Below are 57,671 nucleotides of genomic sequence, written 5' to 3' on the forward strand. Positions count from 1 at the left end.
CCCATGAGAAAGCCTCGCTGTTTCGCAAGGTCGTCGGCGTGCTGTTTACCGCACTGCCCGTCGCGCTGTTTATCGCCGTGTGCTTCGGTTACTACTACACCGCCCTCAAGCTCAGCGACCGACTGATCAACACCCTGTACCTGCTGATGTTCTGGCTGGTGATCGAAGCCACCTTCGTCCGTGGTCTGGGGGTTGCCGCGCGGCGCCTGGCCTATTCCCGCGCCCTGGCCAAACGCCAGGCCGCCAAGGAAGCTGGTGACGGCGACGTGGTGATCGAGGAGCCGACCCTGGACATCGAACAGGTCAATGAACAGTCGATGCGACTGATCCGTCTGGCCCTGCTCGGCGGCTTTATCGCCGCGCTGTACTGGGTCTGGTCCGACCTGATCTCGGTGTTTTCCTACCTCGATAACATCACCCTCTACGAATACACCAGCGGCACCGGCGCCAATATCAGCATGGTGCCCATCAGCATCGGCGACTTGTTGGGGGCATCGATCATCATCGGCATCACCTTCGCCCTGGCGCGTAACCTGCCAGGGCTGCTGGAAGTGTTGGTGCTGTCCAAGCTGGACCTGGCCCAAGGCAGCGCCTACGCCACCACCACCCTGCTGTCCTACGTGATTGCCGGTATCGGTTTTGTCTCAACCCTGTCCACCCTCGGGGTGAGCTGGGACAAGTTGCAATGGCTGGTGGCGGCACTGTCGGTGGGCCTGGGCTTCGGCATGCAGGAGATCTTCGCCAACTTCATCTCCGGCATCATGATCCTGTTCGAACGCCCGGTGCGCATCGGCGACACCATCACCATCGGCAACCTGTCGGGCACGGTGAGCAAGATCCGCATCCGCGCCACCACCATCACCGACTTCGACCGCAAAGACATCATTGTCCCGAACAAGACCTTTATCACCGGGCAACTGATCAACTGGTCGCTGACCGACACCATCACCCGTGTCACCCTGAAACTGGGCGTGGACTACGGCTCCGACCTGGATCTGGTGAAAGAGCTGCTGCTCAAGGCCGCCAGGGAAAACCCGCGGGTGCTGAAGGAACCGGAACCCCTCGTGTACTTCCTGAATTTCGGTGAAAGCACCCTCGACCACGAGTTGCGCATGCACGTGCGTGACCTAGGGGACCGCAACCCGGTGCTCGATGAGGTCAACCGCTTTATCAACCGCGAGTTCAAGAAGCAACACATCAACATCTCATTCCGGCAGATGGAGGTTTACCTGAAAAACCTTCACGGCCAGGAATACAAGCTGGTGCCGGTGGAAGACGACCGCAAAACCATCCTGACGCCCGCCAGCGACCAGGACGCGCCCAAGCCAACACTCGACAAAGTTGAAGATGCGCCGCAACCGCCGACCAGCAAACTCGACTAACCGTGCTATCCCCAGCAGAATGCTCGGACATTCTGCTGGAGATGGCCGTTGAAAGCCCTCGACGAACTGACCTTCGACAACCGCTTCGCCCGCCTGGGCGACGGCTTCTCGACCCATGTGCTGCCCGAGCCCATCGACGAGCCGCGCTTGGTCGTGGCAAGCAAGGCCGCCATGGCCCTACTCGACCTTGACCCCGCTGTTGCCGAAACACCGGTGTTCGCCGAACTGTTCAGCGGCCACAAGCTGTGGGCCGAGGCGGAACCACGGGCGACGGTCTATTCCGGGCATCAATTTGGCTCCTACAACCCGCAACTGGGGGATGGACGGGGCCTGCTGCTTGGCGAGGTCTACAACGAGGCGGGCGAACATTGGGACTTGCACCTCAAAGGCGCCGGGCAAACGCCTTACTCGCGCATGGGCGATGGCCGCGCCGTATTGCGTTCATCGATTCGTGAATTCCTCGCCTCTGAAGCGCTGCACGCCTTGGGCATTGCCAGTAGCCGCGCCCTGTGCGTGATCGGCTCTACCACCCCGGTATGGCGCGAGAAACAGGAGCGCGCCGCCATGGTCCTGCGCCTAGCGCCGAGCCATGTACGCTTCGGGCATTTCGAATATTTCTACTACACCAAGAAGCCCGAACTGCAGAAGCAATTGGCTGAACACGTTTTGTCGCTGCACTTCCCCAAGTGCCAGGAACAGCCCGAGCCGTATCTGGCGATGTTCCGCGAGATTGTCGAGCGCAACGCCGAGTTGATCGCCAAGTGGCAGGCCTACGGCTTCTGTCATGGGGTGATGAACACCGACAACATGTCGATCCTTGGCATCACCTTCGACTTTGGACCGTTCGCGTTTCTGGATGATTTCGACGCACAGTTCATCTGCAACCATTCCGACGACCAGGGGCGTTACTCGTTCAGCAATCAAGTGCCGATTGGCCAGTGGAACCTCAGTGCGCTGGCCCAGGCATTGACGCCGTTTATCAGCGTCGACGCCTTGCGGGAAACCCTTGGCCTGTACCTGCCGCTGTACCAGGCCCACTACCTGGACCTGATGCGACGTCGACTAGGCTTTACCTGCCCCGAAGAGGATGACCAGACATTGGTGGAGCGCCTGCTGCAACTGATGCAAGGCAGTGGCGTTGACTACACCTTGTTCTTCCGCCGACTGGGGGATGAATCTGCTGCGCTGGCCGTGTCGCGGTTACGGGATGACTTCGTGGACCTCAAGGGCTTTGATGCGTGGGCTGATCTGTACAAGGCTCGCGTTGAGCGGGAAGCCAATGGCAGTGAAGAACAGCGGCGTGAGCGGATGCACGCAGTGAACCCGCTGTATATCCTGCGCAACTACTTGGCGCAGAAGGCCATCGAGGCTGCTGAATCAGGGGACTACACCGAAGTTCGCCGGCTGCATGAGGTGCTGAGCAAGCCCTTTGAAGAGCAGCCGGGGATGGAGCAATACGCGCAACGACCGCCGGATTGGGGCAAGCATTTGGAGATCAGTTGTTCTTCATAGCTTCGACTTAATTGACATCCTCACCCAGTGCATGCGTCATTGATACCGCACATTGATAAAACCCATGCCTGACTCCAAATAGAACCCATTGGCCATTTCTACGGAGCCCACCATGTCCGATCCTCTCGTAATCCCCTGCCCGCATTGCAACGGCCTCAACCGCATCCCCAACGAACGCCTGGGCGATGCGCCGAAGTGCGGGCGTTGCAAACAACCGGTGTTGCTGAGCAAGCCCTTTGAGCTGAAACAGGATGACTACGCAAACCAGATCAAGGGCGATTTGCCGCTGCTGGTGGATGTGTGGGCCGACTGGTGCGGGCCGTGCAAGTCGTTTGCACCGGTGTTTGAACAGGCTGCCGGGCAGTTGACGGGGAAATGCCGATTGGCCAAGCTCGATAGCGAGGCCAATCAGCAACTGTCCGCTCAACTGGGTATTCGCTCGATTCCCAGTTTGATTCTGTTCAAGAGTGGTCGGGAAGTGGCGCGTCAGAGCGGAGCGTTTCCGTTGCCGCAGTTGATGAGTTGGTTGCGCAGTCAGGGCGTGTAGCCCTACTTCAAAACCTGCTCGGTCAGTGTGGAGGCCGGCGGTGCGGCGATTTGGCTTGCCCGGCGATGAGTATGGGTATCTCCACATCTTTGCCGGTAGGATTTTTGGGTTGGACTGGGCTGGGTGCATATCCGTTATTTTGGTCAGGGCGGCTTAGGGTTACGCCCTTACGGCGTGTCACTTTTGGAAAGCGCGAAAGTAACCAAAGCGCTCATGCCCCACCACTCGGTGCCTCGCTGTGGCTCGGCATGCCTTCACTCCGGCATTGCTCCCTGGCCCAGCGCGGCTAAACCGGCGTCCTGCCGGTTTACCCACGGATCAATGCCTGCGTTCAGCCATCGTGGTTAACGGGGTGCCTTAGATCAAGATCAAAAGCACGGCGGCCTGGTAGCCGACCTGAGTGGTGAAAAGCAAGAGCCGACCCACTGCCCACTGTAGGAGCGAGCTTGCTCGCGATGGTCGTTAACGATGACGCTGGCATCCTGAATCACTGCGGCGCCACCCTAAGCCGCCGTTACCGCAGCAACAGATATGTACTCAATCGCCAGAACCTGCCCCCAGTTATCAGCAACCTCCCACACTGTTTTATGTCGCGTGCAGGATCAGGCGTTTTCCAGCAGGTTATGCAACGCCACAAACTGCTGCGTCAGCTTATGTCGTGGGTCCAGGTGGATCAGCGGCATATTCGCCTGGTGAGATTCACGCATGCGTACCGAGCTGCCCAGGTACACCGGCAATACTGGCAAGCCTTCGGCAACCAACTCATCCAGCATCTGCTGCGGCAGGCTCGCCCGAGCCTGGAACTGGTTGACCACAATCCCTTCCACCTCAAGGCCTTCGTTGTGGTCTTCCTTCAACTCTTCGATTTCTGCCAGCAGGCCATACAGCGCCTGACGGGAGAAGCTGTCGCAATCGAAGGGGATCAGCACGCGATCAGCGGCAATCAGCGCAGAAACCGCATAAAAATTCAGCGCCGGCGGGGTATCGAGGTAGATTCGGTCGTAATCCTCACTCAACTCATCCAGCAGCTTTCGCAGCTTGTTGATCTTGTGTTTGGCTTCAAGCTTGGGCTGCAAGTCCGCCAGTTCCGCCGTGGCGGTGATCACGTGCAGGTTGTCGAAAGGGGTTTCGTAGATATCCACCTTGCCTTTCTTCGAAAACGGCCCGGAGGACAGGGTTTGCTTGAAGAAATCGGCAATACCCATGGGGATATCTTCGCCGGTCAGTCCGGTGAGGTACTGGGTCGAGTTAGCTTGGGCATCGAGGTCGACCAACAGGGTTCGATAGCCTTCACTGGCGCTGACCGCCGCCAGGTTGCAGGCAATACTGGACTTGCCCACACCGCCTTTTTGATTGAACACCACACGCCGCATGACAAAACCTCCATGTATCAATTAATGCCCGAGTGTAGTGGGCAAAAGCGCCCGTTAGCTACCTTGATCATCCATGCACTACAGCATCGCAGACGGGATCACGCACTAAGCGTCTTGCGTCGCGGCTGTTCGAAAAGGAAAGGTCCGACAAGTCAGGCCCCCCCTCATCACCGACAACTCATAAGTCTTTTCAGTAAATTTGTAATGCCCCATGAACAATTCTTTACCAACGTTTGCTAGAACTCCACAGCACCGGGATAATGCGCGCCACTCGGCCATTGCGCCATGTCCCGGTTTTGCGGGCAAATTGCTGCACAAGGAAGCCCGCAGGGGCGGGATATATTCTCAGTGATTAACTTCAACATCGCCCAATGGCGCGCCTGGGCCCCCGGGCTCGACAGCGTGGACGACTGGCGCGCCTGGTGCCAGGACCCGGTGTTGCTCGCCCCCAGCGATGCCGCGCCCGATGTGTCGTTCCTGCCCGCCATGCAACGCCGCCGCCTGAGCCGCCTGGCGCGCATGGCTTTCAGCGTCGGCTGGCCCTTGGCGCAAGACCTGCAAGACTTGCCGCTGGTGTTTGTTTCCCGTCACGGCGAAACCCCGCGCACCCTCGATATTCTCAGCGACCTGGCCAATGACCAACCCTTGTCGCCCACCCAGTTCAGCCTGTCGGTGCACAACGCGGTGATTGGCCTGTGGTCGATCCTGCGCAATGAAACCAGTGAGATGACGGCCCTCGCCGCCGCAGGCGATGGGCTGGAACACGGCATCCTGGAAGCCGCCGCCCTGCTCAACGAAGGCGCACCGGCGGTTCTGCTGGTGATTACCGAAGAGCAGCCGCCTGAGGCTTACGCCAGCTGGATCGACGACGTGCCATTTCCTTATGCCCTCGGCCTGCTGCTGACCCCAGGCGACGAATGGCAACTGGAGCTACTGCCCGCCACTGTCCAACCCACCACAACGCCTCTCACAAAAGCTCAGTGGCCCCACGCCCTGAACCTGCTGCGCACCCTGCTCACCGAACAGGGCGCCTGCCAACATGCCTGGAAGAACCGAGTATGGAACTGGCAATGCAAGCGATGACCGGCAAGCCCCGGGATGCCTATTACTGGCGGCTGTTCGCGACGGCGGCCAGCTTTACCCTGTTTGGCGTCGGCGGCCTGTGCCTGCGATTGCTGGTGTTTCCGCTGCTCAGTTGCTTGCCGGGGGACGTTCAACAACATCGCCGGCGTGCCCGCCACACCATTAGTTGGCTGTTCTGGTTCTTTATTCGTCTGATGCATCGTTTGGGCATTCTCACCTACAGCGTCGAAGGCGCCGAGAACCTGGGCCGCCCTGGCCAGATGATCATCGCCAACCACCCGTCGCTGATCGACGTGGTGTTCCTGATCGGCCTGATGCGCCAGACCAACTGCGTGGTCAAGCAGAGCCTGTGGCAAAACCCGTTCACTCGCGGGCCGGTGCGCGACGCTGGCTACATCAGCAATGACGGCAGCGCCGACATGCTCGATGCCGCCGCAGGCGCCCTGCGGGAAGGCCAGACCCTGATCATCTTTCCCGAAGGCACCCGCACTTCGCCGGGCCAAATGCCAGCCTTTCATCGCGGGGGCGCCGCCATTGCCCTGCGGGGTGCGACAATCATCACCCCTGTGGTGATCAAGGTCAGCCCCACCACCCTGACCAAGGCCGAACCCTGGTATCGCATCCCTAAACGCCGTTTCCACTTCAGTTTGCGGGTGGGTGCCGATATAGAACCACAGACGTTTGCCGCACAGGGCCCCGCGCCCCAGGCTTCACGCAAGCTCAACGATTACCTGCATCAGTATTTTATTAAGGAGCTCGCCGAAGATGAGCGACCAACACAGCCTTGAGCACGACATAAAAATGCTGATCATCGAGGCCCTGGGCCTTGAAGACATCAGCGTGGACGACATCGGCGACGAGCAAACCCTGTTCGGCGAAGGCCTGGGCCTGGATTCGGTCGACGCCCTGGAGTTGGGCCTGGCGATCCAGAAAAAGTACGGTATCAAGATTGATGCCGACGCCAAGGACACTCGCAATCACTTCACCAACGTGGCCAGCCTCGCGGCGTTCGTCACGGCCAGACAGGCAGCTTGAGACCGGACCATGCAAACTCGTGACGATATCTTCAACACCCTGCGCGATGCCTTGGTGGAACTGTTTGAACTGGAGCCTGAACGCGTCACCCTGGATGCCAATCTGTATCAGGACCTGGAAATCGACAGCATCGATGCGGTCGACCTGATCGACCATATCAAGCGCCAAACCGGCAAGAAAATAGCCGCCGAAGAGTTCAAGGCCGTGCGTACCGTAAGCGACGTGGTCGAGGCGGTTTACCGTCTGGTTCAACCGGCCGCATGAGCCGGCTGATCGGCCTTGGCCTGTTGCTGGCGGGGCTGCTGTACCCTTTCGCGGTGTATTTTGGCACGGAGCATTTTGCACCGTGGCAATTCGGCCTGCTGCTGGCCAGCCTGTGGTTGCTGCGGGCGCTGACGGGGGCACGCAACCCGGGCGCACGGTGGATGGCCGTCGTCGCGATTGTGTTCTGTCTGTTGCTGGCCTGGTTCGACAACCCGAAACTGTTGCGCTGGTACCCGAGCCTCGTCAGCGGCTTCATGCTGGCTCTGTTTGGCTTGAGCCTGAAATATGGGCCACCGATGGTCGAGCGCCTGGCACGCATGAGCGAGCCGCAATTACCTGAGAACGCAATTGTGTATACCCGCCAAGTCACAGTGGTGTGGAGTGTGTTTTTCCTGGGTAACGGCCTGCTGGCCGCTGCCCTTACGCTGTGGGCGCCGCTGAGCTGGTGGACGTTGTACAACGGGCTGATCGCTTACGGGCTGATGGGGCTCTTGTTTGCCGTGGAATGGCTGATACGACAAAGGGTTCGAGGCCGCGTATGAATTGGTTGAATCTTGAGCACTTGCTGCTTGAGCCTGTTGCCCAGCGCCCGGTCACTGCCGAGCCTGATCTGAATCACGCACAGTTATGCGAGCAAGCCCTGAGCCTGGCTGCCGGGCTGCAAGCCCGTGGCATCCGGCGTTTGGCCGTGCACCTGGAAGACGCAAGCCTGCTGGCGATTGCTCTTTTGGGAGCCTGGCGCGCCGGGGTCAGTGTATTGCTGCCCGCCGACCTGCAACCCCAGACCCGCCAACGCTGGGCCGATGCCGTCGACACTTGGCTGACCGAGGCTGCGGATCTGGACGCGTTTTACCAAGCCCCCCTTAGCGCCGCTGCACTGGACCTGGACGCGTGCAGCCTGAGCTTGTGTACCTCCGGCTCCAGCGGCGAGCCCAAGCGCATCAACAAAACCCTGCGCCAACTGACCAATGAGGTCCAGGCGCTGGAATCCCTCTGGGGTGCCGGCTTGGGCAAGGCCTGCATCATCGGCAGCGTCGCCACCCAGCACATCTACGGTTTACTGTTCCGAGTGTTGTGGCCGCTGTGCGCCGGGCGAACCTTCGTGCGTCAACAGTTGGCATTCCCGGAAGACTTGCAGCGGGTCAGCCTCCAGCATCCGCACTTTGCCTGGGTCGCCAGCCCGGCGTTGCTCAAGCGCATGGGCGATAACCTCGACTGGCCGGCCTTGAGTGCAGTCAAGCGGGTATTCTCCTCCGGCGGAGCCCTGCCTTTTGATGCGGCCAGCATCCTGCAACAACGCTTGCAGCAATGGCCAACGGAAATCCTCGGTAGCTCGGAGACCGGCGGCATCGCCTGGCGCCAGGGTCAAACCCTGTGGCAGCCGTTTGCCGATGTGCAGTTGAGCCAGGATGCCAACGGCGCCTTGCGCATCGCCTCGCCATACCTGCCGGCCGGCCATATCGAACACACCGCCGACGCCGCGAAGATCCACGCCGACGGCCGCTTCGAACTGCTGGGCCGCCTGGACCGAATCGTCAAGCTGGAAGAAAAACGTATCTCCCTGCCGATGCTGGAACAGGCGTTGATGGGCCACCCCTGGGTAACTGAAACCCGCCTGGGCGTGGTCCAGGAAAACCGCGCCTCCCTCGGCGCCCTGGTGGTGCTCAGCGCGCAAGGACTGCATGCCTTGCGTAATCAAGGCCGGCGCACCGTCACCCAAACCCTGCGCCAGCATCTGAGCCAACACTGCGAAGCCCTGGCCCTGCCGCGCCGCTGGCGGTTGCTGCGGCAATTGCCGTTCAACTCCCAGGGCAAGTTGCCCCAGGCCGATGTGGAAGCCTTGCTGCTGGCACCCCGGCCCAAGACACCGCAAGTACTGGAAAAAGTCGAAGCTAACGGTGAGTGGACCCTGCAGATGGTGATCCCGCCGGACTTGGCCTACTTCAGCGGCCACTTCCCGCAAACCCCGGTGCTGCCAGGCGTTGTCCAGGTAGATTGGGCTCTGAGCCTTGGCCAGCAATTGCTCGATCTGCCAAAAAAATTCGTCGGGATGGAAGTGCTCAAGTTCCAGCAACTGGTCCGGCCTGATGACCGGATCGAACTGCACCTGCGCTTCGATCAGCAACGCGGCAAGTTGTACTTTACCTACCGCAATGACACTGCCGCCTGCTCCAGTGGCCGAATTATCCTGGAGCCCGACCTTGCATAACCCCTGCGCCCTGATCCCGGTCTACAACCATGAAGCCGCCGTGCCCGCCGTGGTCCGTACCCTGCTAGCCAGCGGCCTGCCATGCCTGCTGGTGGACGACGGCAGCAGCCCGGCCTGCGCTGCCGTGCTGGCGCAACTGGCGACCCTCGACAATGTCTCCCTGGTCACCTTGCCCGCCAACCAAGGCAAGGGCGGCGCGGTGATGATCGGCTTCCGTGAGGCGGCGCGCCTGGGCTTCACCCACGCGCTGCAAGTAGACGCCGACGGCCAGCATGACCTGCGGGAAGTCGGCACCTTTCTCGACGCCTCGCGCACCCACCCCCGCGCGCTGATCTGTGGCTACCCCGAATACGACGACAGCGTACCCAAGGGCCGTCTGTACGGCCGCTACCTGACCCACGTGTGGGTGTGGATCAACACCTTGTCGCTGGAGATTCGCGACTCGATGTGTGGCTTTCGCGTGTACCCGCTGACGCCGGTGCTCGCACTGATGGACTCGGCCAGGATCGGCAAGCGCATGGATTTCGACTCCGATATCCTGGTGCGCCTGTCATGGCGCAACCAGCCAATGCGCTGGCTGCCCACCAAAGTGCACTACCCCGCCGATGGTCTGTCGCACTTTCGCATGTTCCACGACAACGCCCTGATTTCGTCCATGCACACCCGGTTGTTCTTTGGCATGCTGGTGCGCGCGCCGATGATCCTATGGCGGCGGTGGCAGGCATGACCCAGGGCAGCAAACACTGGGCCGACCGTGAAGAGCGCGGCAGTTTCTGGCTGATGAAACTCACCGCGTTCGGCGCCAAGGTACTCGGGCGCCGAGCATTGGCTCCGGTTCTCTACGGTATCGTCCTGTACTTCTTCCTGTTCGGCCGCACCGCCCGCCAGAGCGCCTGGCAATACCAGCAGCGCCTGGCCGACTGGAGCAGGCGTGACGACTTGCGCCCCACGCGTCGACGGGTATTCGGCCAGTTCATGGCCTTCGCCGACGCCTTGCTGGACAAGCTCGACGTATGGAACGGCAAGCTGCGCCTGGAACAGATCGAGATCATCGACCCGGCCCAACTGCGCCAACAACTACGCGGCGAGCGCGGGCAGATGTTGGTGGGCGCGCACCTGGGCAATCTGGAAGTGTGCCGGGCCCTCGCCGAGCTGGGTGAAAAAGTCACCATGAACGTGCTGGTACACACCAAGCACGCCGAGCGTTTCAACCGTCTGCTGGGCGAAGCCGGGGCGACCAATCTGCGGCTGATCCAGGTCAGCGAGCTGGACCCGGCGATCATGCTCCTGCTCAGCCAGCGCCTGGACGACGGCGAGTGGTTGGCGATTGCTGGCGACCGTGTGCCGCTGCATGGCGGGCGCACGGCGCGGGTGGACTTCCTCGGCCACAACGCCGCCTTCCCCCAGGGCCCGTGGCTGTTGGCCGGCTTGCTGAAATGCCCGGTCAACCTGCTGATGTGCCTGAAACACCAAGGGCGCTATCGCTTGATCATCGAGCCTTTCGCCCAACTGATCGAATGGAAACGCAGCGACCGCCAGCAGGTGATCGCGTTATGGACCGCCCGCTACGCCGAACGCCTGGGCCAGTTCTGCCTGGAAGCGCCCCAACAATGGTTCAACTTTTACCCTTTCTGGAAGACCGATGACGACGCATCTTGAGCCGGTAACCTTCGGCGAACTCCCTTTGCGCATCGAAGACGTGCTGGCCCTCGCCAACCGTCAGGCGCCGACTCGCCTGCAAGACGATGCCGAGTACCGCCAGCGCATCGCCAGGGGCGCGCAGTTCCTCGACTCCCTGCTGGACAAGGAAGGCGTGATCTACGGCGTCACCACCGGCTACGGCGACTCCTGCGTGGTAGCGGTGCCGCTGGAGCATGTCGAAGCGCTGCCCCGTCACCTCTACACCTTCCACGGCTGTGGCCTGGGCAAGTTGCTGGATGCGCAAGCAACCCGTGCGGTGCTGGCGGCGCGTTTACAGTCGCTGTGCCACGGCGTTTCCGGGGTGCGCGTCGAGCTGCTGGAACGTCTGCACGCCTTTCTCGAACACGACGTGCTGCCACTGATTCCGGAAGAAGGTTCGGTGGGCGCCAGCGGCGATCTGACGCCGCTGTCCTACGTCGCCGCAACCTTGTCCGGCGAGCGTGAAGTGATGTTCCGTGGCGAGCGCCGCCAGGCTGCCGATGTGCACCGCGAACTGGGCTGGGAGCCGCTGGTGCTACGCCCCAAGGAAGCCCTGGCATTGATGAACGGCACGGCAGTCATGACCGGCCTCGCCTGCCTGGCCTTCGCCCGCGCCGATTACCTGCTGCAACTGGCCACGCGCATCACCGCGCTGAACGTGGTGGCGCTGCAAGGCAACCCGGAGCACTTCGACGAACGCCTGTTCGCCGCCAAGCCGCACCCCGGCCAGATGCAAGTCGCCGCCTGGTTGCGCAAGGACCTGGCCATCGACGCGCCAACCGCGCCGTTGCACCGCCTGCAAGACCGCTATTCCCTGCGCTGCGCCCCCCACGTTTTGGGCGTGCTGGCCGACAGCCTGAACTGGCTGCGCTCATTTATCGAGATCGAACTCAACAGCGCCAACGACAACCCGATCATCGACGCCGAAGCCGAACGCGTGCTGCACGGCGGGCATTTCTATGGCGGGCATATCGCCTTTGCCATGGACAGCCTCAAGACACTGGTCGCCAACGTCGCCGACCTGCTGGACCGTCAGCTCGCGCTGCTGGTAGACGTGCGCTACAACCATGGCCTGCCGAGCAACCTGTCCGGCGCCCCTGCTGACCGCGCGATGATCAACCATGGCTTCAAGGCCGTGCAGATCGGCACCAGCGCCTGGACCGCCGAAGCGCTGAAAAACACCATGCCGGCCAGCGTGTTCTCGCGCTCCACCGAGTGCCACAACCAGGACAAGGTGAGCATGGGCACCATCGCCGCCCGCGATGCCATCCGTGTGTTGGAGCTGACCGAACAGGTCGCCGCCGCCACCTTACTCGCCGCCAACCAGGGCGTGTGGCTGCGGGCCCAGGCCGAAGATGCCCGGCCGCTACCACCAGCGCTGGCCACCATGCATGAAGAACTTGCCAGGGATTTCCCGCCCGTGATCGAAGACCGCGCCCTGGAAGGCGAACTGCGCCTGTGCCTGCAACGCATCGCCGAGCAACACTGGAGGCTGCATGCGTAGCCAGGGCGTATTGCACAGCGACACCGAAATCCTCGTGCCGTTTTTCGACATCGACACCATGAACGTGGTCTGGCACGGCCATTACGTCAAATACCTGGAGGTCGCCCGCTGCGCCTTGCTGGACAAGATCGGCCACAACTACACGGCCATGCTTGAGTCGGGCTACGCTTGGCCGGTGATCGATATGCAGCTGCGCTATGTACGCGGCGCCACCTTTGGCCAGACCATCAATGTGCGCGCCAGCCTGGTGGAGTGGGAGAGCCGCTTGAAGGTCAATTACCTGATCCGCGACGTCACCACCGGCGAACGCCTGACCCGCGCCAGCACCGTACAAGTGGCAGTGGAGATTGCCAGTCGCGAGATGCAACTGGCGTCGCCGACAGTGTTTGTCGAAGCCGTCGAAAGGGCCCTGAAATGATCTCTCCGTTTTCTGGAGCGAGCTTGCTCGCGAAGGTCGTCAACGATAACGCTGGCATCCTGGCTAAACGCGGTGCCTTGGCGTTTTTCGCGAGCAAGCTCGCTCCTACAGGAGTGGTGGTGTGTGTGCTGTTGGGGATCCCTGGCTTGGCCCACGCCTTCGACCTCCAACAGCTCAGCGATCAACTGGCAAAACCCTCTGTGATCCACGGCAACTTCATCCAGGAAAAACACCTGCGCGCCCTGCCACAGCCTCTGACCAGCAAGGGCTCATTTGTCCTGGCCAAAGACCACGGTTTGCTTTGGCTGCTGAAAACCCCTCTGCAACAGGACTACCGCATCAGCGCCCAAGGCATTGCCCGGCGCGATGCCAACGGCTGGCAGCCGCTGCCCAACAAGAGCGCCGGGGCCGAGCAGAATCGTTTGTTCCTCGCCGTGTTGCAGGGTGACAGCAGCGGCTTGCAGCGCGACTTCGAGCTGCAACTGCAAGGCGAGGCCACACAGTGGAAGCTGACGCTGATTCCGCGCTCGTTATTGCTCAAGCAGGTATTCACCCAGATCAATATCGACGGCGGCGACCTGGTGCAAAAAATCGAACTATTGGAAACCCAGGGCGACAGCACCGTACTGCGCATGCAGGACAGCACCAGCACGCAATCCTTGAGCGACGCGGAGCAACACGACTTTGCCCAGTGAGCGCTGGCTACCGCGCCTGTTCCTGATCCTGCTGGTGGCCGTGTTGGCCCTGGCCGGCTGGCAATGGCGCCAGGGTGCGCCACTGTCGGCCAACCTCATGGAACTGGTGCCCGGCACCGCGCCGGATGCGTTGGAGCTGCGCGCCGAACAACGCATGCAGGAACCACTGAACCGCGAAATGCTGGTGCTGGTGGGCCATGCCGATCGCCAGCAAGCGGTGGCCATGGCCCAACAACTGGGCGAGCGTTGGCAAGCCAGCGGCCTGTTTGAAAAGCTCCAATGGAACCTCCAGGCAGACCTGCCGGCCTTGCGTCAGCAGTTGCTGCAAGGGCGGCTGGCGATGCTCTCGGCCAAGGACCGCGAGCAACTGATCGAGCAGCCACAAGCCTTTATTCAGCAACGCGTGCAGGCGCTGTTCGATCCCTTTACCGGTTTCAGCCTGGTGCCGAGCCAGGACGATTGGCTCGGCCTCACCGGACGCATCCAGAACAGCCAGCCGCAACACGGTTCGGTACAGCTGGATATTGGCAGCGGCGCATTGATCGCCGATGCCGACGGCAAAAGCTGGGTGCTGCTGCGGGCGCGCACCAACGGCAATGCCTTCGACATGAAGTTGCCGCTTCAAGTGGCCGACTTGCTCCAATCCAGCCGCGAACAGGCCAGTAAGCAAGGCGTGCAATTGCTTGCTGCCAGCGGCCTGCTGTACGCGGCCAATGGTCAGCAGCAGGCAACCCGGGAGATGACCTGGGTCGGCGGCGGCGCCACCGTTGGCATCCTTTTGCTGTTGCTGCTGGCGTTCCGCCGCTGGCGGGTATTGTTGGCGTTTGTACCAGTACTGGTGGGCATGCTGTTTGGTGCGGTGGCCTGTGTCGCGCTGTTCGGCCATATGCATGTGATGACCCTGGTGCTGGGGTCGAGCCTGATTGGCGTGGCGGTGGATTACCCGCTGCATTACCTGTCCAAGAGCTGGAGCCTGCAACCCTGGCGCAGCTGGCCGGCGTTGCGCCTGACCTTGCCGGGTTTGAGCCTGAGCCTGGCCACCAGTTGCATCGGTTACCTGGCGCTGGCCTGGACGCCATTCCCGGCCCTGACCCAGATCGCCGTGTTCTCCGCCGCTGGGCTGGTGGGTGCGTACCTGTCGGCGGTGTGCCTGTTGCCGGCCTTGCTCAAGGGCATGGACCTGCGCCCGGCCCAGTGGCCGCTGCGCATTGCCGAGTTTCTGCTGGGGGTGCGTGAGTCGTTGCTCAAGCGCCTGCCGAGCCCGGTGTTGCTGGTGTTGGTGTTGCTGTTTTGCGCCGGTGGTTTATGGCAGCTGAACAGCAAAAACGATATTCGCCAATGGATCGGCGCGCCGCCGCAATTACTGGAGGAAGCCCAGGCCATTGCACGGATTACCGGCTATCAACCCACCAGCCAATTCTTTCTGGTGCGTGCGAACAATCAGCAGCAACTGCTGGAGCGTCAGACGGCGCTGAGCCAGCGTCTGGATCAACTGGTGAACATGGATAAGCTTCAGGGTTATCTGGCGCTCAATCAGTTGGTCAACCAGCCAAGCGAACAACAACAAGTGCGCGAAGCCCTGAACAAGCTGTCGCAATTCTGGCAACCGCTGCTGGACCTAGGCGTACCGGCCAGCGCCCTGCAAGCGGAACTGGCGCAACTGCAAGCCCTGCCCATCGAAGACATCGACGCGGCGCTGATCGGCCCTCTCGCGGAGCCCTGGCGCACGCTGTGGCTCGGCGCAACCGACGATGGCGTGGCAGCCATGGTCAGCCTGCAAGGCCTGAACAGCTCGGCATTGCTGCGGGTGCAGGCCCTGGACTTGCCCGGCGTGCAACTGGTGGATCGCCTTGGCGACTTGAACCAGGTGTTCGCCGCCACGCAGATTAGCGCCGCCGAATTGAAATTGATGTCCTGCGTGCTGATCGTGTTGCTGCTGATCCTGCCTTTCGGATTCGGTGGCGCCTTGCGCATTGTTGCCCTGCCGCTGCTCGCTGCACTGTGCAGCCTGGCCAGCCTCGGTTGGCTGGGGCAACCGCTGACCCTGTTCAGTCTGTTTGGCCTGCTGCTGGTGACCGCCATCAGCGTCGACTACGCGATCCTGATGCGCGAGCAGATCGGCGGCGCCGCCGTAAGCCTGTTGGGCACGCTGTTGGCAGCCGTCACCACGTGGCTGTCATTCGGCCTGCTGGCGATTTCCAGCACGCCAGCGGTGAGTAACTTCGGCCTGTCGGTAAGCCTGGGCCTGGCGTTCAGTTTTATGCTGGCACCGTGGGCCGGGCGTCAGGAACATGCGCAATGATGACCACCAACACCTTTGAATTGAATTTGATGATTGCCCAACCGGCAAGGAGCCACAGTGCCCACAGTTGAAATGGAACGTCGCCAAGTGGTGGTGATTGGTGCCGGTCCGTCCGGCGCCATTGCTGCCGCGCTGCTTAAACGCAACGGGCATGATGTGTTGATCATCGAGCGCCAGCACTTCCCGCGCTTTTCCATCGGCGAAAGCCTGTTGTCCCACTGCATCGACTTCATCGAAGAAGCCGGCATGCTCGACGCGGTCAACGCTGCCGGTTTCCAGGTGAAAACCGGTGCCGCGTTTGCCTGGGGCGAGCGCTACAGCGCCTTTGATTTTGGCGACACCTTCAGCAACGGCAAACCCACCACCTTCCAGGTGCAGCGCGGCGAGTTCGACAAGCTGCTGGCGGATCAAGCGGCGTTGCAGGGCGTGGAAATTCGTTACGGCCAGACCCTCGTCGGCGTCGACTTTGCCGCAGGCAACCGCTACCTGCACATACGCCGGGAGAACGGCAGCGAGTACCATCTCAAGGCCTGTTTCGTGCTGGACGCCAGCGGTTACGGCCGCGTCCTGCCGCGCCTGTTGGACCTGGAGGCACCGTCGAACTTCCCGTTACGCCAGGCGGTATTCACCCATGTCGAGGACCGTATCGAACATCCGGGCTTCGACCGCAGCAAAATCCTCATCACTACACACCCGACCAAGCGCGATATCTGGTTCTGGACCATCCCGTTCAGCAACGGCCGTTGCTCGGTAGGTGTGGTGGCGGCCAAGGAGCATTTCGACGGCCGCGATGCAGACCTCGACGCTTGCTTGCGCAGCTTTATCGACGAAACCCCAAGCCTGTCCACAGTGCTGAAAAACGCAGTGTGGGATACCGAGGCCAGGACCATCGGCGGCTACTCGGCCAACGTCAAAGCCTTGCATGGTCCAGGCTTTGCATTGCTGGGTAACGCGGCGGAATTCCTCGACCCGGTATTTTCCTCCGGCGTGACCATCGCCATGCGGTCGGCGAGCATGGCCGCCGGCTTGCTGCACCGACAATTGCGGGGCGAAACGGTCGACTGGCAAAGCGAGTTTGCCGAGCCGTTGAAGCGTGGGGTCGACACCTTCCGTTGCTACGTCGAGGGCTGGTACGCGGGAACGTTCCAGGATGTAATTTTCCATCCCGGCAGCTCACCGGACATTCGTCGGATGATCAGTTCAATCCTCGCCGGATATGCCTGGGATGAGCGCAACCCGTTTGTCAGCGAGCCCAAACGCCGGCTGCGGATGCTCTCGGAAATCTGCGCGGGGGATGGGGTATGAGCAGCCAATACCTGAGCAAAAACTACGTCGAGGAAACCAGGTTCGGCTTCTGGTTCCTGCGTAGCCACACCTGGCAGCACCATGTGCTGCGGGTGGCAATCAACGACCTGCGCAGTTTGTTCAGCGATCCGTTGCCGGTTGCGCCGGTGCTGCTGGATGCCGGTTGTGGCCAGGGCAAGTCGTTCCAGTATTTGCAGCAGGTGTTCGCCCCCGAGCGCCTGATCGGTCTGGACGCTGATCCCCACAGCCTGGACTTGAGCCGTGCGGAAGCAACGCGCCAGGGCCTCGCCATCGAGTTGATCGGCAGCGACTGCGCAACACTGGACGTGGCCGATGCCAGTGTCGACATTCTGTTCTGTCACCAGACTTTCCATCACCTGGTGGAGCAGCAGCGAGCGCTGACCGAGTTCTATCGAGTGCTCAAGCCCGGCGGTTATTTGCTGTTTGCCGAGTCCACCGAAGCGTACATCGACACTTGGGTCATTCGCTGGCTGTTCCGCCATCCGATGCATGTGCAGAAAAGCGCTGCCGAGTACCTGGAGATGATTCGCGAACAGGGCTTCGAGTTCGAGTTGCAAAACGTTTCCTATCCGTACCTGTGGTGGAGCCGCTCCACGGATTTCGGCTTGCTGGAGCGCTGGGGACTGCGCCGGCCCAAGCCGTTCGGCGAGCGGGAAGAAACCCTGGTTAACGTGGTCGCGCGCAAACCCCTCGCGGGCCCCGAGCAATGATCCGTGCGCTGCTGGTGGGCTGTGTTTTATTGCTGAGCGCTTGCGCCAGCCAGCCACCGTTGCCGGCGAAGAACCCAACTCTGACCTTGCCTCTGCAATTGCATGTAGAACGCGAGCAGAACGGCCAGCGTCAGGATTGGCTGCTGGTGATCCAGCGTGAAGAGGGCGCGATTCGCTGGTCGATGATGGACCCGCTAGGCATTCCCCAGGCCCGGCAAAAGCTGATCGACGGCGCCTGGCAGGCGGACGGCTTGCTGCCGCCCAACCCTCAGGCGCGGGAGTTGTTTGCCGCGTTGCTGTTTGCCCTGACCCCGGCGAATGAAGTGCCCGGCAACTATCCTGGCGCCCGTGAGTTCGACGATATCAGGGTGCTCAAGCCCCATTGGCAGATCATTTACCAATCGCCTCAGGTGTTCACCGTGAACCTGCCCGGCCAGGACCTGAACTACCACATCACCCCGCTGGAGGCTGCCCCATGACCGCCTACCTCAATGCCCTCGGCGTGATCTGCGCCCTGGGCCGTGGCAAGGGTGAAGTCAGCCGCAACCTGTTTGCCGGAGACTGCTCCGGCATGCGCGCGGAAAGTGGTTGGGTGCCCGAGCGCATACTGCCGGTGGCCGGCGTACACGGTGAACTGGCGACGATCCCACCAGAACTGGGCCAGCAGAGCAGCCGTAATAACCAACTGCTGCTGGAAGCCGCGTTGCAGATCTTTGATGAGATCCAGCAAGCGATCGAGACTTTTGGTGCGGCGCGCATTGGCATCGTTCTCGGCACCAGCACTTCGGGTATCGACGAAGCCAGCCGCGGCATCGCTCATTACCTGCGGGACAATCAGTTCCCCAGCGACTACGACTACCAGCAACAGGAACTCAGCGCCCCGGCCAACTTCCTCGCGGACTGGCTGCAACTGAGCGGCCCGGCCTACGTCATTTCCACCGCCTGCACTTCCAGCGCCCGCGCATTGATGAGTGCCCAGCGCCTGCTGGACCTGGGCATGTGCGATGCGGTGTTGTGCGGTGGCGTCGACAGCCTGTGCAAGCTGACCCTCAATGGTTTTTCATCCCTGGAAGCGGTGTCGGCGCAGCGCTGCAATCCGTTCTCGGCGAACCGCAATGGCATCAACATCGGCGAGGCGGCGGTGCTGTTCCTGATGAGCAAGACCCCGGCGCCCATCGCCCTGCTGGGCAGCGGCGCCAGTTGCGATGCCCACCATATTTCCGCACCGGAGCCCACTGGCAAAGGTGCGCTGCAGGCGATGAGCAAGGCCTTGGCCAGCGCGAAACTGCAACCCAAGCAGATCGGCTACCTGAACCTGCACGGCACCGCGACCCAGCACAATGACGCCATGGAAAGCCTGGCCGTGGCCAGCCTGTTCCCCTTTGGGGTGGCCTGTTCCTCGACCAAACCCATGAGCGGCCATACCCTGGGCGCCGCGGGTGCGCTGGAAGTGGCGTTCTGCTGGCTGAGCCTATGCGCCGAGAACACCGCCCGCGCCTTGCCGCCTCACGTTTGGGACGGTCAGGCCGACCCCGCGCTACCCGCTTTAAAGTGGGTCGAGCCCGGTGACACCCTGGAAAAGCGCTGCCTGATGAGTAACTCCTTCGCCTTTGGCGGCAACAACGTCAGCCTGATTATCGGAGACGCCCCATGATCGATTGGCCGCTCGCCGAACTGCTGCCTCACGCCGGTGACATGATCCTGATCAATCAGGTCCTGGCGTTCGATGAAGAACAGATTCATACCCGCCTCACCGTCACACCAGGTGGCCTGTTCAACCTGGACGACGGCAGCCTGCCCGCCTGGGTTGGCGTCGAACTGATGGCGCAAAGCGTCGCCGCCTGGGCCGGTTGTCGCGCCCGGCAGAACGGTGATGAAGTCGGCTTGGGATTTCTCTTGGGCACCCGAAAATTCGAATGCAATGTGGAACGTTTTCCGGCTGGCAGCGAACTGACCATCCACGGCCTGTGCTCCCTGGAAGACGACAACGGCATGGGTGTGTTCGAATGCCACCTCACCGGGCCCGGTATCCAGGCCAGTGCGCGCCTGAACGTATTTCGACCGCCACAGGCGGCTACTTATTTAGCTGAATCCGAAGGAGTCCCTTCATGACTGAATCCATACTGGTCACCGGCTCCAGCCGTGGCATAGGCCGCGCCATCGCCCTGCGCCTGGCAAAGGCCGGCCATGACATTGTGCTGCATTGCCGAAGCGGCCGGGCCGAGGCTGACACCGTCCGGGACGAAATCGAGACCTTGGGCCGCAACGCTCGGGTGCTGCAATTCGACGTATCGGATCGCGCCAGCTGCAAGGCGATTCTGGAAGCAGACGTGGAAGAACATGGCGCCTATTACGGTGTCGTGCTGAATGCCGGGCTGACTCGTGATGGCGCGTTTCCCGCCCTGTCGGAAGACGACTGGGACGTGGTGATGCGCACCAACCTCGACGGTTTCTATAACGTGCTGCACCCGGTGATGATGCCGATGATTCGTCGACGCGCAGCGGGGCGGATTGTTTGCATCACGTCGGTTTCCGGGCTGATCGGCAATCGCGGCCAGGTCAACTACAGCGCCTCGAAAGCCGGGTTGATCGGTGCCGCCAAGGCATTGGCCATTGAGCTGGGCAAGCGCAAAATCACCGTCAACTGCGTGGCCCCCGGGCTGATTGACACGGCGATGCTCGACGAAAACGTGCCACTGGAAGAACTGATGAAGATGATCCCCGCCCAGCGCATGGGCACCCCGGAAGAAGTCGCTGGCGCAGTGAATTTTCTGATGTCGGCCGAGGCGAGTTATATCACCCGTCAGGTGCTGGCCGTCAACGGAGGCCTGTGTTGATGAAGCGCGTGGTCGTCACCGGCATGGCCGGCATCACGTCCCTGGGTCGGGATTGGGACAGCATCGCGGCGAACTTTCGTGCCAAGCGCAGCGGTATTCGGCGCATGGATGAGTGGGATCGGTTTACCGAGTTGAATACACGGCTGGCGGGGCCGATAGATGATTTCGTGGTGCCGGCCCACTGGACTCGCAAGCAACTGCGCAGCATGGGCCGGGTCTCGCGCCTGGCAGTATGGGCGGCGGAGCAAGCGTTGCAGGACGCCGGTTTGCTGGGCGACGAGTCGATCAAGGACGGTCGTATGGGTGTGGCTTGCGGCTCATCCACCGGCAGCACCGATGAGATCAAGGCCTTCGGTAATATGCTGCTCAACTCGGTGGCGCAAGGGCTGAATGCCAACTCCTACGTGCGGATGATGCCCCACACCACCGCGGCGAATATCAGTATTTTCTTCGGCCTTACCGGGCGCCTGATTCCCACGTCCAGCGCCTGCACCAGCGGCAGCCAGGGCATCGGCTACGCCTATGAAGCCATCAAGTTCGGCCGCCTGCCGCTGATGCTCGCCGGCGGCGCCGAAGAGCTGTGCCCCACCGAAGCCATGGTGTTCGATGCGCTCTACGCCACCAGCCTGAAAAACGACGCTCCGCAAACCAGCCCGCGTCCTTATGACAGTGGACGCGACGGTCTGGTGATCGGCGAAGGCGGCGGCATGCTGGTACTTGAAGAACTGGAACACGCCTTGGCCCGCGGCGCACATATCCACGCCGAAGTGGTGGGGTTTGGCAGCAACGCCGACGGCCAGCACACCACCCGTCCCGAACAGGTCACCATGCGCCGGGCAATGGAACTGGCGCTGGAAGATGCCGGCCTGGCACCTGACGCCATTGGTTATGTGAACGGCCACGGCACTGCCACGGAACAGGGCGATATCGCCGAAACCCAGGCCACCTGCAGCCTGTTCGGCAGCCGCATGCCCATCAGTTCGCAGAAGAGCTTCCTCGGTCACACCCTGGGCGCCTGTGGTGCGCTGGAGTCCTGGTTCAGCATCGAAATGATGAACCACGACCTGTACGTGCCCACCTTCAACCTCGATGAAGTGGACCCACGCTGCGGCGAACTGGATTACCTGCGCGGCGAGTTCCGCGAGATGCACAACGACTACGTGATGAACAACAACTTTGCCTTTGGCGGCGTTAACACTTCGCTGATCTTTCGCCGCTGGCAGTAAGCTTTTTTAACTGATTGGAGAAAACGGAATGTCTTCCCTGTTACGCGCCACCCTCATCGTCCTGACCCTGCTGACCGCCGCCGGCTGCACCAGCAAGCCGGTGCTCAACACCCAGACCGACATCCCGGCCAACGTCCAGGTCAGCGACGAGAAGGTCAAGCAGGCGATCCTTGCGGCCCTGGAAAAACGCGAATGGACCGTGCAGCGCGCTGATCCGCAACTGATCCAGGCCGAGATCACCGTACGCAACCAGTACCACGCTGAAATCGATATCCGCTACACCCGCACCAGCTACGCCATCACCTACCGCGACAGCCGCGACCTGGGCTACAAGAACGGCAAGATCCATCGCAACTACAACCGTTGGGTCAGCATGCTGGATCGGGACATCCTGGCCGGCTTGCGCGCCAATGGGGTGACAGGTGTGAGTGGCAGCAGCACGAGCCCGGCAGCGCAGTTGTTCAAGGAGACCGGGACTTCGAAGCAGAATTGAGGCATTTGCTACTTGCCCCCTGAAACGACAAAGGGCGCCTTTCGGCGCCCTCTTCACAAACAGGTTGGCTTGTCATCGCCACTTCCTGCCTGGCTCTACGATGGCTGGTTGCCCAGGATCCTCAGAGTCTCACAAGCCCCTTTCGGGAACCCGGCCAGTATGCCTGAAAACAGGTAATCGGCAATTGGTGTCATATCGCCGCTCGTCACGTCTGACACTCATCACAACCCCAACGCACTGCGCACTGCCGCTTTCACTGCCAAGAATTGCTCACTGGTAAGTTCGGCTATTTTGTAAATGCGTTTTCCATGCCGATCTTTGCTCTTGATCCGATCAAGCCTGCCTAGATTAACGGTAGCGACGATATCGCATTTCGCCCAACAGACCGGACTCGCTCCTTGCAAATGGCTTTCCAACTGAAAATGGTGCTCAAGCACCGTTCGCGGTTCCGTGGTGCTCAAGGGCACCACTGTTACCAACAACTTATTGGTCCTGTGCTTGCGTATCACAATGACAGGCCTGACCTTGATGATCTCCGGAGCTTCATAGACCCGAAAATCACAAATCAGCACACTGCCTTCTTTAGGTTGGTAGAGAAGTGCCATCCATGTCACTCGCTTAAAAAGAAGCGATTCTGCGTAAATCCACAACAAACTACTAAGACGGTTCCGTTACTTGAGATGTGATCGTCGCTACACCACTGCCTTACGCGTCAGCAACTCGACAAACGCCTTGGCCATGGGCGATGGCTGGCCCTTGCGCTGTACCAGCCACACCGCCGTCACCGCTTCCTGATCAAGCAGGGTGCGGTAGACCACGCCATCAATACGGATGCGCTGATAGGACGCAGGCAGTACCGAGACACCCAGGCCGGCGGCGACCAAACCGATGATGGTCATGGCCTCCCCCGCTTCCTGGGCGAAGTGCGGGCTGAAGCCGGCGTCGCGGGCCAGGTTAAGTAACTGGGCGTACAAACCACTGCCATAGGTGCGCGGGAAAAATACAAAAGGCTCGTCTGCCAATTGCGCCAGATGCAAACCGCGCTCGCTACCGTCCACCAGTGGGTGACCTGCGTTAAGAACAGCCACCAGCGGCTCACGCATCAACTCCACAACGCTCAAGGAGTCCGGCAACGGCAACGGCCGCATTAACCCAACCTGGATCGACTCGTCCACCAGCGACTCAGCCACCTCGGTACTGCTCATTTCCTGCAAACTCAGATGCACCGCCGGGAAGGCCTGGCGAAAGGCGAAGATCGCCTGTGGGATGCTGGAGTTGAACGGCGCAGAAGAGGTGAAGCCGATCTTCAGTTCGCCCAACTCCCCCAGTTGCGCACGACGCGCCACGTCCGCCGCTTTACCGACCTGGGCCAGCACCAATCGCGCCTCTTGCAGGAACAGTCGCCCCGCTTCGCTCAGTTCGACCCGGCGATTGGTACGCTCAAATAAACGAGCGCCAATTTCTTGTTCCAACGCCTGGATCTGCTGGCTCAGCGGCGGCTGCGAGATGCCCAGCACCTGCGCCGCGCGGCCGAAATGCAGCTCTTCGGCAACGGCGATGAAGTAACGCAGATGGCGCAATTCCATGGAAATCCTATTAGGTCGTAAAAGCTATCAAACAGGTCGAATAATATATTGGAAAGAATCATTAGGCAGCTATATTCTTTTTCCCATCGCCAGCCCTGGCTGCTTTTCCTCCCCGAGGTCCCGCGTGAAGTCTGCTGTCGCTCCACTCGCTCAAGAAGTCCCGCCCACTGCCCTGGATGAGGTGGTGGCGCAGCTCAATGAGCAGTACATCGAAAAAGGCACGCCGATGTTCATGCGCACAGTGCTGGCGCTGTTTTCCGGCGGCTTCGCCACCTTCGCCTTGCTCTATTGCGTGCAGCCGATGATGCCCGCGCTGTCCCACGAGTTTTCCATCAATGCCGCGCAGAGCAGCCTGATTCTTTCGGTGGCCACCGGCATGCTGGCCTTTGGTTTGCTGATTACCGGTCCGATTTCCGACACCCTTGGGCGCAAGCGAGTGATGGTTGCCGCGCTGTTTTGTGCCGCGCTGTGCACCATCGCCAGCGGCCTGATGCCCACTTGGGAAGGAATTTTGCTGATGCGGGCTTTGGTGGGCCTGTCCCTCAGTGGCCTGGCCGCCGTGGCGATGACCTACCTGAGCGAAGAAATACATCCACAACACATCGGCCTGGCCATGGGCTTGTACATCGGTGGCAACGCCATTGGCGGCATGAGCGGGCGCTTGATCATCGGCGTACTGATCGACTTCGTCAGCTGGCACACGGCGATGTTGATCATCGGCGCCCTGGCGCTGATCGCGGCCACAGTGTTCTGGAAAATCCTCCCCGAATCGCGCAACTTCCGCGCCAGTACCCTGAACCCGCGCAGCCTGCTGGACGGTTTCACCATGCACTTCAAGGACGCCGGCCTGCCGTGGCTGTTTCTCGAAGCGTTCCTGCTCATGGGCAGCTTCGTCACCCTGTTCAACTACATCGGCTATCGCTTGCTGGCAGATCCGTATGACCTGAGCCAAGCCGTAGTGGGCTTGCTGTCGCTGGTGTACCTGTCCGGCATCTATAGCTCGGCAAAAATCGGCTCACTGGCCGACCGCTTGGGCCGTCGGCGGGTGCTCTGGGCCACCATCGTGCTGATGCTCGCCGGCATCACCCTGACGCTGTTTACGCCGCTGGTGCTGGTGATCGTCGGCATGTTGATGTTCACGTTTGGTTTCTTCGGCGCCCACTCGGTGGCCAGCAGCTGGATCGGCCGGCGCGCGCTGAAAGCCAAGGGCCAGGCCTCGTCGTTGTACCTGTTCAGTTATTACGCCGGGTCGAGCATTGCCGGGACGGCCGGTGGGGTTTTCTGGCACTACGCGGGGTGGAGCGGGATCGGCGGCTTTATCACCAGCCTCCTGGTGATTGCTTTGCTGGTGGCATTGCACCTGAGCAAACTGCCGGCAAAAAACGAAAAGGGCCGCTAAGCGGCCCTGTGGAGATTTGAGTCAGCGGTCAGTTGATAATTTCCACACGGTCAACATCGATCTCACGGCTCATCAGGCCCTTGTCGACCTCACCGGTCAGCTTGACCTGGGTCTTCTCATCGAAGGGAACGGGTGGCAGGTCCTCATCATCGATTTCCACAGCGATGGTACCGGTGGTGTCCTTGAACTCGTACTTCTCGTGGTCTTTGAGACGACTGACGATATGACCTTGCAATACCACCGGCGTGTCGTCTGATGCAGCTTGGGCGCCAGCAACAGTGACCACCGATTGCGCACCGGGGCCAGTGTAACCAGCACCCGCCAGGGCAGCGGTGCTAAACAAGGGGGCCAACAGGAGAGCGAGGTAACGGGTTTTCATGGGAGTGATCCAATCTGGGTTTCGATGGGGTCAGCATAAACACCGTGGCTGAATTGAAACTTAATGCAAAACGCCCGGCACAGGCCGGGCGTTATTTGTTATCGCAATCTGGTTACTCGTGATATTGCGCCGACAACTCATGCACCGCCCGCATGAATGCGCCAGCGTGCTCCGGATCAACTTCCGGCGTAATCCCGTGACCAAGGTTGAACACATGGCCGCTGCCTTTGCCGTAGCTGGCGAGGATACGGCCGACTTCGGTGCGGATCGCTTCCGGCTTGGCGTACAGCACAGTCGGGTCCATGTTGCCTTGCAGCGCCACTTGGCCGCCCACGCGACGGCGGGCTTCGCCGATGTCGCAGGTCCAATCCAGACCCAGTGCGTCCGCGCCAGCATCAGCGATGCTTTCCAGCCACAGGCCGCCGCCCTTGGTGAACAGGATCACCGGCACCTTGCGACCTTCATGTTCGCGGATCAGGCCGCTGACGATTTTGCGCATGTAGGCCAGGGAGAATTCCTGGTACGCCGCCGCCGACAGGTTGCCACCCCAAGTGTCGAAGATCTGCACCGCTTGGGCGCCCGCCATGATCTGGCCGTTGAGGTAGGAGATGACCGACTGCGCCAGCTTGTCCAGCAACAGATGCATGGCTTGCGGGTTGTCGTAGAGCATGGCCTTGGTCTTGCGGAAGTCTTTCGACGAGCCGCCTTCGACCATGTAGGTGGCCAGAGTCCACGGGCTGCCGGAGAAGCCGATCAGCGGCACGCGGCCGTTCAGCTCAAGGCGAATGGTGCTGACCGCGTCCATGACGTAGCCCAGGTCCTTGTGAGGATCGGGGATCGGCAGGGCTTCGATGTCGGCCAGGGTGCTGATGACTTTCTTGAAACGCGGGCCTTCGCCGGTTTCAAAGTACAGGCCTTGGCCCATGGCGTCAGGGATGGTCAGGATATCGGAGAAGAGGATGGCCGCATCCAGTTGTGGATAACGGTCCAGCGGCTGCATGGTGACTTCGCAGGCGAACTCCGGGTTCATGCACAGGCTCATGAAGTCGCCGGCTTTGGCGCGGCTGGCGCGGTACTCCGGCAGGTAGCGACCGGCTTGACGCATCATCCACACAGGGGTGACGTCAACAGGTTGCTTGAGCAGGGCACGAAGGAAACGGTCGTTCTTGAGGGCAGTCATGTCGGCATCCGCATAAAAAGTGCGGGCATTTTCTCAGAGCGAGACGCAGAAAGACAGTGACCGGTGACCGGTGACCAGCTGCAAGCTGCAAGCTGCAAGCTGCAAGCTGCAAGCTGCAAGCTGCAAGTTAAAAGCGAGTTGCCTCAACTTGTAGCTTGCAGCTTGTCGCTGACGTCGTCAGACGTTCAGATAATCCAGGATCCCTTCAGCGGCAGTGCGGCCTTCGAAGATCGCCGTCACCACCAGGTCAGAACCGCGAACCATATCGCCACCGGCGAAGATTTTCGGGTTGCTGGTCTGGTGTTTGTATTGGGCTTGTTCCGGAGCCACGACGCGGCCCTGGCTGTCGGTCTGGATGCTGAACTGCTCAAACCAAGGCGCCGGGCTTGGACGGAAGCCGAAGGCGATGACCACAGCGTCAGCCGGGATGATCTCTTCGGAACCCGGGATCGGCTCGGGGCTGCGACGGCCACGGGCATCCGGTTCGCCGAGACGGGTCTCGACCACTTTCACGCCTTCGACGCGATCTTCACCCACAATGGCGATCGGCTGGCGGTTGTAGAGGAATTTCACGCCTTCTTCCTTGGCGTTCTTCACCTCTTTGCGCGAGCCCGGCATGTTGGCTTCGTCACGACGATAAGCACAGGTCACCGACTTGGCGCCCTGGCGAATCGAGGTACGGTTGCAGTCCATCGCCGTGTCGCCACCGCCCAGTACCACGACCTTTTTGCCTTTCATGTCGACGAAGTCTTCCGGCGACTTTTCAAAGCCCAGGTTGCGGTTGACGTTGGCAATCAGGAAGTCCAAAGCGTCGTAGACGCCCGGCAGGTCCTCACCGGCAAAGCCGCCCTTCATGTAGGTGTAGGTGCCCATGCCCATGAACACGGCATCGTATTCTTCGAGCAGTTGCTCCATGGTCACGTCTTTGCCGATCTCGGTGTTGAGACGGAACTCGATGCCCATGCCGGTGAACACTTCGCGACGGTGGCTCAGTACGGTCTTTTCCAGCTTGAACTCAGGGATGCCGAAGGTCAGCAGGCCACCGATTTCCGGGTTCTTGTCGAACACCACCGGGGTCACGCCGCCACGCACCAGTACGTCGGCACAGCCCAGGCCCGCAGGCCCGGCACCGATGATCGCCACACGTTTGCCGGTGGGCATGACCTTGGACATGTCCGGGCGCCAGCCCATGGCAAACGCGGTGTCGGTGATGTACTTCTCCACCGAACCGATGGTCACTGCACCAAAACCGTCGTTGAGGGTGCAGGCACCCTCACACAGACGATCCTGTGGGCACACCCGGCCGCAGACTTCCGGCAAGGTGTTGGTCTGGTGGGACAGCTCGGCGGCGGCGAGGATATTGCCCTCGGCCACCAATTTGAGCCAGTTGGGAATGAAGTTGTGCACCGGGCACTTCCATTCGCAATACGGGTTACCGCAACCCAGACAGCGGTGGGCCTGGTCGGCCGAGTGCTGGGGTTTGAAGGGTTCGTAGATTTCCACGAACTCTTTCTTGCGTTGACGCAACAGTTTCTTCTTCGGATCTTTGCGCCCGACATCGATGAATTGGAAGTCGTTGCTGAGACGTTCGGCCATCTTCAAAACCTCTTACACGACAGCTTCAAGCTACAAGCTTGAAGCTGCAAGAAAATCACATTAGTCCGGCACACCGCGCACTGTTTCAAGCTTGCCGCTTGCCGCTGCGTCGTTTATTGCGGACTCGCACGAGTACTGGAGAGCAAAGATTTCAAACTCGCCGCCTTAGGTTTGACGAGCCAGAAACGACGCAGGTAGTCATCAAGGTTTTCAGCGAGGTTACGACCCCATTCGCTGTTGGTTTCCTCAACGTATTCGTTCAGCACATGCTGCAAGTGGTTGCGATAGGATTCCATCGCTTCGCCGCTGATTCGCTGGATGTCCACCAGCTCGTGGTTGACCTTATCGACGAAGGTGTTGTCCTGGTCCAACACGTAGGCGAAACCGCCGGTCATGCCCGAACCGAAGTTGTAGCCAGTCTTGCCCAGAACGGCGACGAAACCACCGGTCATATACTCGCAGCAGTGATCGCCAGTGCCTTCCACCACGGTGTGAGCACCGGAGTTACGCACCGCGAATCGCTCGCCGGCAGTACCCGCTGCGAACAGCTTGCCGCCGGTCGCGCCATACAGGCAGGTGTTACCGATGATGGCACTGTCCTGCGTCTTGTAGATGCTGCCCACCGGCGGAACGATCACCAGCTTACCGCCAGTCATGCCCTTGCCCACATAGTCGTTGGCGTCGCCTTCCAGGTACATGTTCAGGCCGCCGGCGTTCCAAACGCCGAAGCTCTGGCCAGCGGTGCCCTTGAAGCGGAAGGTGATCGGCGCCTTGGCCATGCCCTGGTTGCCGTGTTTACGGGCGATTTCACCGGAGATCCGCGCGCCGATGGAACGGTCACAGTTGCAGATATCCAGGACGAATTCGCCGCCGCTGGCATCGTTGATCGACGAAATGGCCATCTCGACCATCTTCTCGGCCAACAGGCCTTTGTCGAACGGCGGGTTGCGTTCCACCTGGCAGAATTGTGGTTTGTCGGCCGGAATGTGATCGCTGCCCAATAGCGGCGTCAGGTCCAGGTGTTGCTGCTTGGCCGTCTGGCCTTCGAGGATTTCCAACAGATCGGTACGGCCGATCAGCTCTTCGAGGGTGCGCACGCCCAGCTTGGCCAACCACTCACGGGTTTCTTCGGCGACGTAGGTGAAGAAATTCACCACCATGTCGACGGTGCCGATGTAGTGATCCTTGCGCAGCTTCTCGTTCTGGGTAGCGACGCCGGTGGCGCAGTTGTTCAGGTGGCAGATGCGCAGGTATTTGCAGCCCAGGGCGATCATCGGTGCGGTGCCGAAGCCGAAGCTTTCAGCGCCGAGGATGGCGGCCTTGATCACGTCGAGGCCGGTTTTCAGGCCGCCGTCGGTTTGCACCCGAACCTTGCCGCGCAGGTCGTTGCCACGCAGGGTTTGGTGAGTTTCTGCAAGCCCCAGTTCCCATGGTGCGCCAGCGTACTTGATGGAGGTCAGCGGCGATGCGCCGGTGCCGCCGTCGTAGCCGGAGATGGTGATCAGGTCGGCATAGGCCTTGGCCACACCGGCGGCGATAGTACCGACGCCGGCTTCTGCTACTAGCTTCACCGAGACCAGGGCCTTGGGGTTGACTTGTTTCAAGTCGAAAATCAGCTGCGACAAATCCTCGATGGAGTAGATGTCGTGGTGCGGCGGTGGCGAAATCAGGGTCACGCCAGGCACTGCGTAACGCAGCTTGGCGATCAGGCCGTTGACCTTGCCGCCTGGCAACTGGCCGCCCTCGCCTGGCTTGGCGCCTTGGGCAACCTTGATTTGCAGCACTTCGGCGTTGACCAGGTATTCCGGGGTCACACCGAAACGGCCAGTAGCCACCTGCTTGATTTTCGAGCTCTTGATGGTGCCGTAACGCGCCGGGTCTTCACCACCTTCGCCGGAGTTGGAACGCGCGCCCAGGCGGTTCATGGCTTCGGCCAGGGCTTCGTGAGCCTCAGGCGACAAGGCGCCCAGGGAAATACCGGCGGAGTCGAAACGCTTGAGGATCGATTCCAGAGGCTCGATCTCGCTGATGGCCAGTGGCGTGTCCAGGGTTTTCACCTTGAACATATCGCGGATCATCGACACCGGGCGGTTATCCACCAGCGCGGTATATTCCTTGAATTTGGCGTAGTCGCCTTGCTGCACAGCGGCTTGCAAGGTGCTGACCACGTCAGGGTTGTAGGCGTGATATTCGCCACCGTGGACGAACTTCAGCAGGCCGCCTTGCTGGATCGGCTTGCGCGCGCTCCAGGCTTCGGCTGCCAGGGCTTTCTGTTCGGCTTCGATGTCGACGAAACGCGCACCCTTGATGCGGCTCGGCACGCCACGGAAGCTCATGTCGCAGACTTCTTCCGACAGGCCGATGGCTTCGAACAACTGAGCACCGCGATAAGACGTGATGGTGGAGATGCCCATCTTCGACAGGATCTTCAGCAGGCCCTTGGTGATGCCTTTACGGTAGTTCTTGAACACCTCATAGAGGTCGCCCAGCACTTCACCGGTACGGATCAGGTCGCCCAGCACTTCGTACGCGAGGAACGGGTAGACCGCCGAGGCGCCGAAACCGATCAATACCGCGAAGTGGTGCGGGTCGCGGGCGGTGGCGGTTTCCACGAGGATGTTGGAGTCGCAACGTAGGCCTTTTTCAGTCAGGCGGTGATGCACCGCGCCGGTGGCCAGGGAAGCGTGGATCGGCAACTTGCCCGGGGCGATATGACGGTCGGTCAGCACGATCTGGGTACGACCAGCGCGCACGGCTTCTTCAGCCTGATCGGCGACGTTACGCACCGCAGCTTCCAGGCCGATGCTCTCGTCGTAGTTCAGGTCGATTATCTGCCGGTCAAAGCCTGGACGCTCCAGGGTCATCAACGAACGCCACTTGGCCGGGGAAATGACCGGCGAGCTGAGGATCACGCGAGAGGCGTGCTCTGGCGATTCCTGGAAGATATTGCGCTCGGCGCCGAGGCAGATTTCCAGGGACATGACGATGGCTTCACGCAGCGGGTCGATCGGCGGGTTGGTCACCTGGGCGAACTGCTGGCGGAAATAGTCATACGGCGTGCGCACACGCTGGGACAGCACGGCCATTGGCGTGTCGTCGCCCATGGAGCCGACGGCTTCGTAGCCTTGCTCGCCCAGTGGGCGCAGCACCTGGTCGCGCTCTTCGAACGTGACCTGGTACATCTTCATGTACTGCTTGAGTTGGTCGACGTCGTAGAAAGCCGAGCCGTGGTCGTTGTCTTCCATGGTCGCCTGAATGCGCAGAGCGTTCTTGCGCAGCCATTGCTTGTACGGATGACGGGACTTCAAGCGGTTGTCGATGGCGTCGGTGTCGAGAACCTGCCCGGTTTCAGTGTCCACAGCCAGGATCTGCCCAGGGCCTACGCGGCCCTTGGCGATGACGTCTTCGGGCTGGTAATTCCAGACGCCAACTTCCGAAGCCAGGGTGATAAAGCCGTTGGTGGTGGTGACCCAACGCGCCGGGCGCAGACCGTTACGGTCCAGCAGGCACACCGCGTAGCGGCCATCAGTCATCACGACACCCGCCGGGCCGTCCCACGGTTCCATGTGCATGGAGTTGTACTCATAGAACGCCCGAAGATCGGGGTCCATGGTCTCGACGTTCTGCCACGCAGGCGGAATGATCATGCGTACGCCACGGAACAGGTCGATGCCGCCGGTGACCATCAGTTCCAGCATGTTGTCCATGCTGGAGGAGTCGGAGCCCACGCGATTGACCAGCGGGCCCAGCTCTTCGAGGTCCATCAAATCATTGGCGAACTTGGTGCGTCGGGCTACGGCCCAGTTGCGGTTACCGGTGATGGTGTTGATCTCGCCGTTATGGGCGAGGAACCGAAATGGCTGGGCCAGCGGCCATTTCGGCAGGGTGTTGGTGGAGAAGCGCTGATGGAACACGCAGATTGCGGTTTGCAGGCGCTCGTCGCTCAGGTCTGGATAGAAGGCGGTCAAATCCGCCGGCATCATCAGGCCTTTATAAATAATGGTCTTGTGGGAAAAGCTGCAGATGTAGTGGTCGGTGTCGGCAGCGTTGGCTACGGACGAACGACGACGGGAAGTGAACAGCTTGATCGCCATGTCCTGATCGCTGAAACCGTCGCCGGAGATGAACACTTGTTCGATCTGCGGCAGACGCTCCAGGGCCAGGCGGCCGAGGACGCTGGTGTCGATGGGCACTTTGCGCCAGCCAACGAGTTGCAGGCCGGCAGCCAGGATCTCGCGGTTCATGTTCTCGCGAGCAGCTTGGGCTTTTACCGGGTCCTGGTTGAAAAACACCATGCCCACGGCGTACTGCTTGGGCAAGTCGGCACCGAAATGCTCCTTAGCGATTGCGCGCAGGAACTGGTCGGGCTTTTGAATAAGCAAGCCGCAACCGTCACCGGTCTTGCCGTCGGCGTTGATCCCACCGCGGTGGGTCATGCAGGTCAGGGCCTCGATGGCCGTTTGCAGAAGGGTATGACTGGGCTCGCCCTGCATATGGGCAATCAGGCCGAAACCGCAGTTATCCTTGAATTCATCGGGTTGGTACAGACCTGCTTTCATAGACACTTTCTCACCAGGCTGCCTCTTTGAACGAGGCAAATTTCTTTTCAATTCAACCCGTTACCTTCCACGCCGGACGTACGCCGGCTTTGCGGGGGCAAAAGGGAGGTCATTGTACACACCGACACAGACGCTCACAAATTTAGCGACGAAATGTCGCAAATCTATGTCGCATTTATGAAAGGTTTAAAGCGATATGCTGTGCTAGTCAAAACTTTTTTAATTCTGACCGCTACGACTCAAAAGCGACGTGCGCAGACACCACAAAGCGCGCGGCCTGGAAGGCAGCACGCACTTACGGTTTTTTTTGAGGTGCCGGGAGAGGCGGCCTGGGTAAGGCCGCCGAATCTTCAGCGAGTTGCTGCCAGTTCCTGTTGGACGCTGGCGACAGTGCGAGGCCAAGGTTTACCAGCCTGAACCTTCGCTGGCAAGGCCTTGATAGCGGTTACAGCTGCATCACGGCTGGCGAAGTTGCCGTAGGTGATCACGTAAAGCGGCTTGCCGTTAAGGTCTTTCTTGAAATAACGGTATTCGCCGCCCTGCTCCTTGACGAAGTTTTGCGCGCTGGCTTCGGAGCTGGTGCCGAGGATCTGCACCACGTAGTTCTTGGCCGGTTGGCTGGTGTACCAGCTGCTGCCAGCGGAGGCCTTGGCTACGGTCGCAGGCTTGGCAGCAGGTGCTGGTTTAGCAACTGGCGCCGGGGCAGGCTTGGCGGTCGCCACCTGGACAGGCGCAGGGGCCGGCTTGGCTACTGGAGCCGGTACAGGCGCGGGCACGGGCACAGGGCTCGGTGCTACGCCAGCGGGTGGCGCGATGGTGGTAACAGTCGGCGGAGTGGCGCTGGAGCCTTCCACTGGCACGCCGTCGTCGCCTTCGGAGATGGCGCCAGCTTCTTCCGCCAACGGGCCGCGCATGACCGGCTGGCCGACCATCGGCAGGTTGGTAGGCTGGCCGGAGCCGGAAAATTCAACAGCTGGCGCGCCGTTAGTGGTTGGTTTGCCCAATGGCAGCTGTGCCTGTTCGGCAGGCGCGGTTGTCGGGGCCTTGCTGCGGCCTGGAATCAACCAGGCGGCGGCGACGGCAACCACTACAACAGCGGAAATTGCCAATACATGTTTCTTCGGCATGGTGAACCCCATCTTTGGACGCTTCACCGCTGAGCGGCTGGCAATCATGGCTTCGATCATGGCATCCCGGGCGACCTGGTTGATGGTGCCAGGCCAGCCGTCGGAGCTTTCGTGAATATCAGAGATCTGCGAAGCGGAAAAAAGTTCGATTCCCTGCCCGGCACCTTCAAGACGCTGGGCCAGGTATTCGCGGGTTTCTTCTTCTTCGTAAGGCTGCAGTTCGATGACATGGAAGCGCTCTTCCTCACCGCTTAACTGCTCCAGATCGGCAATCAGCGACGACTCACCGAACAGGAACACATGAGGACGACCTTCAGGCGTACCGGCCGCCAGGGCCAGCAACGCTTCAAGGGCCGATTCGTCGAGCTGCTCGGCATCGTCCACCAGCAGGTAGACTTCCTGGCCGGTCAGGCCCAGTTGTACCACTTGCTTGAGGATCGCCGTCGGCTCGGCATTGGACACGTCCAGGGCCTGGGCGATCTGGCGCAGCACGCCCGCAGCATCACCGGCGCCACGGGCTGACACCACCACGCTCTGCACTGACTGCTTGTTGGTGCTGGCCACCAGCGCCTGACGCAGCAAGGTCTTGCCACTGCCCAACGGGCCCGTGACCACCAGCAGCAGCTGGCTGTAACGCGCCAGGTGGTGCAACTGCCCCAACACCGGTTTGCGTTGGGCAGGGAAGAATTTGAAACCAGGCACCCGTGGAGCAAAAGGGTCGTGGTTTAACTGGTAATGGCCAAGGAACGCCTCGTCAGCATGCAAACTAGTCATCGGGATCTTATTAACCTTTAAGCTGAGCCAGGGCGCGGTAGTCCGCTCCCAGCGTGGCCTGTAAAATCTCTTTCGGATAATCGTCGGTCACTACCGCTTCGCCCATTCGGCGCAACAGCACCAGACGCAGACGACCGTCGATTACTTTCTTGTCTATCGCCATGTGTTCGAGAAAATCAGCTTCAGTCATTTCCTCGGGAGGAATGACCGGTAACCCGGCGCGCTGGAACAGGCGAATACCGCGATCACGCTCCTGGCTGCTGATCCAGCCCAGGCGTTGCGACATCTCCAATGCCATCACGGTGCCGGCCGCTACGGCCTCTCCATGCAACCACACACCATAGCCCATGTGCGTTTCGATCGCATGGCCGAAGGTGTGGCCCAGGTTCAATGTCGCCCGCACACCGGACTCGCGCTCGTCGGCATTGACCACCAACGCCTTGGCGGCGCACGAGCGGGAAATGGCTTCGGTCAGCGCGACCTGGTCCAGGTCGCGCAGGGCGTCGACATGTTCCTCCAGCCAGGTCAGGAACGGCTCGTCGCAGATCAACCCGTACTTGATGACTTCCGCCAGGCCCGCCGACAGCTCACGGGGTGGCAGGGTATTGAGGGTAGCGGTATCGATCAGCACCACGTTGGGCTGATAGAACGCACCGACCATGTTCTTGCCCAGCGGGTGATTGATGCCGGTCTTGCCGCCCACCGACGAATCGACCTGGGACAGCAGCGTGGTCGGCACCTGGATAAAGTCCACGCCGCGCTGGTAACAGGCCGCCGCGAAACCGGCCATGTCGCCGATAACTCCGCCGCCTAGGGCAACCACGGTGGTGCGACGGTCATGACGGGCAGTGAGCAGGCCGTCGAAGATCAGTTGCAGAGTTTCCCAGGTCTTGAACGCTTCGCCATCGGGCAGAATCACCGAAATAACCGAATACGCCTCAAGGCTGCGACTCAGACGCTCAAGATAAAGCGGCGCAACCGTCTCGTTGGAGATAATCGCCACTTGTCGCCCGGCAATATGCGGTGCGAACAATTCGGGCTGGTCCAACAAACCTTCGCCAATATGGATCGGGTAGCTGCGCTCGCCAAGATCGACCTTAAGTGTCTGCATGTGTCCCCGCGTTGAAGATGGAAGCAGGCGTCTTGCCCTACATTAACGTTTGTCGGCAACGTAGCGATCTGACGCTGCCTGATGGCTCTACGCCACAACTCAGACGGTCATAACGCGCCGCCGAGGATAGCGCATTTCGCGCCTGGCTTTAACGGGGCGGCAGTTGCTGCAAGCGCTCAAGAATGTCGAGAACCACCATTCGTGGCGGCCGCTCATCGGTTTCCACCACCAGATCGGCGATTTCCCGATACAGCGGATCGCGCAGCGTCAGCAAGTCCCGCAGGGTTTTCGCCGGATCGGCCGTACGCAACAGCGGGCGATTGCGATCGCGAGCGGTTCGACCGACCTGCTGCTCGACAGACGCATGCAGATAGACGACTCGACCACCGGCATGCAGTGCCCGGCGATTTTCATCGCGCATCACCGCGCCGCCGCCCGTAGCCAATACCACGCCATCACAGCCACACAGCTCGGCAATCATCGCCTGCTCGCGGTCGCGAAAGCCCAATTCGCCTTCCTTATCGAAGATCCACGGGATATTTGCGCCCGTGCGCAATTCAATTTCCTTATCGGAGTCTTTGAATGGCAGGCGCAGCTCTTTGGCCAGCAAACGGCCGATGGTGCTTTTTCCAGCCCCCATCGGTCCAACAAGAATCAAATTTCGCACAGAATCAACGACTCACAGCAATCGCCTGGTTATTCATAATACGCGGAGTCAGGAATACCAGCAGCTCGGATTTTTTCTCCGAAACCACATCCCGCCGGAAAAGGCGGCCAAGATACGGCACATCGCCAAAAAATGGCACTTTATCTACTACTTTGCTTTGGGTATTGGAGAAAACGCCACCAATCACGATGGTCTCGCCATCCCTGACCAACACCTTGGCATTGACCTCGTTTTTCTTGATGGGCGGCACATCGTTAAGTTTGTTCAGGTAGTCAGGCTCATCCTTGGTAACCCTGACCTCCATGATCACCCAGCCGTCCGGGGTGATTTGCGGCGTTACTTCCAGGGACAGCGAGGCCTCCTTGAACGACACGGAGGTGGCACCCTGGGACGTGGACTCCTGGTAAGGAATCTCGGTGCCCTTGAGGATTCGGGCGGTTTCTTTGTCGGAAGTGACCACCTTGGGCTGCGAAACGATCTCTCCGTTGCCGGTTTTCTCCATGGCCGTCAGCTCCAGGTCCAGCAGCACATTGTCGGTAATAAAGGCGATGCCCAGGCCGGCTGTACCGTTGACCGCACCCAAGTCGACAAAAGGCGAACTGGACGAGTCCTCGGGTTGCTCGCCCTCACCCGACGGCGCTTTGTTGATACCGCCGCCACTCCAGTTGCCCTTGTTCTGGATCAAACCACCCCAGCGCACCCCCAGGCTTTTGTCATAGTCGACATTGGCCTCGACAATCCGCGCCTCGATCATCACCTGGCGCACCGGGATATCCAGTTGCGCGACGATACGACGCAGCTCGTCCAGGCGCTCTTGGGTCTGGTAGACGAGAATATTGTTGGTCCGATCATCCACCACCACCGAGCCGCGCTCATTGCTCCCACCCTCAAGGCCAGCCGCTGACTGGAACAGCTTGGCCAGCTCAGCCGCCTTGGCGTAGTTGACTTGCAGCAACTCGCGACGCAACGGTGCCAGCTCGGTCAACTGCTGGCGCGATTCCAGCGCCAGCAACTCCCGCGCAGCCAGTTCATCGGCAGGCGCGACCAGCAACACATTGGCTTTCAAGCGCTTGTCCAGCCCCTTGGTTTGCAGCACCAGATCCAGGGCCTGATCCCAGGGCACATCCTTGAGGCGCAGGGTGATCGAGCCCTGCACCTCATCACTGGCCACCAGGTTGAGGCCGGCAAAGTCGGCAATCAGTTGCAAGACGGCTCGGACCTCGATGTTCTGGAAGTTGAGAGATAACTTATCGCCGCTGAACGCGCTGCGCTCGGTACTGAGGGGCGCACCACCGGGAGGCGGCAAGTGAATCAGGTCGACCCGATTGGGCACAGCCTTGACCATCGGTGCTGCGAACGCTATCCATAGCGCCACACCGAAGGACGAAAAAATCCTTTTCATTATTTGAATTCCGTTATGAATGCACGTTCAAGGCAAGGGTTCGCGAGCGCTCCAGCCACGCGCCCTCGCCATCAGGAAAGAGTTCGACAATCTCGATTTGATCCTCGTGGATGGCCATCACCCGCCCATGGTCCCAGCCCAGGTAATCACCGACTGCCAGACGGTGTACCCCCGCAGCGCCCCGCAGCAGGACAAAGGTCTGCGCTCCACTGGACAGTGTGCCAACCATCTCGAACTCATCGACGGCAAAGCCTTCAAGAAACTGCCGAGGGCGGTCAGAGTCTGGCTTCAACCCCGGCCGGCCCGATGGACGACTGACTGGATGGACCTCATTTGGCAGCTGGAAAGGATCGCGCAGTAACGCTGGATCGTAGACAAAGCGCAGCCCCACGACAGCGACCACAGGTTCCTCGACCAGCGCGGGTACCTGCTGGCGAATCGCGTGTAAACGGGCTTCCAGCGCTTGCACATCGGTACCATTGCCGCACCCGGCCAGCGACCCCAGGCAAAGGAACCAGCACACACCATTGAGGCACCTCATGGCAATGCCCCCTGGTCGTTGTAGCGATAGGTCTTGGCGAGCAGGTTCAAGCGCAGCGGCGAGCCTTCTTGCAGATCGGCAGGCCTGATGACGAAGTCGTGCAAGGTAACGATTCGCGACAGCCCCGACACACTACTGACGAAGGTCGCCAGGTCGTGATAAGCCCCGATGAGGCTGATCTGCATCGGCAGTTCGATGTAAAGCGGCTGAACTTGCTCATCCAACAGCCTGATCTCCTCGAGCACTAATCCGCCAGCCAGGCCCAGCCGGGTGATGTCTTCAAGTAGACCAGGCACCTCGGTAGCCGTCGGCAACCGGTGCAGCTGCTCAGCGAAGGCACCCCGCATGACCTCAAGCTGGCGGGCATAGGCCTCCAGATTGGCGGCCGGGCCGACCTTATTGGCAAATTGCTGCTGCAAGGTCACTTCCCGGGCTTCCTGTCGATGCAACTGCTCGCGCAATGCACTCAAGTAGAGGCTGTCGCCTAACATCAGCAACAGGCAGGCGAGCGCAACACCCAGCAGAATCTTGCGGGGCAAGGGCCAATGGGCGGCGTTGTGGTACAGCGTGGAAAATTCGAGGGTTGTCAGCCTTGGCAGGCTCGACGACAGGCTCATTGCCCCGCCTCGCCGGACTCTCCATGGCCAACCATCAACTGAAAGGCACTGCCAGTCTCTTCGGCCCGCACATGTCGCAAGCTGGGAGCTTGCAGCCCACTAGAGGACTCCAGGTTGCGCATCAAGCGGGCGACGTCATGATTGGATGCTGCAGTTGCGCTGATCTCGACCGAGGTCCCACTCACGGTTATTTCTCGCAACCGCACCCCATCCGGCACAGCACGGGCCAGTTGGTCGAACAGTTGCCCGCCCGCAGAGCGATCACCCTGCAGATCCTCCACGACCTTCATCCGCTCCATCAACTGCCGGCGTTGCTCGCGCAGTTCGTCGATAGTCTTGATCCGCGAATCAAGCACCGTGACTTCCTTGCTCAAGTGGTTGTTACGAGCCACCTGCCGATCGATCGCCTGACCGATAATACGATCCGCCAACCACACCGTAGCTAGCGCAATAAGAGCGCTCACCAGCAAAAACACTAAAAAGAATTTGCGCCGCCGCTCAGCCTGTTCTTCGCGCCAGGGCAAAAGGTTGATTCTTGTCATCAATCGAAACTCCTGAGGGCCAAACCGCAAGCGACCCGCAATCTCTGGGCATCAGCAGCCCATTGTGTACCATTGATCCAACTGCCCGGCGTGATGCTGGCAACGGCCTGATCGGATGCACGCTCCAGCGCAAACGCCTCGACATCGACTATTTGCGTCACCAACCCCGCCAGGGCCAGCACCGCCTCACGGGCCTCGACCTGCTCCTTGAGGCAAGCGGCGAGCAGCACATTGATACGCCCCGCCCCCCTGATCGAGGGGCCCTGGACCTGAAAGTCGATTGCCACCTCCTCCAGCGGATAGGGGATGTACTGATCCGCTTCCAGCCGCAGTCGACGCGCAATCTCGTCATCGTCGAGCCCCGCGTCCATCTCCACCAGGCGGGTAATGACCGACGGCCCCGCCACCGCAACCGCTGCCTTCCTGACAGACGTTTGCGACTGGAACAGTGCCTTGGAAAGCGCCTGCCCGACAACCTCCAGATCAACAATATTGCTGTCGATCACTGCATGGCCCGGCAAAGACTGGGTGGCGTAGGTTCGTACTGTGTAACCGACGCTTGAGCGAGCCAATTCCACCAGCCTTACCTGCGCATCATTGATATCGATACCGAGAACGGTATCGGTTTTTCGCCTGAAAAATCCCTTTACCATAAAACTCCCTAAAGCTTTCCCTGTCTCAGGGCTGGCTACTGCCTGAATTGACGCATTCGGTCGGTTTGATTGAGAGGCGCCCATGACGCCCCAAGCTGAAAAATGCTTTAATGCCCAGCGTTTTTTCCCGCTTTTTATCTGCAGGTCGGGGCGACCCATCGTTTGCCGTGCATGCCCCGACGCCTAACTCATTCTTTTCTCTGGAAATCCAAAAGCCTTGATTCGTCTGCTGAAGTTTTTCGGGTACTCCATTGTCGCTATCGTCTGCGGGCTGCTGCTCGTTCTCAGCGGGGCCTATCTCTACCTTAGTCCGGGATTGCCCTCCGTAGAGACCCTGAGAAGTATCCAGTTGCAGATTCCTTTGCGGGTCTACAGCAGCGATGAAAAACTGATCGCGGAGTTCGGCGAAATGCGCCGCACCCCGATCCTTTTCGCCGATATTCCACCCAATTTCATCAACGCCCTTTTGTCGGCCGAAGACGATAACTTCGCCAATCACTATGGCGTGGACCCCGGCAGCCTGGTCCGTGCAGCCACGCAACTGGTAAAAAGTGGTCACATTCAGTCTGGCGGCAGCACCATCACCATGCAGGTGGCGAAGAACTTCTTCCTCACCAGCGAACGCAGCTTTTCCCGCAAGGCCACGGAAATCCTCCTGGCGCTGCAGATCGAACGGCAGCTGACCAAGGATGAAATCCTGGAGCTGTACGTCAACAAAATCTATCTGGGCAACCGCGCCTACGGTATCGAAGCCGCATCACAGGTGTATTACGGCAAGTCGATTCGTGACGCCAGCCTGGCACAGATGGCAATGATTGCCGGCCTGCCGAAAGCCCCTTCACGCTTCAACCCCCTGGCCAACCCGGCTCGCAGCAAAGAGCGCCGCGACTGGATCCTGGGGCGGATGTACAAGCTGGGCAAGATCGACCAGAGCGCCTATGAAACGGCCGTGACCGAACCACTGAACGCCAGCTATCACGTGCCGACGCCGGAAGTGAGTGCGCCGTACATTGCCGAGATGGCCCGTGCCGAGATGGTCGGCCGTTATGGCAGCGAGGCCTACACCGAAGGTTTCCGCGTTACCACGACCATTGCGAGCAACTTGCAGGAAGTGGCGAATACCGCCGTCCATGAAGGCCTGATCACCTATGACCAGCGCCACGGCTATCGCGGTCCCGAATCACGCCTGCCGGGCAAGACCCTCAGCGCCTGGACCCTAGAACTGGGTAAACAGCGCGCAATCAGCGGCCTTGAGCCAGCCATCGTCACCCAGGTGAAGAAGGATGGCGTGCAGGTGCTGACCCGCACCGGCGAAGAACACGTGGCCTGGGACAGCATGAAATGGGCGCGTCCGTTCCTCAACACCAACAGCATGGGCCCGATGCCCAAGCAGCCGTCGGATGTGGCTCAGGTCGGCGACCTGATCCGCGTGCAGCGCCAGAAGGACGACAGCCTGAAATTCAGCCAGGTCCCGGTGGCACAAGGCGCCCTGGTATCGCTGGACCCACAGAACGGCGCCATCCGCGCCCTGGTCGGCGGTTTTGCCTTCGAACAAAGCAACTACAACCGCGCCACCCAAGCCAAGCGCCAACCGGGCTCCAGCTTCAAGCCGTTCGTCTACAGCGCCGCACTGGACAATGGCTATACCGCCGCCAGCCTGGTCAACGACGCGCCAATCGTGTTTGTCGATGAGTACATGGACAAGGTCTGGCGACCGAGGAACGACACCAACACCTTCCTTGGCCCGATCCGGGTTCGTGAGGCGCTGTACAAGTCGCGCAACCTGGTGTCGATCCGCTTGCTGCAAGCGATGGGCGTCGACCGTACCATCGACTACATCAGCAAGTTCGGCTTCAACAAGCAGGACCTGCCGCGCAACCTGTCCCTGGCTTTGGGTACGGCTACCCTCACACCGATGGAAGTCGCCACCGGCTGGAGCACCTTTGCCAACGGCGGCTACAAGATCACGCCGTACCTGATCGACAAGATCGAGAGCCGCAACGGCGAGACGCTGTTCGTCGCCAACCCGCCGAGCGTGCCCAATGGCGTCGCCGCGACGGATGGTTTGGCAGCGCCAGCCAACGGCGGTATCACCATCGAACCGACGCCGGGCGAAGCCCCAACAGGCGCTGCGCCTGCCCCGCAAACGCCGGCTGTGGCCGAACGCATCGTCGACGGCCGCACCACCTACATCCTCAACAGCATGCTGGAAGATGTGATCAAGCGCGGCACTGGCCGCCGAGCCCTGGCCCTTGGCCGCACAGACCTGGCAGGCAAGACCGGCACCACCAACGAGTCCAAGGATGCCTGGTTCTCCGGCTACAACGCCGACTACATCACCACCGTCTGGACCGGTTACGACCAGCCGGAAAGCCTGGGCCGTCGCGAGTTCGGCGGCACCGTTGCGCTGCCAATCTGGATGAGCTACATGGGCGCCGCCCTCAAGGACAAGCCAGCCCACACCCAGGCCGAGCCGGAAGGCATTCTTAGCCTGCGGATAGACCCGATCAGTGGCCGCGCCGCTGTGCCGGGCACACCGAATGCGTACTTCGAACTGTTCAAGAGCGAAGACACGCCGCCGTCGGTCAATGAGCTGGGCAATGGCGCCGCACCAGGCAGCCCGCTGCCAGCGGATGAGGCGGCGCCGATCGATTTGTTCTAATGTGATCTCTCTCACGCTTTGCGTGGGAGCGGTCAAGAGACGGTCCACCGCCACACAACAAAAAGCCCCGACTCTTGCGAGTCGGGGCTTTTTGTTGGTGCGCTACAACGACTTAGCCGTTGAACACATCATCCACGCTCTTGAGCGGGTAGTTTTTCGGATACGGCAGAGTCGCCACACCGGTCGCGATCGCGGCCTTGGCCACGGCGTCGGAGATCACGGTGATCAGGCGGGCATCCATTGGTTTCGGGATGATGTACTCACGACCGAACTCCAGCTTGATACCGCCGTAGGCGTCGCACACTTCCTGAGGCACCGGCAACTTGGCCAGTTCACGCAGGGCGTTGGCGGCAGCCACTTTCATTTCTTCGTTGATACGCTTGGCACGAACGTCCAGGGCACCACGGAAGATGAACGGGAAGCCCAATACGTTGTTGACCTGGTTCGGATAATCCGAACGGCCGGTGGCCATGATCACGTCGTCGCGGGTGGCGTGAGCCAGGGCCGGGGCGATTTCCGGGTCCGGGTTGGAGCAGGCGAACACAATCGGGTTAGCCGCCATCAGCTTCAGGCCTTCGGCGCTCAGCAGGTTCGGGCCGGACAGACCGACGAATACGTCAGCGCCGTTCAGGGCGTCGTCCAGAGTACGTTTCTCGGACGGATGGGCGAACATCGCCTTGTACTGGTTCAGGTCGGTACGCTCGGACTGAATCACGCCCTTGCTGTCGACCATGTAGATATTTTCCAGCTTGGCACCCATGCTCACGATCAACTTCATGCACGAGATAGCTGCAGCGCCAGCGCCCAGGCAGACGATCTTGGCGTCAGCGAGGTTTTTGCCAACGATTTCCAGCGCGTTGATCATGCCGGCTGCGGTCACGATCGCAGTACCATGCTGGTCATCGTGGAATACCGGGATGTCGCACTGCTCGATCAGCGCCTTTTCGATTTCAAAGCACTCAGGTGCCTTGATGTCTTCCAGGTTGATGCCACCGAAGGTGATGGAGATGCGCTTGACGGTGTCGATGAAGGCTTGCGGGCTTTCGGCATCGACTTCGATGTCGAACACGTCGATACCGGCGAAACGCTTGAACAGTACGCCCTTGCCTTCCATCACTGGCTTGGAAGCCAATGGGCCGAGGTTACCCAGGCCGAGAATCGCGGTGCCATCAGAAATGACTGCAACCAGATTACCCTTGCCGGTGTATTTGTAGGCCAGTTCAGGATCGCGGGCGATTTCACGCACGGGCTCGGCTACACCGGGGCTGTACGCCAGCGACAGATCGCGGGCAGTAGCAGTGGCTTTGGTGAGTTCGACACTCAGCTTTCCTGGACGAGGAAAGGCATGATATTCGAGAGCGGCAGTTTTCAAATCAGACATATCGGCATTCCGCTTTTTACTGTTGGACGACGGACCGCCGAGGATACGCGTGTCGCAAAGCCCCTACAAGACTGGGTGGTCACGGGTGTCAAGGGCCCGGCCCTGCGACTTTCGGCCAAGAGCCACGGGATACAAGGGCTTAACTGTTCACAATCATACGAAAAAATGTCTACACTTTTTTCTTATTGTGCCAGTTGCAGCATGGCGGGGTCGGTCAATGGCAGGAGCCAGCGGGCCTGACCGTTTTTCAGGCCGCCACGGCGGGAACGGTCCAACACCCAGCCTCGGGCTTCGATCTGCTGGCCCTGAAGGCGCTTGAGCAGAGCACTGTCAAATTGGCCCGCCAGATTGGGTGCAACGCGCAATACCATGGAGCCCTGCAGTTCGATCCAGACTCCGCCACGATTGCGCTCGATCTTGCTCACCCGGCCGCTGACCACTGCGAAACCGGAACGCTCGATCGCTGAGGCTTTCTGCACCGGCGACTGACGCCATAGCCCCAGGCGGGCCTGTCGGGCGCTACGTTCGGCCGCCTGCTGGCAGGCGACCAGATCAACATTAGGTGCGACGGACACCTGAAAACCCAAGCCTTCGGCGAGTAGTTGCGCCTCCATGTTCGCGCCATTGGCACCATAGAGGTGAGCCAGGGTGCGTCCGTAGTGATCTTTGCTCTCCTGGCCGAGCACCAGGCCAACCCGACCGGCGCTGGCATCTACCAGACCTTGTAAACGCTGACGCGCGGCCACTGCGAAGGGTTCGTCGGAACGACCTTTCTTGCCGGTTTCCGGCGCGTTGACACCGATCATGCGCACGCTGCGGCCGTCTTTGAGCCGAACCGTGTCGCCATCGACCACCCGCTGCACCTCGAAGGTACCGAGAGCAGCCGGCGCGGGGCAAAATACCTCGGCCTGAACGGGCGCCAGCCAAATCGCAGACACAAAAAAGGCGCCCACAAGGGACGCCTTTTTTATCAACGAGGACAAGCCCGGCAGGCTTTCCACGCCGTTTGCCTTACTCTGCTGCTGGAGCAGGAGCAACTTTAGCAGCGCCGAAAGCACCGAAACGGGTCTTGAACTTGTCAACACGGCCGCCAATATCCAGAGTCTTCTGCTTACCGGTGTAGAACGGGTGGCACTCGTTGCACACGTCGATTGGCAGAGCTTTGCCGAAGGTCGAACGAGTTTCGAACTTGTTACCGCAGCTGCAGGTAACGTCGATGGCAACGTAATTTGGATGAATATCGGCTTTCATGGTGTATTCCTCAGGCTAGCGTGCCGCCAGTCAACACTATTGTTGAATACCGCACGTAATTAGGCCGCGGATTCTACCAGACCTTTTTAAACGCGCAAGCGGCACCATAAGTCGTTTTCCATCAGAAAGGCTCCTTTCATCAGAAAACCGTGCCATACCCAACACCCTACTCGTCTGCTAGGCTCGCGCCCTTCTTCACCGCCTGTCATATGAGAACCCCCGCGTGCCCGACGCCATTTTGCGCCTCGCCCTGCCCTCGCCCCTGCGCCGCCTGTTCGACTACCGCGCACCTGCCGGCGTGCTGCGGTCGCAGCTGCAACCGGGGATGCGCGTGCGGGTGCCATTTGGTCGGCGAGAGATGATCGGCATTCTGGTGGAAGTCACCGACCACAGCGAAGTACCGACGGAAAAACTCAAGGCCGCTCTGGCCCTGCTGGACGCCACGCCGCCGCTACCACCCTCATTATTCAAGCTATGCCTGTGGACTTCCCAGTATTACCAGCACAGCTTGGGTGACACCCTCAGTTGGGCATTGCCGGTGCTGTTGCGCCAGGGCGAACTGGCCGAAGCCCGCCAGGAGCGGTTCTGGTCAATGACACCCGGCGCACGCCTGGACGACCCGCGCATCGCCCGCGCCCCACGCCAGCGCGAAGCCCTGGCGACCCTGGCCCAGCACCCACACGGCGTCGCCCATCAGTTACTGAGCAAGCTGTTGTTGAGTAAGGACAGCCTGGACTTGCTGCTGGCCAAGGGTTTGGTCCAAGTAGCAATTCGCAAGCACGCCCCCGGCGAGCGCCATGAACACTGGCTGGCCCAGCCGGAACTGCCGCTAAACCCGGAACAGCGCACCGCTTATGAAGCCATTCGTGCAGGCTTCGACAGTTTCCATGCCTTCCTGCTGGCAGGCGTAACCGGCAGCGGCAAGACCGAAGTCTATTTGCAACTGATCCGCGAAACCCTGGAAGCCGGTAAACAGGCACTCGTGCTGATCCCCGAGATCAACCTCGGCCCGCAAACCCTGGCGCGTTTCGAGCAGCGCTTCAATGCGCGCATCGCCCTGGTGCACTCGGCGGTCAACGACCGCGAGCGCCTGGAGTCGTGGTTGGCGGCAAGGGATGGCGAGGCCGACATTATTATCGGCACCCGTTCGGCGCTGTTCACCCCGATGAAGAATCCCGGGCTGATCATCATCGACGAAGAACACGACGGCTCCTATAAACAGCAGGAAGGTTTGCGCTATCACGCCCGCGACCTGGCCCTGGTGCGAGCGCGCCAGGAGAACATTCCGATTGTGCTGGGTTCGGCCACGCCATCCCTGGAAAGCCTGCACAACGCCTACACCGGGCGTTATGGCCTGCTGCGCCTGAATGAGCGGGCCGGTGGCGCCAAGCAGCCGCGCTTCCTGCGCCTTGATGTAAAAAGTCGTCCGCTGGACAGCGGGATTTCCGGGCCGATGCAGCAAGCCATCGGCCAGACCCTCGCCGCTGGCCAGCAGGTGCTGGTGTTCCTCAATCGCCGAGGCTTTGCGCCGACCTTGCTGTGCCACGACTGCGGCTGGATGTCCGAGTGCAACCGCTGCGATGCGCGCATGACCGTGCACCAACGTTCCGGCGAGTTGCGCTGCCATCACTGCGGCCATGTCGAACGCGTCCCGCGCCATTGCCCGAAGTGCGGCAAAGTCGACCTGCGTCCTGTTGGCGCAGGCACCGAGCGGGCTGAGGAACGCCTGGGGATTCTGTTTCCGGACTATCCGGTGCTGCGCGTTGACCGCGACAGTACGTCGCGCAAGGACGCGATGAATCAGCTGTTCGCCACTATCCAGAAGGGCCAGCCGTGCATTCTTGTGGGTACGCAGATGCTTGCCAAAGGTCACCACTTTCCACGGGTGACTCTGGTATCGATCCTGGATGCCGATGGCGGGCTGTTTTCCGGGGATTTTCGCGCCAGCGAGCGCATGGCCCAGCTGATCGTCCAGGTCGCCGGGCGTGCCGGGCGTGCTGAGGAGCCGGGTAAAGTGATCATCCAGACCCACCTGGCCGACCATCCGCTGCTGATTCAACTGACCGAACAAGGCTATTTCGCGTTTGCCGAACAGGCCTTGAGCGAACGCCGCTGCGCCGGGCTGCCGCCGTTTTCCCATTTGGCCTTGCTGCGGGCTGAAGCCCATAAACCTGGGCAAGCCGAGGGTTTTCTCGATGAAGCGTGCAGCCTGGCTGAACGTTTGCTCGGTGAACTGGGATTGACCGGCATTGAATTACTGGGCCCCGTGCCAGCCCCGATGGAACGCCGCGCCGGTCGCTATCGCGCGCAGCTACTCTTGCAGGCTAACGCCCGCGCGCCGTTGCATCGTTTATTAAGCAGTTGGCTGCTGGCCCTGGAGCAAATGCCCAGCGGGCGGCAAGTACGTTGGTCGCTGGATGTGGACCCAGTAGATTTGTACTAACCCCCTTGCAGGAGCAAGCTTACTCCTTGGGGGTTGGGTTCTCCCGATAGAACCCGAAGGTCCGCCAACCTGTCTGAGCGGTTGGCAAGCACGCCCTCGCAACGGATAATGTCCAGTTTTTCCACCTGCGCATCGCGCGCCGCTGCTTGCGGTCGAAAGAGAACACCATGAAAGACGCCATTCGCCAGTTGATCCAACAAGCCCTCACCCAACTCGTCAACGAAGGTGTTTTACCTGAAGGCCTGACGCCGGCGATTCAGGTGGAAAACTCCCGAGACAAGACCCACGGTGACTTCGCCAGCAACATCGCCATGATGCTGGCCAAGCCGGCCGGCATGAAACCTCGCGACCTGGCGGAAAAAATCATCGCCGCGCTGCCAGCCGACCCGCAAGTCAGCAAGGCCGAAATCGCCGGCCCCGGGTTTATCAATATCTTCCAGAACACCCAAGCCCTGGCTTCGCGCCTGGACGCGGGCCTTGCCGACGCCAAAATCGGCGTGCGCAAGGCTGGTCCCGTGCAGCGTGTGGTCGTCGACCTGTCGGCACCGAACCTCGCCAAGGAAATGCACGTCGGCCACTTGCGCTCGACCATCATTGGCGACGGCGTGTCACGGGTTCTGGAGTTTCTCGGCGACACCGTGATTCGCCAGAACCACGTAGGCGACTGGGGCACCCAGTTCGGCATGCTGATGGCGTACCTGCAGGAAAACCCGATCACCAGCAACGAGCTGGCGGATCTGGAAAACTTTTACCGCGCCGCCAAAAAGCGCTTCGACGAATCCGAAGAATTCGCCGACCGCGCCCGTAGCCTGGTGGTCAAGCTGCAGGCCGGCGACAAGGAATGCCTGGAACTGTGGGCACGCTTTCGCGATATCTCCCTGTCCCACTGCCAGGAAATCTACGAGCGGCTGAACGTCAAGCTGACCATGGCCGACGTGATGGGCGAAAGCGCCTATAACGACGACTTGATCAACGTGGTCAACGACCTCAAGGCCAAGGGCCTGCTGGTGGAAAGCAACGGCGCCCAGTGCGTATTCCTCGACGATTTCAAGACCGCCGACGGCGAGCCGCTGCCGGTAATCATCGTCAAGGCCGATGGCGGCTACCTCTACGCCACCACCGACCTGGCGGCCGTGCGCTACCGCAGCGGCGTGCTGAAGGCTGATCGCGCCCTGTATTTCGTCGACCAGCGCCAGGCCCTGCACTTCCAGCAAGTGTTCGAAGTGGCCCGTCTGGCCGGGTTCGTCACCCACCCGATGCACATGGAACACATGGGCTTCGGCACCATGAACGGCGCCGATGGCCGTCCGTTCAAGACCCGCGATGGCGGCACCGTGAAGCTGATCGACCTGCTGAACGAAGCCCAGGAACGCGCCTACACACTGGTGAAGGAAAAGAACCCGGAGCTGGCCGAAGCCGACCTGCGTAACATCGCCAAGGTCGTCGGCATTGGCGCGGTGAAATACGCCGATCTGTCCAAGCACCGCACCAGCGACTACAGCTTTAACTTCGAGTTGATGCTCAACTTCGAAGGCAACACCGCGCCGTACCTGCTGTATGCCTACACTCGGGTCGCCGGTGTGTTCCGCAAGCTGGGCAAGGACTTCAGCGAAGTCGAAGGCCAGATCAACCTGCAGGCGCCTCAGGAACATGAGCTGGCCACCAAGCTCGCTCAATTTGGCGAAGTGCTCAACAACGTCGGCGAGAAAGGCACGCCGCATATGCTCTGCACTTACCTGTACGAAGTTGCAGGGCTGTTCTCCAGTTTCTACGAGAACTGCCCGATCCTGAGCGCAGACGACGAAGCCCAAAAGCAAAGCCGCTTGCGCCTCGCCGCATTGGCTGGACGGACCCTCAAGCAAGGCCTGGAACTGTTGGGCCTGGAAACTCTGGAGCGTATGTAAGTTGGCTGCCAAGAAAAAACCTGCACCCAAACGTGGCGCCAGCCGCTACCAGGCACCGGCAAAGAAACCGATTCCGGGCTGGATGTGGCTGGCCATCGGCCTGACGGTCGGTGCGTTTATTGTGTTTCTGATGAAGCTGGAGCCGGGCCAGGGCGATGACGTCAAACGGGTCAAGCAAGAGCAACAGAAGGCCAGCAAGATCGCCGAAGCGAACAAGACGCCGCCTAGCCCTACCGCGCCCGTGAAGCCGAAATATGACTTCTACACCCTGCTGCCGGAATCGGAAGTGATCGTTCCGCAAGACGCCGTACCGGAGAAAACCCTGCCTACGCCGCAAGTTCCGGTAACCCCGGCCGAAGCGGCGAAGATCGATACCGCACGGGCCCAGGCTGCGCTGGCGGGGATCACTCCGCCACCGCCGCCACCGGTCACTACCACCAAGGCAGCGCCGGTGACCAAATTCTTCCTGCAGGCGGGTTCGTTCCCCAAGCAGGCGGATGCTGATCGTGTGCGGGCGCAAATTATTCTGCTCGGGCAGGCGGTGACAGTGGAGTCGGGAACGGTGAAGGATGCGACCTGGTATCGCGTACTGGTAGGCCCGTTCAGCAACCGTGAACAGTTGACCGTGGCTCAGAAACAGCTGGCCGGCGCAGGGTTTAGCAACCTGTTGTTACAACAACGCCAAAGCCGCTGATCGGAACGTCGATCCTATGGCGAACACCTATTGTGGCGAGGGGGCTTGCCCCCGTTGGCCTGCGTAGCAGCCCTAAAAAGCCTGCCCCACCGCTTGCCTGAAAACCGCAGAGCTCTTATTGGGGCTGCTACGCAGCCCAACGCGGGCAAGCCCGCTTACCACAAGTCCTACGGTTGAAATACTCCCCGCCACCCCCATATGAGTTCCATCAGGGCATTTTCGCCCCGCTGCGTGGAGACTCTCCCCTTGACCACCATCGTTTCAGTTCGCCGCCACGGCAAAGTCGTCATGGGCGGCGACGGCCAGGTTTCCCTTGGCAATACCGTGATGAAAGGCAACGCGAAAAAAGTACGTCGCCTGTACCACGGCCAGGTCATCGCAGGCTTTGCCGGCGCCACCGCTGACGCCTTCACCCTTTTCGAGCGTTTCGAAGGCCAGCTGGAAAAACACCAGGGCCATCTGGTCCGCGCTGCCGTCGAGCTTGCCAAGGAATGGCGCACCGACCGTTCCCTGAGCCGCCTGGAAGCCATGCTCGCCGTCGCCAACAAGGACGCGTCCTTGATCATCACCGGCAACGGCGATGTGGTAGAACCGGAAGACGGCCTGATCGCCATGGGCTCCGGCGGCGGCTACGCCCAGGCCGCCGCCAGCGCACTGTTGAAAAAAACCGATCTGTCGGCCCGTGAAATCGTTGAAACGGCCCTCGGTATCGCTGGCGATATCTGCGTTTTCACCAACCACAACTTCACCATTGAGGAGCAGGACCTCGCCGAATAAGCCGCTGGCTTTTCAGGCTTGAGGACCGTCAATTATTATGTCCATGACTCCCCGCGAAATCGTCCATGAACTCAATCGCCATATCATCGGCCAGGACGATGCCAAGCGCGCCGTTGCCATCGCCCTGCGTAACCGCTGGCGCCGGATGCAACTGCCCGAAGAACTGCGCGTTGAAGTAACCCCCAAGAACATCCTGATGATCGGCCCTACAGGTGTCGGTAAAACCGAAATCGCCCGTCGCCTGGCCAAACTGGCCAACGCGCCATTCATCAAGGTCGAAGCGACCAAGTTCACCGAAGTTGGCTATGTGGGCCGTGACGTCGAGTCGATCATTCGTGACCTGGCCGACGCTGCCCTGAAACTGCTGCGCGAACAGGAAATGACCAAGGTCAGTCACCGCGCCGAAGACGCCGCCGAAGAACGCATCCTCGACGCTCTGCTGCCACCGGCACGCATGGGCTTCAACGAAGATGCCGCGCCAAGCCAGGACTCCAACACCCGCCAGCTGTTCCGCAAGCGTCTGCGTGAAGGCCAGTTGGACGACAAGGAAATCGAGATAGAAGTCGCCGAAGTCTCCGGCGTCGACATCTCCGCGCCGCCTGGCATGGAAGAAATGACCAACCAGCTGCAAAGCTTGTTTGCCAACATGGGCAAGGGCAAGAAGAAAAGTCGCAAGCTCAAGGTCAAGGACGCGCTGAAACTGGTGCGTGACGAAGAGGCTGGGCGCCTGGTCAACGAGGAGGAACTCAAGGCCAAGGCCCTGGAAGCGGTCGAACAGCACGGCATCGTGTTTATCGACGAAATCGATAAAGTCGCCAAGCGCGGTAACTCCGGTGGAGTCGACGTTTCCCGTGAAGGCGTACAGCGCGATTTGCTGCCGCTGATCGAAGGCTGCACCGTCAACACCAAGCTGGGCATGGTCAAGACCGACCACATCCTGTTTATCGCTTCCGGCGCGTTCCACCTGAGCAAACCAAGCGACCTGGTGCCGGAGCTGCAAGGCCGCCTGCCGATTCGCGTAGAACTCAAGGCGCTGACCCCGGGCGACTTCGAGCGCATTCTCAGCGAGCCGCACGCATCGCTGACCGAGCAATACCGCGAGCTGCTGAAAACCGAAGGCCTGGCCATCGAGTTTTTGCCGGACGGCATCAAGCGCCTGGCGGAGATCGCCTGGCAGGTCAACGAGAAGACCGAGAACATCGGTGCCCGCCGCCTGCACACTTTGCTTGAGCGTTTGCTTGAGGAAGTATCCTTCAGTGCCGGCGACATAGCGGGCACCCAGAATGGCGAGGCTATCAAGATCGACGCCGACTACGTCAACGGCCACCTTGGCGAATTGGCGCAGAACGAAGATCTGTCTCGTTACATTCTGTAAGCTTCAAGCGGCAAGCTATAAGCTGTAAGTTGATTGTGTTCAACTTGCGGCTTGTAGCTTAAAGCTTGCCGTCCAAGGCGCTCCTATGACCAAACTACCTACCGCCATCAACCTGCACAAAGCCTCAAAAAGCCTGTCCCTGACCTACGGTCCGGATGAGGTCTATCACCTGCCTGCCGAATTCCTGCGAGTACACTCGCCTTCCGCCGAGGTCCAGGGCCACGGCAGACCGATCCTGCAATTTGGCAAGCTCAATGTCGGCTTGAGCAAGATTGAACCTGCCGGCCAGTACGCACTGAAACTGACCTTCGACGACGGCCATGACAGCGGACTGTTCACTTGGGATTACCTCTATCAGCTCGCCATGCGTCAAGACGCTCTGTGGGCCGATTATCTTGCCGAGCTCAAAGCCGCCGGAAAAACCCGCGACCCGAGTCAGTCGGTCGTCAGGCTAATGCTCTAGCCCGAGCCTTTTGCTCATTAGTGGGCATTTTCTAATTCCATCTGTTTGAATGCCCTGTCTCATGGCCAACGATTGGCCTGCTTGCGAAAAAAATTAAACTCGGGTAACCAATGTAACTGGCAAGTTCTCTGCATTTGATGATGCGGTATTAACGGTGACCCGAGCAGCAGTACCAGGCTTGTGTTGTGTGCCGAGAATAGGTGCACAGCGGGACCCGGTACTCGTCTTTCGGACAATGGAGCGTCGTAGATGAGTAACAAGAATAACGATGACTTGAAACGCCAAGCCTCGGAAAACACTCTTGGGCTGAACCCGATCATCGCCTTGCGCAAAAAGGATTTACTGGCTTCTGCTCGAATGGTGCTGACCCTGGCCATCAAGCAACCGTTGCATAGCGTCAAGCACGTCGCCCACTTTGGCGCCGAGTTAAAGAATGTGGTATTTGGCAAATCCGAGCTTGCGCCCGAAAGCGACGACCGTCGCTTCAACGACCCGGCGTGGAGCCAGAACCCACTCTACAAACGTTATCTGCAAACCTACCTGGCGTGGCGCAAGGAACTGCACGACTGGATCGGCGACAGCAACCTATCGGAGCAGGACATCAGCCGCGGCCACTTCGTCATCAACCTGATGACCGAAGCCATGGCCCCGACCAACAGCGCCGCCAACCCGGCCGCCGTCAAACGCTTCTTCGAGACCGGCGGCAAAAGCCTGCTGGACGGTCTCTCGCACTTGGCCAAGGACATGGTCCACAACGGCGGCATGCCGAGCCAGGTCAACATGGGTGCCTTTGAAGTGGGCAAGAGCCTGGGCACCACCGAAGGCGCCGTGGTGTTTCGCAACGACGTCCTGGAGTTGATCCAGTACAAGCCAATCACCGAGCAAGTGCACGAACGCCCGCTGCTGGTGGTACCGCCACAGATCAATAAATTCTATGTCTTCGACCTGAGCCCGGATAAGAGCCTGGCGCGCTTCTGCCTGCGCAATAACCAGCAGACTTTTATCGTCAGTTGGCGCAACCCGACCAAGGCCCAGCGCGAGTGGGGCCTGTCGACCTATATCGAAGCGCTGAAAGAAGCGGTCGATGTGGTCACCGCGATCACCGGCAGCAAAGACGTGAACATGCTCGGGGCCTGCTCCGGCGGCATCACCTGCACCGCCCTACTGGGCCACTACGCGGCGCTGGGGGAGAAGAAGGTCAACGCCCTGACTCTGTTGGTGAGCGTGCTGGACACCACCCTGGACACCCAGGTGGCGCTGTTCGTCGACGAACAGACCCTGGAAGCGGCCAAGCGCCACTCCTATCAGGCCGGCGTGCTGGAAGGCCGGGACATGGCCAAGGTGTTCGCCTGGATGCGCCCCAATGATTTGATCTGGAACTACTGGGTCAACAATTACCTGCTGGGCAACGAGCCGCCGGTCTTCGACATCCTGTTCTGGAACAACGACACCACCCGTTTGCCGGCAGCGTTTCATGGCGATCTGATCGAGTTGTTCAAGAACAACCCGCTGATACGCGCCAATGCCCTGGAGGTGTGCGGTACGCCGATTGACTTGAAACAGGTCACCACCGATATCTATTCCCTCGCAGGCACCAACGACCACATCACCCCGTGGCAGTCCTGCTACAAGTCGGCGCAGCTGTTTGGCGGCAAGGTCGAGTTCGTGCTGTCCAGCAGCGGGCATATCCAAAGCATCCTCAACCCGCCGGGCAATCCCAAGTCGCGCTACCAGACCAGCGACACCATGCCAAGCAAGGCACTGGACTGGCAGGAAAATGCCACCAAGCACACTGATTCGTGGTGGCTGCATTGGCAGGTGTGGCAGACAGAACGGTCGGGGAAGTTGAAAAAAGCACCGGCGGCGCTAGGCAATAAAACGTACGCCGCTGCTGAAGCGGCACCCGGAACCTATGTGCACGAACGATAGCGGCAAGCCTCAAACTACAAGCTGCAAGGTGATTGCACTCATCTTGCAGCTTGCGGCCTGAAGCTGCCTCCACTAACCCGCAGGGTAAGCCCATGCCGCAACCGTTCATCTTCCGCACCATCGACCTGAATGGCCAGACCGTCCGCACGGCGGTGCGACCGGGCAAGTCTCACTTGACGCCGCTGCTGATTTTCAACGGCATCGGTGCCAACCTTGAGCTAGTGTTTCCGTTCGTCCAGGCCCTGGACCCGGACCTGGAGGTGATTGCCTTTGATGTTCCCGGTGTCGGCGGTTCCTCGACGCCCAAACGACCCTATCGCTTTCCCGGCCTGGCAAAACTCACCGCACGCATGCTCGATTACCTGGACTATGGCCAGGTCAACGTGGTTGGGGTTTCCTGGGGCGGTGCCCTGGCCCAGCAGTTTGCCTATGACTACCCGGAACGCTGCAAGAAACTGATCCTTGCGGCCACTGCCGCCGGGGCGGTCATGGTGCCCGGCAAACCGAAAGTGCTGTGGCTGATGGCAAGCCCACGGCGTTACATCCAACCGTCCCATGTAGTGCGTATTGCCCCGATGATCTATGGCGGCTCGTTCCGCCGGGATTCAAAACTGGCCGCCGAACACGCCAGCAAAGTGCGTTCGGCCGGCAAGTTGGGCTACTACTGGCAACTGTTCGCCGGCCTTGGCTGGACCAGCATCCACTGGCTGCACAAGATCAAGCAGCCGACCCTGGTGCTGGCGGGCGACGACGACCCACTGATCCCGCTGGTCAATATGCGCATGCTGGCTTGGCGTATCCCCAATGCTCAGTTGCACATCATCGACGACGGTCATTTGTTCCTGATTACCCGCGCCGAAGCAGTGGCGCCGATCATCATGAAGTTTCTCCAGGAAGAGCGCCTGCGCGCGGTGATCCACCCGCAACCGGCTTTGTAACGAAGGTTGCGCAGACGGGTCAGGACGACCCGCCGCGCAACTTGGCCAGAACCGACTATGGTTCTGAATTGGCGTGCACGTTAGCAGATGACGAAGGAGTGTTGACTCATGCGAGACAGATCCGTGACGAGCCCGGTGCCCACACCCGCTGCGTTCATCAATGCACAAAGCGCGATCACCGGCCTGCGTGGTCGGGATTTGCTGTCGACCCTGCGCAGCGTTGCCGCCCATGGCCTGCGCAACCCGCTACATAGCGCGCGGCATGCCTTGGCCCTGGGTGGGCAGTTGGGTCGGGTGTTGCTGGGGGAAATCGTGCATGAACCCAACCCCCACGACAACCGCTTCACCGACCCCACCTGGCAGCTCAACCCGCTGTACCGGCGCAGCTTGCAAGCCTATTTGAGCTGGCAAAAGCAGACCAAGCGCTGGATCGACGACAGCAACCTGAGCACTGATGATCGGGCGCGGGCGCACTTTGCCTTTTCCCTGCTAAACGACGCCATATCGCCGTCCAACACCCTGCTCAATCCATTGGCAATCAAGGAGCTGCTCAACTCCGGCGGCAACAGCGTGGTGCGCGGCGTCAGCAATCTGTTTGACGACCTGCTGCACAACAACGGCTTGCCTCGGCAAGTCACCAAGCAAGCCTTTGAGGTCGGCAAGACCGTCGCCACCACTCCTGGCTCGGTAGTGTTTCGCAACGAGTTGCTGGAGCTGATCCAGTACAAGCCCATGAGCGAAAAACAGTACGCCAAGCCGCTACTGGTGGTACCGCCGCAAATCAACAAGTACTACATCTTTGACCTGAGCCCGGCCAACAGCTTCGTCCAGTACTCCCTGAAAAATGGCCTGCAAGTGTTTATGGTCAGCTGGCGTAACCCGGACGTGCGGCATCGGGAATGGGGCCTGTCCACCTATGTGGCGGCGCTGGAAGAAGCGCTGAACATCTGCCGGGCGATCACCGGCGCTCGCGAAGTTAACCTGATGGGCGCCTGCGCCGGCGGCCTGACCATTGCTGCGTTGCAAGGCCATCTGCAAGCCAAGCGGCAGTTGCGGCGCATCTCCAGCGCCAGCTATCTGGTGAGCTTGCTGGATAGCCAGATCGACAGCCCCGCCACGCTGTTT

The 57,671-nt window shown here is 60.5% G+C and carries 51 protein-coding genes and 1 pseudogene (1 of these 52 running past the window's edge); 34 read left to right on the forward strand and 18 right to left on the reverse strand.

Features of this window, described 5'->3' with window-relative positions:
* The 3 genes from ACZRKZ_RS20020 to trxC form a co-directional block, all read left to right on the forward strand.
* Window positions 1-1,382, forward strand: a 1,382-nt coding sequence (locus ACZRKZ_RS20020) for a mechanosensitive ion channel domain-containing protein (protein ID WP_463982521.1), incomplete at its 5' end; no start/stop codon positions are given.
* Window positions 1,383-1,430: 48 nt separating this feature from the next.
* Entirely contained in the window at window positions 1,431-2,894 is a 1,464-nt protein-coding gene (selO, locus tag ACZRKZ_RS20025; protein WP_463982522.1) for a protein adenylyltransferase SelO, read from the forward strand.
* A 112-nt stretch (window positions 2,895-3,006) separates the two neighbouring features.
* A complete protein-coding gene (gene trxC, locus ACZRKZ_RS20030) occupies window positions 3,007-3,441 on the forward strand; it encodes a thioredoxin TrxC (RefSeq protein ID WP_463969046.1) in 435 nt (144 codons plus the stop codon).
* Between the two features lie 602 nt (window positions 3,442-4,043).
* On the opposite strand, the gene ACZRKZ_RS20035 is transcribed toward trxC, so the two are convergent.
* Window positions 4,044-4,814 (reverse strand): ParA family protein, encoded by a 771-nt coding sequence (locus ACZRKZ_RS20035; protein ID WP_463982523.1) that lies wholly within the window; start codon window positions 4,812-4,814, stop codon window positions 4,044-4,046.
* 348 nt (window positions 4,815-5,162) lie between these two features.
* Between ACZRKZ_RS20035 and ACZRKZ_RS20040 the strand changes: the two genes are divergently transcribed.
* From ACZRKZ_RS20040 to ACZRKZ_RS20135, 20 genes are read left to right on the forward strand one after another with little or no spacing between them, the layout of a single operon-like run.
* Complete coding sequence (locus ACZRKZ_RS20040; RefSeq protein WP_463982524.1) at window positions 5,163-5,897, forward strand: beta-ketoacyl synthase chain length factor; 735 nt, start codon at window positions 5,163-5,165, stop codon at window positions 5,895-5,897.
* Window positions 5,873-6,685, forward strand: a complete 813-nt coding sequence (locus tag ACZRKZ_RS20045) for a lysophospholipid acyltransferase family protein (RefSeq protein WP_463969043.1) — start codon at window positions 5,873-5,875, stop codon at window positions 6,683-6,685. The genes ACZRKZ_RS20040 and ACZRKZ_RS20045 overlap by 25 nt, the downstream gene beginning before the upstream one ends.
* A complete protein-coding gene (locus tag ACZRKZ_RS20050) occupies window positions 6,663-6,932 on the forward strand; it encodes a phosphopantetheine-binding protein (RefSeq protein ID WP_463982525.1) in 270 nt (89 codons plus the stop codon). Before ACZRKZ_RS20045 ends, ACZRKZ_RS20050 begins: the two co-directional genes overlap by 23 nt.
* A 9-nt stretch (window positions 6,933-6,941) precedes the next feature.
* Complete coding sequence (locus ACZRKZ_RS20055) at window positions 6,942-7,196, forward strand: acyl carrier protein (protein ID WP_133101347.1); 255 nt, start codon at window positions 6,942-6,944, stop codon at window positions 7,194-7,196.
* Entirely contained in the window at window positions 7,193-7,738 is a 546-nt protein-coding gene (locus tag ACZRKZ_RS20060) for a COG4648 family protein (RefSeq protein ID WP_149411229.1), read from the forward strand. Before ACZRKZ_RS20055 ends, ACZRKZ_RS20060 begins: the two co-directional genes overlap by 4 nt.
* Window positions 7,735-9,405 carry an ApeI family dehydratase gene (locus tag ACZRKZ_RS20065; protein ID WP_463982526.1) on the forward strand — a complete coding sequence of 557 codons (1,671 nt, stop codon included), beginning with the start codon at window positions 7,735-7,737 and terminating at the stop codon, window positions 9,403-9,405. Before ACZRKZ_RS20060 ends, ACZRKZ_RS20065 begins: the two co-directional genes overlap by 4 nt.
* Window positions 9,398-10,132, forward strand: a complete 735-nt coding sequence (locus ACZRKZ_RS20070; protein WP_463982527.1) for a glycosyltransferase family 2 protein — start codon at window positions 9,398-9,400, stop codon at window positions 10,130-10,132. The genes ACZRKZ_RS20065 and ACZRKZ_RS20070 overlap by 8 nt, the downstream gene beginning before the upstream one ends.
* Entirely contained in the window at window positions 10,129-11,064 is a 936-nt protein-coding gene (locus ACZRKZ_RS20075) for an LpxL/LpxP family acyltransferase (protein WP_463982528.1), read from the forward strand. The genes ACZRKZ_RS20070 and ACZRKZ_RS20075 overlap by 4 nt, the downstream gene beginning before the upstream one ends.
* Window positions 11,048-12,589, forward strand: a complete 1,542-nt coding sequence (locus ACZRKZ_RS20080; protein WP_463982529.1) for an HAL/PAL/TAL family ammonia-lyase — start codon at window positions 11,048-11,050, stop codon at window positions 12,587-12,589. Before ACZRKZ_RS20075 ends, ACZRKZ_RS20080 begins: the two co-directional genes overlap by 17 nt.
* Window positions 12,582-13,007, forward strand: coding sequence for an acyl-CoA thioesterase (locus tag ACZRKZ_RS20085; RefSeq protein ID WP_463982530.1), 426 nt, complete (start codon window positions 12,582-12,584; stop codon window positions 13,005-13,007). Before ACZRKZ_RS20080 ends, ACZRKZ_RS20085 begins: the two co-directional genes overlap by 8 nt.
* Window positions 13,004-13,702, forward strand: a complete 699-nt coding sequence (locus tag ACZRKZ_RS20090; protein WP_463982531.1) for an outer membrane lipoprotein carrier protein LolA — start codon at window positions 13,004-13,006, stop codon at window positions 13,700-13,702. The genes ACZRKZ_RS20085 and ACZRKZ_RS20090 overlap by 4 nt, the downstream gene beginning before the upstream one ends.
* Entirely contained in the window at window positions 13,692-16,004 is a 2,313-nt protein-coding gene (locus ACZRKZ_RS20095; protein WP_463982532.1) for an MMPL family transporter, read from the forward strand. Before ACZRKZ_RS20090 ends, ACZRKZ_RS20095 begins: the two co-directional genes overlap by 11 nt.
* 57 nt (window positions 16,005-16,061) lie before the next feature.
* Complete coding sequence (locus tag ACZRKZ_RS20100; RefSeq protein WP_463982533.1) at window positions 16,062-17,309, forward strand: NAD(P)/FAD-dependent oxidoreductase; 1,248 nt, start codon at window positions 16,062-16,064, stop codon at window positions 17,307-17,309.
* Window positions 17,306-18,040 carry a class I SAM-dependent methyltransferase gene (locus tag ACZRKZ_RS20105; RefSeq protein ID WP_463982534.1) on the forward strand — a complete coding sequence of 245 codons (735 nt, stop codon included), beginning with the start codon at window positions 17,306-17,308 and terminating at the stop codon, window positions 18,038-18,040. Before ACZRKZ_RS20100 ends, ACZRKZ_RS20105 begins: the two co-directional genes overlap by 4 nt.
* Entirely contained in the window at window positions 18,037-18,519 is a 483-nt protein-coding gene (locus ACZRKZ_RS20110) for a hypothetical protein (RefSeq protein ID WP_463982535.1), read from the forward strand. The genes ACZRKZ_RS20105 and ACZRKZ_RS20110 overlap by 4 nt, the downstream gene beginning before the upstream one ends.
* Window positions 18,516-19,694 (forward strand): beta-ketoacyl-[acyl-carrier-protein] synthase family protein, encoded by a 1,179-nt coding sequence (locus ACZRKZ_RS20115; RefSeq protein WP_463982536.1) that lies wholly within the window; start codon window positions 18,516-18,518, stop codon window positions 19,692-19,694. Before ACZRKZ_RS20110 ends, ACZRKZ_RS20115 begins: the two co-directional genes overlap by 4 nt.
* Window positions 19,691-20,152 (forward strand): hotdog family protein, encoded by a 462-nt coding sequence (locus ACZRKZ_RS20120; protein ID WP_463969032.1) that lies wholly within the window; start codon window positions 19,691-19,693, stop codon window positions 20,150-20,152. Before ACZRKZ_RS20115 ends, ACZRKZ_RS20120 begins: the two co-directional genes overlap by 4 nt.
* Entirely contained in the window at window positions 20,149-20,877 is a 729-nt protein-coding gene (fabG, locus tag ACZRKZ_RS20125) for a 3-oxoacyl-ACP reductase FabG (protein WP_463969031.1), read from the forward strand. Before ACZRKZ_RS20120 ends, fabG begins: the two co-directional genes overlap by 4 nt.
* A complete protein-coding gene (locus ACZRKZ_RS20130) occupies window positions 20,877-22,103 on the forward strand; it encodes a beta-ketoacyl-ACP synthase (protein ID WP_463969030.1) in 1,227 nt (408 codons plus the stop codon). The genes fabG and ACZRKZ_RS20130 overlap by 1 nt, the downstream gene beginning before the upstream one ends.
* A 28-nt stretch (window positions 22,104-22,131) precedes the next feature.
* Window positions 22,132-22,596 (forward strand): hypothetical protein, encoded by a 465-nt coding sequence (locus ACZRKZ_RS20135; RefSeq protein ID WP_463982537.1) that lies wholly within the window; start codon window positions 22,132-22,134, stop codon window positions 22,594-22,596.
* Between the two features lie 221 nt (window positions 22,597-22,817).
* On the opposite strand, the gene ACZRKZ_RS20140 is transcribed toward ACZRKZ_RS20135, so the two are convergent.
* Both ACZRKZ_RS20140 and ACZRKZ_RS20145 read right to left on the reverse strand, forming a co-directional pair.
* Window positions 22,818-23,201, reverse strand: a complete 384-nt coding sequence (locus ACZRKZ_RS20140; RefSeq protein ID WP_463982538.1) for a type II toxin-antitoxin system PemK/MazF family toxin — start codon at window positions 23,199-23,201, stop codon at window positions 22,818-22,820.
* 87 nt (window positions 23,202-23,288) lie between these two features.
* A complete protein-coding gene (locus tag ACZRKZ_RS20145) occupies window positions 23,289-24,182 on the reverse strand; it encodes a LysR family transcriptional regulator (RefSeq protein ID WP_463969028.1) in 894 nt (297 codons plus the stop codon).
* A gap of 124 nt (window positions 24,183-24,306) precedes the next feature.
* Between ACZRKZ_RS20145 and ACZRKZ_RS20150 the strand changes: the two genes are divergently transcribed.
* Entirely contained in the window at window positions 24,307-25,581 is a 1,275-nt protein-coding gene (locus tag ACZRKZ_RS20150) for an MFS transporter (RefSeq protein WP_463982539.1), read from the forward strand.
* Between the two features lie 28 nt (window positions 25,582-25,609).
* Here ACZRKZ_RS20150 and ACZRKZ_RS20155 read toward each other — a convergent pair whose 3' ends face one another.
* The 12 genes and pseudogenes from ACZRKZ_RS20155 to pilM form a co-directional block, all read right to left on the reverse strand.
* Window positions 25,610-25,960 carry a YgiW/YdeI family stress tolerance OB fold protein gene (locus tag ACZRKZ_RS20155; RefSeq protein WP_463969026.1) on the reverse strand — a complete coding sequence of 117 codons (351 nt, stop codon included), beginning with the start codon at window positions 25,958-25,960 and terminating at the stop codon, window positions 25,610-25,612.
* Window positions 25,961-26,072: 112 nt separating this feature from the next.
* The gene (gene hemE / locus ACZRKZ_RS20160) at window positions 26,073-27,140 is read right to left on the reverse strand and encodes a uroporphyrinogen decarboxylase (protein WP_463982540.1); all 1,068 of its coding nucleotides are present in this window, start codon (window positions 27,138-27,140) and stop codon (window positions 26,073-26,075) included.
* A 177-nt stretch (window positions 27,141-27,317) separates the two neighbouring features.
* The gene (locus tag ACZRKZ_RS20165; protein WP_463982541.1) at window positions 27,318-28,736 is read right to left on the reverse strand and encodes an FAD-dependent oxidoreductase; all 1,419 of its coding nucleotides are present in this window, start codon (window positions 28,734-28,736) and stop codon (window positions 27,318-27,320) included.
* Window positions 28,737-28,849: 113 nt separating this feature from the next.
* Entirely contained in the window at window positions 28,850-33,295 is a 4,446-nt protein-coding gene (gltB, locus tag ACZRKZ_RS20170) for a glutamate synthase large subunit (protein WP_463982542.1), read from the reverse strand.
* A 350-nt stretch (window positions 33,296-33,645) separates the two neighbouring features.
* Complete coding sequence (locus ACZRKZ_RS20175) at window positions 33,646-35,196, reverse strand: AAA family ATPase (protein ID WP_463969023.1); 1,551 nt, start codon at window positions 35,194-35,196, stop codon at window positions 33,646-33,648.
* Between the two features lie 10 nt (window positions 35,197-35,206).
* Window positions 35,207-36,307, reverse strand: a complete 1,101-nt coding sequence (gene aroB / locus ACZRKZ_RS20180) for a 3-dehydroquinate synthase (protein ID WP_133101323.1) — start codon at window positions 36,305-36,307, stop codon at window positions 35,207-35,209.
* 148 nt (window positions 36,308-36,455) lie between these two features.
* Window positions 36,456-36,974 carry a shikimate kinase AroK gene (gene aroK, locus ACZRKZ_RS20185; RefSeq protein ID WP_017138567.1) on the reverse strand — a complete coding sequence of 173 codons (519 nt, stop codon included), beginning with the start codon at window positions 36,972-36,974 and terminating at the stop codon, window positions 36,456-36,458.
* 4 nt (window positions 36,975-36,978) lie between these two features.
* Window positions 36,979-38,238, reverse strand: a pseudogene (locus ACZRKZ_RS20190) (type IV pilus secretin PilQ); the annotation flags it as partial.
* A 151-nt stretch (window positions 38,239-38,389) separates the two neighbouring features.
* Window positions 38,390-38,917, reverse strand: a complete 528-nt coding sequence (locus ACZRKZ_RS20195; RefSeq protein ID WP_463982543.1) for a pilus assembly protein PilP — start codon at window positions 38,915-38,917, stop codon at window positions 38,390-38,392.
* Window positions 38,914-39,534 (reverse strand): type IV pilus inner membrane component PilO, encoded by a 621-nt coding sequence (locus tag ACZRKZ_RS20200; protein ID WP_463969021.1) that lies wholly within the window; start codon window positions 39,532-39,534, stop codon window positions 38,914-38,916. The genes ACZRKZ_RS20195 and ACZRKZ_RS20200 overlap by 4 nt, the downstream gene beginning before the upstream one ends.
* Window positions 39,531-40,076 carry a PilN domain-containing protein gene (locus tag ACZRKZ_RS20205; protein ID WP_463982544.1) on the reverse strand — a complete coding sequence of 182 codons (546 nt, stop codon included), beginning with the start codon at window positions 40,074-40,076 and terminating at the stop codon, window positions 39,531-39,533. The genes ACZRKZ_RS20200 and ACZRKZ_RS20205 overlap by 4 nt, the downstream gene beginning before the upstream one ends.
* Window positions 40,076-40,729 (reverse strand): type IV pilus biogenesis protein PilM, encoded by a 654-nt coding sequence (gene pilM / locus ACZRKZ_RS20210; RefSeq protein ID WP_463982633.1) that lies wholly within the window; start codon window positions 40,727-40,729, stop codon window positions 40,076-40,078. Before pilM ends, ACZRKZ_RS20205 begins: the two co-directional genes overlap by 1 nt.
* 220 nt (window positions 40,730-40,949) lie before the next feature.
* Here pilM and ACZRKZ_RS20215 point away from each other — a divergent pair, with 220 nt between their 5' ends.
* Entirely contained in the window at window positions 40,950-43,391 is a 2,442-nt protein-coding gene (locus tag ACZRKZ_RS20215) for a penicillin-binding protein 1A (protein ID WP_463982634.1), read from the forward strand.
* Between the two features lie 112 nt (window positions 43,392-43,503).
* Here the strand turns inward: ACZRKZ_RS20215 and ACZRKZ_RS20220 are convergent, their stop codons facing one another.
* The 3 genes from ACZRKZ_RS20220 to rpmE all read right to left on the reverse strand — a co-directional run bounded on the left by ACZRKZ_RS20220 (window position 43,504) and on the right by rpmE (window position 46,023).
* Window positions 43,504-44,772: a malic enzyme-like NAD(P)-binding protein gene (locus ACZRKZ_RS20220; RefSeq protein ID WP_149411257.1), complete on the reverse strand. Its 1,269-nt coding sequence runs from the start codon at window positions 44,770-44,772 to the stop codon at window positions 43,504-43,506.
* A gap of 182 nt (window positions 44,773-44,954) precedes the next feature.
* On the reverse strand, window positions 44,955-45,773 hold the full coding sequence (locus tag ACZRKZ_RS20225; RefSeq protein ID WP_463982545.1) for a thermonuclease family protein: 819 nt from the start codon (window positions 45,771-45,773) through the stop codon (window positions 44,955-44,957).
* A gap of 10 nt (window positions 45,774-45,783) precedes the next feature.
* Window positions 45,784-46,023, reverse strand: coding sequence for a 50S ribosomal protein L31 (gene rpmE / locus ACZRKZ_RS20230; protein WP_133101315.1), 240 nt, complete (start codon window positions 46,021-46,023; stop codon window positions 45,784-45,786).
* Window positions 46,024-46,246: 223 nt separating this feature from the next.
* Between rpmE and ACZRKZ_RS20235 the strand changes: the two genes are divergently transcribed.
* From ACZRKZ_RS20235 to phaC (ACZRKZ_RS20275), 9 genes are all read left to right on the forward strand, one after another.
* Entirely contained in the window at window positions 46,247-48,466 is a 2,220-nt protein-coding gene (locus tag ACZRKZ_RS20235) for a primosomal protein N' (protein WP_463969017.1), read from the forward strand.
* A gap of 167 nt (window positions 48,467-48,633) precedes the next feature.
* A complete protein-coding gene (gene argS / locus ACZRKZ_RS20240) occupies window positions 48,634-50,370 on the forward strand; it encodes an arginine--tRNA ligase (RefSeq protein WP_463969016.1) in 1,737 nt (578 codons plus the stop codon).
* A 1-nt stretch (window position 50,371) separates the two neighbouring features.
* Entirely contained in the window at window positions 50,372-51,064 is a 693-nt protein-coding gene (locus tag ACZRKZ_RS20245; protein WP_463969015.1) for an SPOR domain-containing protein, read from the forward strand.
* A 246-nt stretch (window positions 51,065-51,310) separates the two neighbouring features.
* Window positions 51,311-51,841 carry an ATP-dependent protease subunit HslV gene (hslV, locus tag ACZRKZ_RS20250; protein ID WP_133101311.1) on the forward strand — a complete coding sequence of 177 codons (531 nt, stop codon included), beginning with the start codon at window positions 51,311-51,313 and terminating at the stop codon, window positions 51,839-51,841.
* Between the two features lie 37 nt (window positions 51,842-51,878).
* The gene (hslU, locus tag ACZRKZ_RS20255; RefSeq protein ID WP_133101310.1) at window positions 51,879-53,216 is read left to right on the forward strand and encodes an ATP-dependent protease ATPase subunit HslU; all 1,338 of its coding nucleotides are present in this window, start codon (window positions 51,879-51,881) and stop codon (window positions 53,214-53,216) included.
* 85 nt (window positions 53,217-53,301) lie between these two features.
* Window positions 53,302-53,679 (forward strand): gamma-butyrobetaine hydroxylase family protein, encoded by a 378-nt coding sequence (locus tag ACZRKZ_RS20260; protein ID WP_463982546.1) that lies wholly within the window; start codon window positions 53,302-53,304, stop codon window positions 53,677-53,679.
* A 249-nt stretch (window positions 53,680-53,928) separates the two neighbouring features.
* Complete coding sequence (gene phaC, locus ACZRKZ_RS20265) at window positions 53,929-55,608, forward strand: class II poly(R)-hydroxyalkanoic acid synthase (protein ID WP_463969013.1); 1,680 nt, start codon at window positions 53,929-53,931, stop codon at window positions 55,606-55,608.
* A gap of 92 nt (window positions 55,609-55,700) precedes the next feature.
* A complete protein-coding gene (gene phaZ / locus ACZRKZ_RS20270) occupies window positions 55,701-56,546 on the forward strand; it encodes a poly(3-hydroxyalkanoate) depolymerase (protein ID WP_463982547.1) in 846 nt (281 codons plus the stop codon).
* Window positions 56,547-56,654: 108 nt separating this feature from the next.
* Window positions 56,655-57,671 carry the 5' portion of a class II poly(R)-hydroxyalkanoic acid synthase gene (gene phaC, locus ACZRKZ_RS20275; protein WP_463982548.1) on the forward strand. 666 nt of this gene lie beyond the right edge of the window, so only the first 1,017 of its 1,683 coding nucleotides appear in the window; the start codon lies at window positions 56,655-56,657; its stop codon lies beyond the right edge, outside the window.

Source organism: Pseudomonas sp. c313 (assembly GCF_055407145.1).

Excerpts from the sequence above, each read along its gene's own strand:
- trxC (WP_463969046.1), top strand. The coding sequence starts at position 3,007 with ATGTCCGATCCTCTCGTAATCCCCTGCCCGCATTGCAACGGCCTCAAC.
- ACZRKZ_RS20035 (WP_463982523.1), bottom strand. The coding sequence starts at position 4,814 with ATGCGGCGTGTGGTGTTCAATCAAAAAGGCGGTGTGGGCAAGTCCAGT.
- ACZRKZ_RS20045 (WP_463969043.1), top strand. The coding sequence starts at position 5,873 with ATGGAACTGGCAATGCAAGCGATGACCGGCAAGCCCCGGGATGCCTAT.
- ACZRKZ_RS20050 (WP_463982525.1), top strand. The coding sequence starts at position 6,663 with ATGAGCGACCAACACAGCCTTGAGCACGACATAAAAATGCTGATCATC.
- ACZRKZ_RS20055 (WP_133101347.1), top strand. The coding sequence starts at position 6,942 with ATGCAAACTCGTGACGATATCTTCAACACCCTGCGCGATGCCTTGGTG.
- ACZRKZ_RS20060 (WP_149411229.1), top strand. The coding sequence starts at position 7,193 with ATGAGCCGGCTGATCGGCCTTGGCCTGTTGCTGGCGGGGCTGCTGTAC.
- ACZRKZ_RS20065 (WP_463982526.1), top strand. The coding sequence starts at position 7,735 with ATGAATTGGTTGAATCTTGAGCACTTGCTGCTTGAGCCTGTTGCCCAG.
- ACZRKZ_RS20075 (WP_463982528.1), top strand. The coding sequence starts at position 10,129 with ATGACCCAGGGCAGCAAACACTGGGCCGACCGTGAAGAGCGCGGCAGT.
- ACZRKZ_RS20080 (WP_463982529.1), top strand. The coding sequence starts at position 11,048 with ATGACGACGCATCTTGAGCCGGTAACCTTCGGCGAACTCCCTTTGCGC.
- ACZRKZ_RS20085 (WP_463982530.1), top strand. The coding sequence starts at position 12,582 with ATGCGTAGCCAGGGCGTATTGCACAGCGACACCGAAATCCTCGTGCCG.
- ACZRKZ_RS20090 (WP_463982531.1), top strand. The coding sequence starts at position 13,004 with ATGATCTCTCCGTTTTCTGGAGCGAGCTTGCTCGCGAAGGTCGTCAAC.
- ACZRKZ_RS20105 (WP_463982534.1), top strand. The coding sequence starts at position 17,306 with ATGAGCAGCCAATACCTGAGCAAAAACTACGTCGAGGAAACCAGGTTC.
- ACZRKZ_RS20110 (WP_463982535.1), top strand. The coding sequence starts at position 18,037 with ATGATCCGTGCGCTGCTGGTGGGCTGTGTTTTATTGCTGAGCGCTTGC.
- ACZRKZ_RS20115 (WP_463982536.1), top strand. The coding sequence starts at position 18,516 with ATGACCGCCTACCTCAATGCCCTCGGCGTGATCTGCGCCCTGGGCCGT.
- ACZRKZ_RS20120 (WP_463969032.1), top strand. The coding sequence starts at position 19,691 with ATGATCGATTGGCCGCTCGCCGAACTGCTGCCTCACGCCGGTGACATG.
- fabG (WP_463969031.1), top strand. The coding sequence starts at position 20,149 with ATGACTGAATCCATACTGGTCACCGGCTCCAGCCGTGGCATAGGCCGC.
- ACZRKZ_RS20130 (WP_463969030.1), top strand. The coding sequence starts at position 20,877 with ATGAAGCGCGTGGTCGTCACCGGCATGGCCGGCATCACGTCCCTGGGT.
- ACZRKZ_RS20135 (WP_463982537.1), top strand. The coding sequence starts at position 22,132 with ATGTCTTCCCTGTTACGCGCCACCCTCATCGTCCTGACCCTGCTGACC.
- ACZRKZ_RS20140 (WP_463982538.1), bottom strand. The coding sequence starts at position 23,201 with ATGGCACTTCTCTACCAACCTAAAGAAGGCAGTGTGCTGATTTGTGAT.
- ACZRKZ_RS20145 (WP_463969028.1), bottom strand. The coding sequence starts at position 24,182 with ATGGAATTGCGCCATCTGCGTTACTTCATCGCCGTTGCCGAAGAGCTG.
- ACZRKZ_RS20155 (WP_463969026.1), bottom strand. The coding sequence starts at position 25,960 with ATGAAAACCCGTTACCTCGCTCTCCTGTTGGCCCCCTTGTTTAGCACC.
- hemE (WP_463982540.1), bottom strand. The coding sequence starts at position 27,140 with ATGACTGCCCTCAAGAACGACCGTTTCCTTCGTGCCCTGCTCAAGCAA.
- ACZRKZ_RS20165 (WP_463982541.1), bottom strand. The coding sequence starts at position 28,736 with ATGGCCGAACGTCTCAGCAACGACTTCCAATTCATCGATGTCGGGCGC.
- gltB (WP_463982542.1), bottom strand. The coding sequence starts at position 33,295 with ATGAAAGCAGGTCTGTACCAACCCGATGAATTCAAGGATAACTGCGGT.
- ACZRKZ_RS20175 (WP_463969023.1), bottom strand. The coding sequence starts at position 35,196 with ATGACTAGTTTGCATGCTGACGAGGCGTTCCTTGGCCATTACCAGTTA.
- aroB (WP_133101323.1), bottom strand. The coding sequence starts at position 36,307 with ATGCAGACACTTAAGGTCGATCTTGGCGAGCGCAGCTACCCGATCCAT.
- ACZRKZ_RS20195 (WP_463982543.1), bottom strand. The coding sequence starts at position 38,917 with ATGAGGTGCCTCAATGGTGTGTGCTGGTTCCTTTGCCTGGGGTCGCTG.
- ACZRKZ_RS20200 (WP_463969021.1), bottom strand. The coding sequence starts at position 39,534 with ATGAGCCTGTCGTCGAGCCTGCCAAGGCTGACAACCCTCGAATTTTCC.
- ACZRKZ_RS20205 (WP_463982544.1), bottom strand. The coding sequence starts at position 40,076 with ATGACAAGAATCAACCTTTTGCCCTGGCGCGAAGAACAGGCTGAGCGG.
- pilM (WP_463982633.1), bottom strand. The coding sequence starts at position 40,729 with ATGGTAAAGGGATTTTTCAGGCGAAAAACCGATACCGTTCTCGGTATC.
- ACZRKZ_RS20220 (WP_149411257.1), bottom strand. The coding sequence starts at position 44,772 with ATGTCTGATTTGAAAACTGCCGCTCTCGAATATCATGCCTTTCCTCGT.
- rpmE (WP_133101315.1), bottom strand. The coding sequence starts at position 46,023 with ATGAAAGCCGATATTCATCCAAATTACGTTGCCATCGACGTTACCTGC.
- argS (WP_463969016.1), top strand. The coding sequence starts at position 48,634 with ATGAAAGACGCCATTCGCCAGTTGATCCAACAAGCCCTCACCCAACTC.
- hslU (WP_133101310.1), top strand. The coding sequence starts at position 51,879 with ATGTCCATGACTCCCCGCGAAATCGTCCATGAACTCAATCGCCATATC.
- ACZRKZ_RS20260 (WP_463982546.1), top strand. The coding sequence starts at position 53,302 with ATGACCAAACTACCTACCGCCATCAACCTGCACAAAGCCTCAAAAAGC.
- phaC (WP_463969013.1), top strand. The coding sequence starts at position 53,929 with ATGAGTAACAAGAATAACGATGACTTGAAACGCCAAGCCTCGGAAAAC.
- phaZ (WP_463982547.1), top strand. The coding sequence starts at position 55,701 with ATGCCGCAACCGTTCATCTTCCGCACCATCGACCTGAATGGCCAGACC.